This window comes from Paraburkholderia monticola (assembly GCF_001580545.1).
GTDB lineage: Bacteria > Pseudomonadota > Gammaproteobacteria > Burkholderiales > Burkholderiaceae > Paraburkholderia > Paraburkholderia monticola.
Genome location: NZ_LRBG01000022.1, coordinates 517,999 through 567,520, shown reverse-complemented (window position 1 = coordinate 567,520; position 49,522 = coordinate 517,999). Strand labels below are relative to the sequence as shown.

General features: G+C 65.6%; 47 protein-coding genes (1 of these 47 cut by a window edge). 13 read left to right on the top strand and 34 right to left on the bottom strand.

Annotated elements, in window-relative coordinates:
* The 3 genes from CI15_RS19355 to mprF form a co-directional block, all read right to left on the bottom strand.
* Positions 1-269, bottom strand: a 269-nt coding sequence (locus CI15_RS19355) for a pyridoxal-phosphate dependent enzyme (RefSeq protein ID WP_153041143.1), incomplete at its 3' end; no start/stop codon positions are given.
* Between the two features lie 498 nt (positions 270-767).
* The gene (locus tag CI15_RS19350; RefSeq protein ID WP_062129880.1) at positions 768-2,033 is read right to left on the bottom strand and encodes a virulence factor family protein; all 1,266 of its coding nucleotides are present in this window, start codon (positions 2,031-2,033) and stop codon (positions 768-770) included.
* Positions 2,030-4,621: a bifunctional lysylphosphatidylglycerol flippase/synthetase MprF gene (mprF, locus tag CI15_RS19345; RefSeq protein ID WP_062129879.1), complete on the bottom strand. Its 2,592-nt coding sequence runs from the start codon at positions 4,619-4,621 to the stop codon at positions 2,030-2,032. The genes CI15_RS19350 and mprF overlap by 4 nt, the downstream gene beginning before the upstream one ends.
* A 339-nt stretch (positions 4,622-4,960) precedes the next feature.
* On the opposite strand from mprF, the gene CI15_RS38060 reads away from it, so the two are divergent.
* Positions 4,961-5,089, top strand: a complete 129-nt coding sequence (locus CI15_RS38060; protein WP_277621040.1) for a hypothetical protein — start codon at positions 4,961-4,963, stop codon at positions 5,087-5,089.
* Between the two features lie 114 nt (positions 5,090-5,203).
* Here the strand turns inward: CI15_RS38060 and CI15_RS37325 are convergent, their stop codons facing one another.
* Positions 5,204-5,344, bottom strand: a complete 141-nt coding sequence (locus tag CI15_RS37325; RefSeq protein WP_162842054.1) for a hypothetical protein — start codon at positions 5,342-5,344, stop codon at positions 5,204-5,206.
* Between the two features lie 229 nt (positions 5,345-5,573).
* Between CI15_RS37325 and CI15_RS19340 the strand changes: the two genes are divergently transcribed.
* Complete coding sequence (locus CI15_RS19340; RefSeq protein WP_062129927.1) at positions 5,574-6,977, top strand: MFS transporter; 1,404 nt, start codon at positions 5,574-5,576, stop codon at positions 6,975-6,977.
* 51 nt (positions 6,978-7,028) lie between these two features.
* Here the strand turns inward: CI15_RS19340 and CI15_RS19335 are convergent, their stop codons facing one another.
* From CI15_RS19335 to CI15_RS19315, 5 genes are all read right to left on the bottom strand, one after another.
* Entirely contained in the window at positions 7,029-7,523 is a 495-nt protein-coding gene (locus CI15_RS19335; protein ID WP_062129878.1) for a DUF421 domain-containing protein, read from the bottom strand.
* Between the two features lie 26 nt (positions 7,524-7,549).
* Positions 7,550-8,215: a glycosyltransferase family 2 protein gene (locus tag CI15_RS19330; RefSeq protein ID WP_062129877.1), complete on the bottom strand. Its 666-nt coding sequence runs from the start codon at positions 8,213-8,215 to the stop codon at positions 7,550-7,552.
* A complete protein-coding gene (locus tag CI15_RS19325; protein WP_062129876.1) occupies positions 8,212-8,817 on the bottom strand; it encodes a class I SAM-dependent methyltransferase in 606 nt (201 codons plus the stop codon). The genes CI15_RS19330 and CI15_RS19325 overlap by 4 nt, the downstream gene beginning before the upstream one ends.
* A 34-nt stretch (positions 8,818-8,851) precedes the next feature.
* Entirely contained in the window at positions 8,852-10,084 is a 1,233-nt protein-coding gene (locus tag CI15_RS19320) for an acyl-CoA dehydrogenase family protein (protein WP_062129926.1), read from the bottom strand.
* Positions 10,085-10,205: 121 nt separating this feature from the next.
* Positions 10,206-12,179 carry a PAS domain-containing hybrid sensor histidine kinase/response regulator gene (locus tag CI15_RS19315; protein WP_062129875.1) on the bottom strand — a complete coding sequence of 658 codons (1,974 nt, stop codon included), beginning with the start codon at positions 12,177-12,179 and terminating at the stop codon, positions 10,206-10,208.
* A gap of 281 nt (positions 12,180-12,460) precedes the next feature.
* Here CI15_RS19315 and CI15_RS19310 point away from each other — a divergent pair, with 281 nt between their 5' ends.
* On the top strand, positions 12,461-12,694 hold the full coding sequence (locus CI15_RS19310) for a hypothetical protein (RefSeq protein ID WP_153041148.1): 234 nt from the start codon (positions 12,461-12,463) through the stop codon (positions 12,692-12,694).
* A gap of 138 nt (positions 12,695-12,832) precedes the next feature.
* Here CI15_RS19310 and CI15_RS19305 read toward each other — a convergent pair whose 3' ends face one another.
* Positions 12,833-13,891, bottom strand: coding sequence for an NAD(P)/FAD-dependent oxidoreductase (locus tag CI15_RS19305; RefSeq protein ID WP_062129873.1), 1,059 nt, complete (start codon positions 13,889-13,891; stop codon positions 12,833-12,835).
* Between the two features lie 244 nt (positions 13,892-14,135).
* Between CI15_RS19305 and CI15_RS19300 the strand changes: the two genes are divergently transcribed.
* Positions 14,136-14,573, top strand: coding sequence for a carboxymuconolactone decarboxylase family protein (locus CI15_RS19300; protein WP_062129872.1), 438 nt, complete (start codon positions 14,136-14,138; stop codon positions 14,571-14,573).
* 29 nt (positions 14,574-14,602) lie between these two features.
* Here CI15_RS19300 and CI15_RS19295 read toward each other — a convergent pair whose 3' ends face one another.
* Positions 14,603-15,463, bottom strand: a complete 861-nt coding sequence (locus CI15_RS19295) for a LysR family transcriptional regulator (RefSeq protein WP_062129871.1) — start codon at positions 15,461-15,463, stop codon at positions 14,603-14,605.
* A 151-nt stretch (positions 15,464-15,614) separates the two neighbouring features.
* Here CI15_RS19295 and CI15_RS19290 point away from each other — a divergent pair, with 151 nt between their 5' ends.
* The 3 genes from CI15_RS19290 (at position 15,615) to CI15_RS19280 (ending at position 18,451) form a co-directional block, all read left to right on the top strand.
* The gene (locus CI15_RS19290) at positions 15,615-17,015 is read left to right on the top strand and encodes a DHA2 family efflux MFS transporter permease subunit (protein ID WP_062129925.1); all 1,401 of its coding nucleotides are present in this window, start codon (positions 15,615-15,617) and stop codon (positions 17,013-17,015) included.
* 202 nt (positions 17,016-17,217) lie between these two features.
* Positions 17,218-18,147, top strand: a complete 930-nt coding sequence (locus CI15_RS19285; protein ID WP_062129870.1) for a LysR family transcriptional regulator — start codon at positions 17,218-17,220, stop codon at positions 18,145-18,147.
* 76 nt (positions 18,148-18,223) lie between these two features.
* Positions 18,224-18,451, top strand: coding sequence for a hypothetical protein (locus CI15_RS19280; protein WP_062129869.1), 228 nt, complete (start codon positions 18,224-18,226; stop codon positions 18,449-18,451).
* Between the two features lie 66 nt (positions 18,452-18,517).
* On the opposite strand, the gene CI15_RS36990 is transcribed toward CI15_RS19280, so the two are convergent.
* Entirely contained in the window at positions 18,518-18,694 is a 177-nt protein-coding gene (locus CI15_RS36990) for a hypothetical protein (protein WP_161950044.1), read from the bottom strand.
* Positions 18,695-18,696: 2 nt separating this feature from the next.
* Here CI15_RS36990 and CI15_RS19275 point away from each other — a divergent pair, with 2 nt between their 5' ends.
* Complete coding sequence (locus CI15_RS19275) at positions 18,697-19,812, top strand: glycosyltransferase family 2 protein (protein WP_062129868.1); 1,116 nt, start codon at positions 18,697-18,699, stop codon at positions 19,810-19,812.
* Positions 19,813-19,979: 167 nt separating this feature from the next.
* A complete protein-coding gene (locus tag CI15_RS19270; protein ID WP_062129867.1) occupies positions 19,980-20,201 on the top strand; it encodes a hypothetical protein in 222 nt (73 codons plus the stop codon).
* A 35-nt stretch (positions 20,202-20,236) separates the two neighbouring features.
* Here the strand turns inward: CI15_RS19270 and CI15_RS19265 are convergent, their stop codons facing one another.
* The 13 genes from CI15_RS19265 to CI15_RS19205 form a co-directional block, all read right to left on the bottom strand.
* Complete coding sequence (locus CI15_RS19265; RefSeq protein ID WP_062129866.1) at positions 20,237-21,544, bottom strand: MFS family transporter; 1,308 nt, start codon at positions 21,542-21,544, stop codon at positions 20,237-20,239.
* A gap of 266 nt (positions 21,545-21,810) precedes the next feature.
* Positions 21,811-23,334, bottom strand: a complete 1,524-nt coding sequence (locus CI15_RS19260; RefSeq protein WP_062129865.1) for a SpoVR family protein — start codon at positions 23,332-23,334, stop codon at positions 21,811-21,813.
* Between the two features lie 262 nt (positions 23,335-23,596).
* Entirely contained in the window at positions 23,597-24,868 is a 1,272-nt protein-coding gene (locus CI15_RS19255; RefSeq protein ID WP_062129924.1) for a YeaH/YhbH family protein, read from the bottom strand.
* A gap of 169 nt (positions 24,869-25,037) precedes the next feature.
* Entirely contained in the window at positions 25,038-26,960 is a 1,923-nt protein-coding gene (locus CI15_RS19250) for a PrkA family serine protein kinase (RefSeq protein ID WP_062129864.1), read from the bottom strand.
* Positions 26,961-27,635: 675 nt separating this feature from the next.
* Complete coding sequence (locus tag CI15_RS19245) at positions 27,636-28,397, bottom strand: 2-keto-4-pentenoate hydratase (protein ID WP_062129863.1); 762 nt, start codon at positions 28,395-28,397, stop codon at positions 27,636-27,638.
* 369 nt (positions 28,398-28,766) lie between these two features.
* Positions 28,767-30,563, bottom strand: a complete 1,797-nt coding sequence (locus CI15_RS19240; protein ID WP_062129862.1) for a methyl-accepting chemotaxis protein — start codon at positions 30,561-30,563, stop codon at positions 28,767-28,769.
* Positions 30,564-30,869: 306 nt separating this feature from the next.
* Complete coding sequence (gene rbsK / locus CI15_RS19235) at positions 30,870-31,799, bottom strand: ribokinase (protein ID WP_062129861.1); 930 nt, start codon at positions 31,797-31,799, stop codon at positions 30,870-30,872.
* A gap of 91 nt (positions 31,800-31,890) precedes the next feature.
* On the bottom strand, positions 31,891-32,934 hold the full coding sequence (locus CI15_RS19230) for a LacI family DNA-binding transcriptional regulator (RefSeq protein ID WP_062129860.1): 1,044 nt from the start codon (positions 32,932-32,934) through the stop codon (positions 31,891-31,893).
* Between the two features lie 124 nt (positions 32,935-33,058).
* A complete protein-coding gene (locus CI15_RS19225; RefSeq protein WP_062129859.1) occupies positions 33,059-34,138 on the bottom strand; it encodes an ABC transporter permease in 1,080 nt (359 codons plus the stop codon).
* Positions 34,135-35,730, bottom strand: coding sequence for a sugar ABC transporter ATP-binding protein (locus tag CI15_RS19220; protein ID WP_062129858.1), 1,596 nt, complete (start codon positions 35,728-35,730; stop codon positions 34,135-34,137). Before CI15_RS19220 ends, CI15_RS19225 begins: the two co-directional genes overlap by 4 nt.
* A 355-nt stretch (positions 35,731-36,085) precedes the next feature.
* Entirely contained in the window at positions 36,086-37,060 is a 975-nt protein-coding gene (locus CI15_RS19215) for a sugar ABC transporter substrate-binding protein (RefSeq protein WP_062129857.1), read from the bottom strand.
* A 324-nt stretch (positions 37,061-37,384) separates the two neighbouring features.
* The gene (gene corA, locus CI15_RS19210) at positions 37,385-38,362 is read right to left on the bottom strand and encodes a magnesium/cobalt transporter CorA (RefSeq protein ID WP_062129923.1); all 978 of its coding nucleotides are present in this window, start codon (positions 38,360-38,362) and stop codon (positions 37,385-37,387) included.
* 179 nt (positions 38,363-38,541) lie between these two features.
* Positions 38,542-39,057: a hypothetical protein gene (locus CI15_RS19205; RefSeq protein ID WP_062129856.1), complete on the bottom strand. Its 516-nt coding sequence runs from the start codon at positions 39,055-39,057 to the stop codon at positions 38,542-38,544.
* A gap of 243 nt (positions 39,058-39,300) precedes the next feature.
* Here CI15_RS19205 and cydX point away from each other — a divergent pair, with 243 nt between their 5' ends.
* Both cydX and CI15_RS19195 read left to right on the top strand, forming a co-directional pair.
* Positions 39,301-39,444, top strand: coding sequence for a cytochrome bd-I oxidase subunit CydX (gene cydX / locus CI15_RS35040; RefSeq protein WP_063910547.1), 144 nt, complete (start codon positions 39,301-39,303; stop codon positions 39,442-39,444).
* The gene (locus CI15_RS19195) at positions 39,441-40,022 is read left to right on the top strand and encodes a P-loop nucleotide/nucleoside kinase family protein (RefSeq protein ID WP_062129854.1); all 582 of its coding nucleotides are present in this window, start codon (positions 39,441-39,443) and stop codon (positions 40,020-40,022) included. The genes cydX and CI15_RS19195 overlap by 4 nt, the downstream gene beginning before the upstream one ends.
* A 132-nt stretch (positions 40,023-40,154) precedes the next feature.
* Here the strand turns inward: CI15_RS19195 and CI15_RS19190 are convergent, their stop codons facing one another.
* Together CI15_RS19190 and CI15_RS19185 are read right to left on the bottom strand one after the other, a co-directional pair.
* A complete protein-coding gene (locus tag CI15_RS19190; protein WP_062129853.1) occupies positions 40,155-41,252 on the bottom strand; it encodes a saccharopine dehydrogenase family protein in 1,098 nt (365 codons plus the stop codon).
* 235 nt (positions 41,253-41,487) lie between these two features.
* Positions 41,488-41,946 carry an Lrp/AsnC family transcriptional regulator gene (locus tag CI15_RS19185; RefSeq protein ID WP_008922942.1) on the bottom strand — a complete coding sequence of 153 codons (459 nt, stop codon included), beginning with the start codon at positions 41,944-41,946 and terminating at the stop codon, positions 41,488-41,490.
* Positions 41,947-42,266: 320 nt separating this feature from the next.
* On the opposite strand from CI15_RS19185, the gene CI15_RS19180 reads away from it, so the two are divergent.
* Together CI15_RS19180 and CI15_RS19175 are read left to right on the top strand one after the other, a co-directional pair.
* A complete protein-coding gene (locus CI15_RS19180; protein ID WP_062129852.1) occupies positions 42,267-42,788 on the top strand; it encodes a Spy/CpxP family protein refolding chaperone in 522 nt (173 codons plus the stop codon).
* A gap of 199 nt (positions 42,789-42,987) precedes the next feature.
* Complete coding sequence (locus CI15_RS19175; RefSeq protein WP_062129851.1) at positions 42,988-43,425, top strand: PGDYG domain-containing protein; 438 nt, start codon at positions 42,988-42,990, stop codon at positions 43,423-43,425.
* A gap of 30 nt (positions 43,426-43,455) precedes the next feature.
* On the opposite strand, the gene CI15_RS19170 is transcribed toward CI15_RS19175, so the two are convergent.
* The 7 genes from CI15_RS19170 to CI15_RS19140 form a co-directional block, all read right to left on the bottom strand.
* Positions 43,456-43,821, bottom strand: a complete 366-nt coding sequence (locus tag CI15_RS19170) for a DUF3022 domain-containing protein (protein ID WP_062129850.1) — start codon at positions 43,819-43,821, stop codon at positions 43,456-43,458.
* A gap of 106 nt (positions 43,822-43,927) precedes the next feature.
* Positions 43,928-44,821 carry a YhfC family intramembrane metalloprotease gene (locus tag CI15_RS19165; protein WP_062129849.1) on the bottom strand — a complete coding sequence of 298 codons (894 nt, stop codon included), beginning with the start codon at positions 44,819-44,821 and terminating at the stop codon, positions 43,928-43,930.
* A gap of 84 nt (positions 44,822-44,905) precedes the next feature.
* Positions 44,906-45,994 carry a LacI family DNA-binding transcriptional regulator gene (locus CI15_RS19160; protein WP_062129848.1) on the bottom strand — a complete coding sequence of 363 codons (1,089 nt, stop codon included), beginning with the start codon at positions 45,992-45,994 and terminating at the stop codon, positions 44,906-44,908.
* Between the two features lie 54 nt (positions 45,995-46,048).
* Positions 46,049-47,014: a 2-hydroxyacid dehydrogenase gene (locus CI15_RS19155; RefSeq protein ID WP_062129847.1), complete on the bottom strand. Its 966-nt coding sequence runs from the start codon at positions 47,012-47,014 to the stop codon at positions 46,049-46,051.
* Positions 47,014-48,303 carry an MFS transporter gene (locus tag CI15_RS19150; protein ID WP_062129846.1) on the bottom strand — a complete coding sequence of 430 codons (1,290 nt, stop codon included), beginning with the start codon at positions 48,301-48,303 and terminating at the stop codon, positions 47,014-47,016. The genes CI15_RS19155 and CI15_RS19150 overlap by 1 nt, the downstream gene beginning before the upstream one ends.
* Before the next feature lie 121 nt (positions 48,304-48,424).
* On the bottom strand, positions 48,425-49,408 hold the full coding sequence (locus CI15_RS19145; RefSeq protein ID WP_062129845.1) for a sugar kinase: 984 nt from the start codon (positions 49,406-49,408) through the stop codon (positions 48,425-48,427).
* A 90-nt stretch (positions 49,409-49,498) separates the two neighbouring features.
* A protein-coding gene (locus CI15_RS19140) for a TIM barrel protein (protein ID WP_062129844.1) crosses the window boundary here: on the bottom strand, positions 49,499-49,522 show its final stretch. The gene runs 789 nt beyond the window's last position; 24 of the gene's 813 nt are visible here — the last part of the coding sequence; its start codon lies beyond the right edge, outside the window; the stop codon is at positions 49,499-49,501.

Here is a 49,522-nt window from a genome sequence, read left to right as displayed (position 1 = left end):
TTATACACACCCCCTCCTGGCGCCTCGGCCGGAATATGCGCCATCTTGTTGTACGCGCCGCGCAGCTTGAACGAGAACACCGGCTGGTTGTCCTCGCGCTTCAGATAGACCGGGTTGCGCAGCCGCGCCGACAGGTTCGGCGCGCGTTCGAGTTCGGTCTCGCGCGCGACGTCGTAGACGCGGGCGGTGAGGATCTTCTTCAGGTAGTCGTGAGAAGGCGCGACGCGCCCGGCCGTTGCGACGGCCCGTTCGAGTTCGGTTAACAGCACGGCAAGCTCCTGGGTGGCAATATCCGATGCAACAACGAATCAACGGCGATCGATCACGATCGCAGCATGTTCGCCAGGAGGCAGGCAGAGAATGAACCTGAAAGCGGACATAAAAAAACCCGCCTCGTTTGGCGGGTTATGTGTCACTACAAGTCGACGCGCGCTAACCCACCATTCGATGAATGATGCTAATAATCAGCGCAATACGGATGTCGAGGCAGTTCATGGCAGCGATCTTCGTCGACTTGGCGGGCTTTGTCAATCTTTGCGAACCTTGAGGCTTTCCGCGCGTCAGCGAGGGCGATCATCGGGCTCGGCACCTCACGAGAAGGGTACGCGGTCAAATCTCATCGAGCACTGCCGAACTGTAAATCGTCAGCCACCCTAATCAATGCCGTTACCGCAGAGCGATTCAATGACCGCGTGCCGGTGCGCCCGGCCCATAAAAAAACGGGGCGCGCCAGCCAGCGCGCCCCGCCCATACGACCAGCGCCGCAATCAATCGCGCACGCCGCTCTGCTTTTTGAACGCCGTGAGAATCCGCTGCTCGAGCACGTTGTAGTCGCGACCAAAGTGATGATCGCCGGAGGTGCGGATCACTTCGACGCCGGTCTTGTCGAGCGTCGGACACAGCGTGTCGGTTTCGCTCTCGCCATAGAAGCATTGGACGATCGACGGCGGCACATGAGTCAACTCGGGCCGCACGTTCAGCGCCTTGTCGCTCGCGGGCATACCGAGCCAGCCGCCGACGCGGATCTGGAAATCGGCGTCGGGCGCGAAGCCGAGCAGCGAAATCAGCGACACCTTATCGCGCTGCGCCTGCGGCAGACGGTTATACGCGAACGGCATCACGTCGGCGCCGAACGAATAGCCGATCAGTGCGACGTGCTGCGCGTGCCAGCGCGCGCCGTAGGTTTGCATCACGCGCGCGAGATCGCGGCTCGTTTGCGCGGGCGGCTTTTCGCTCCAGAAATAGCGCAGGCTGTCCCAGCCGATCACGGACACGCCATCCTTCTGCAGCGCCTGCGCGATCGTCTTGTCGAGATCGCGCCAGCCGCCGTCGCCGGAAATCACGATCGCCATCAAGCCATTCGGATGCGCGGCCGGCAACTCGATCAGCGGCAGATCGGAGACGTCGTCGTCGCTCGTCGAAAGCGCCTGCAGATGCGGCGTCACCAGCGCAACGAGACGCGCGCGATCGGCATTGCCCGTGCTCGCCTTTTCGACGAAACCCGGCACCTTGTCGCGAATCACGGTCGGATCGGGCGCGCACGGTTCAAAGCGCGCGTCGAGCCTGTGCTCGGCATCGACCGACACCGCGCCGGCGATCGTATTGGACGGCGCCTGCTCGAGCACGTGCATCGCGAGCGTCGCGCCCTGCCCCGTACCCGCGACGATCGGCGCGAAATAGTGGCTCGACTGCGATTGCCGTTCGAGTTGATGGCTCAGCGCTTCGGCATCGCCCACCAGCTGATGGCAGGTTTCCTTCATCGCGGCGAGGTTGGCCGCGTAGCGCGCGGTATCGACACCGACCGTCAACGCGCCCGCTTTCGCGAGCGCATCGGCGCTTTGCTGATCGGCCGCGCTCCAGCCGCTGGCCTGCGAATACAGCACGACGAAGCCACGCAGCGGCCCCTCGGGCTGCGTGACGCGCACGTCGCCATAGCGGCCGCCCGGCACGGTGGTGGTGGCCGCGTGCGCGAGCGCGCCGCAGCAGAGAACGCTCGCCGCGACGGCGAGCCGGAAAAACGGATGCAATGTCATGAACGCCGGCCTCCTGCCAGCAGCGACAGGTCCGCGAGCGTGAAGAACACGCCCGAGCCGGATGCCGCGAGATAGCGCGGCTCCCAGCGCGGCTGGAACTTGCTCTTGAAAGCACGCAGGCCGCGGAAGTTATAGAAGCGGCCGCCGAAGCGCCACACGATGCCGGCCAGCCGGTGCCAGCGCGACGCGAGTGGCGTGGGCTGCACGCCTGAGAGCGGCGCAATGCCGAGACTGAGCGAGCGGAAGCCCGCCTCTTTCAGATGCAGCGCGAGCTGCGTGAACAGATATTCCATCGCATAAGGCGACGCGCTTTCGACGTGACGCATCACGCCGACGGTCGCCTCGGTATTCATATCGGTCGTCATGAAGGTCACGAACGCGAGCGGCTCGCCGTTCTGGCGCACCAGCATCACCGATTGCGCGGCCAGGTATTCGTCATTGAACGCCGCGACCGAGAAGCTCTTCTCGCGCGCGTCGCGGCTGTCGAGCCAGCCGTCGGAAATGCCGCGCAGCGTTTCGAGCGACGCCGGCACATTCGCCTGATCGATCACTTCGACGGTGAAGCCGTCACGCTCGCCGCGCTTGAGCGCATAGCGCAGATGCGCGCGATGCGAGCCCTTCAGATCGAAGTCGTCGAGCACGACGTGCGCTTCCTCGCCGAGCTTCATCAGCGTGAGACCCGCGTCGAGGTACAGCGGCAGCGCGTTCGCGCGTACCTGGTAGAACGCGGCGCGGCCGCCGTGCGCATGCGCGAGCGCGACGAACTTGCTGATGAGGCCCGCCCACTCTTCGCGCGGACCCACCGGATCGTGCAATGCGGCCCACGTGCGGCCGTATTTGGCGTACATCAGGAACGCCTCACGCGACTCCGAAAACAGGAAGCTCTTGTCGCCCATCAGGGCGAGACCGGCGTCGCTGCGCTCCTGCGCGCGCACGATCCGCGCGGCGTCGTGTAGATCTTCAGGCTCGGGCTTGACGAAGCGGCCCGGCGCCGGACGCAGCAACTGCCAGAACGAGAACGTCGCGGCGAACAGGGCCGCGGCAAGCGTCGCGCGCAATGCGCGCGGCGCGCGCTCGTCGAACGCGAATTGCCACCACAGGTCGCGTGTGTACGGCACGTCACGGAAGGCGAATAGCATGACCCACGTCGCGAACATCAGCACCATCGCGACCGACACGAGCCAGCCGGCCGTAAAGCGCTCGGCGAACAGCGACGAATGACGGTTGAAGCGCTTGCGCGTCGCGAGCAGCAAGACGATCAGCATGCCGAGCACACCGGCTTCGACGAACGCGAGACCTTTGGTCAGCGACAGCGCGAGGCTCAGCACGGCGAGACCGAGCGTCATCCACCAGGCGGCGTCGAGCCGCCGCAGCAGTCCGCGCGCGACGAACAGCAGCAGCACGCCGAGCACGCTGCACAGCATCTGCGAGCCTTCGAGCACCCACAGCGGCACGACGTCGCGAAGCATATGAATGCGCTGCCAGAACGCCGGCGTCGCGCTCGAAATCACCAGCATGCCGCCGACCACGAACGTGACGAGGCTCAGAAACAGCGGCGCGAGTTCCGACACTCGCTCCGCCTGCAACAGCGACAGACGGCTCTTCAGCGCGCGCCCCTCGAAGCCCGCGAGCAGCGCCGCGGAGACGACCAGCGGCACGCCAAAATAGATCGCTCGATAAGCGAGCAGCGCGGCGACCATCTGATGCATCTGCACGCTGCCGGAGAGCGTGAACACCATCGCCGCCTCGAACACACCGACGCCGCCGGGCGTATGGCCGATCATGCCGAGCAGCATCGCGGCCGCGTAGACCGTGATGAAGCCGACGAAGCTCACATTCGCATGCGGCAGCAATGCCCACAGCGCGAGACCCGCGGCGATCACGTCGAGCACCGCCAGCGCGACCTGCGCAAGCAGATCGCGGCGCGCTGGAATATCGAACGACAGCCATTGCCAGCGTGTGCGGACCGGCCGCGTTTCGCGGCGGCACGCGGCGGCGGCGAGCGCCAGCGCGATCAGCAGCGCCGCGCCGCTCCAGCGCAGCGCGACTGGCGAAAGATGCAGCATCGGCGCCAGTTGGCCGGCCATGCAGACCATGCCGAGCGCGGTCATCAACACGAGCGCGAGCGCGAGCGACACGCTCGTGAACACCGTCATGCGGCCGATCTGCGCGGCCGTGATATTCGCGACGCCGTAGACGCGCACGCGCACCGCCCCGCCTGTCAGCGCGCCGAAACCGGTCGCATTGCCGAGCGCCGAGCCGGCGGTCGCCCCCACCCACAGCGCCGCACGCGGCACGCTCGCGCCGAGATAGCGCAGCCCGACCGCGTCGCGCCCGACGAGGGCGACGTAGCTGAGCGCGGTCGCGCCGAGCGCGCCGATCCACTCGCGCGCCGACAGCTCACGCAGCTCACGGATCACCGACCGGTAATCCACCGCCTCCGACAGATGTTGCAGCACGACCAGCAACAGCCCGCAAATGACGAGCGCCAGCACGGGCGACAGAAGCCCCCGGCTGCCCAGCGCTTTCGCTGTGCGGCCGAGCAGCGCGCCGAGGCGTTCGAACCTGTGTTGAAGTCGGTGAAACATGGTCAATGCGGGCCTTGCGAGGAGCGGTCGCGTCGACGGGTCGTCGCGCGCGGGATCGCCTGTGGCGGCGATTACAAAGTGATAACGGCAAATCGTGCAAAAGGTTGACAGCATTAGCTATTTTGCTGTCAGTTCGCTTGCGCGGCGCGCGTCAAAAGCGCGCGATTGTAATGCCTGCGCGCGCGATGCGTGGCATCGATTCGGGCAAAGCGGCATCAAGATTCGGCCGGCACGTGCCGTAATCAGGATCAGAAGCGCGATGCACGACCCGGAGCGGCGACCGGCGCCGCGTGCGCGGCACGCACCGTATGAAGGTCCGGATCAGGAAGGGGGATGGCGATGGCAGCTCAGGATTGGCTGGCAGCGGGCGTTTATCTGGTGGGACTGGCTGCGGTGGTGCTGCTGATCAGCACCCTGTCGATGCGCGCGACGCACACGCGCAAAGCGCCGTCGCGAACGCGGGACTGACGCACTGCGCAGGCTCCGCTTAACGGGGGCCACAAAGCGCAATGCCCGCTACGCGAGCGGGCATCGACACAATAGCGGGGGCCTGAGCGGCCCGCGGGCGACGCCTGCCGGGGCTTAGTTCGGGCGGCGATGCGCCTCGGCGATCACGGCGCAGTTCTGCAGATGCAGATTCAGCGCATGCAGCGCGAGCGCGCGCAGCTTGCCGAAGAACGTGGTGGCGGGAGTGGAACGGACAGCGTTCGATGCAGTGTTCATGACTGGCTCCTCATTAGGGTTTATACCTAAGCAATAACCCGATTATAGTCTTCTCATGGCGCGCCGCAACAAAAATTAATCATTTAGCGACGTTGCGACACCACATTCGCGCGACGGCTGCAGAAAACCGTAAAAGGGCGGCATCGATCGGCCGGGTGTTAACAATCCGCACCGTACAGGTGCAATAATGACCCCTTTGCCTGCGACGCTTTACCGCAGCCTCGCCGTCATGACCGTCGCCCAGATTCAGAAAGCTCTGATTGCGCCCCTAATCGTCGCCTGCGCGATGTTCATGGAAAGCGTCGACGCCAACGTGATCGTCACCGCGCTGCCGGCCATGGCGCGCGATTTCGGGCGCGATCCGGTCACGCTGAAAATCGCGGTCACGAGCTACGTGCTCGGGCTCGGCGTGTTCATCCCGGTGTGCGGCTGGCTCGCCGACAAGTTCGGCGCGCGCACGGTGTTTCGCACGGCAATCGGCATCTTCGTGACGGGCTCGCTGTTGTGCGCGGCGTCGAACTCGCTCGCCACCTTTACGATTGCGCGTTTCATTCAGGGCGTCGGCGGCGCGATGATGGTGCCCGTCGGGCGGATCATCATTTTTCGCGTGGTGGAGAAAGCCGACTTCATCCGCGCGATGAACTACCTGAGCGTGCCCGCGATGCTCGGCCCCGCCGCGGGTCCGCTGCTCGGCGGCTTCATCACCACCTATCTGCACTGGCGGCTGATCTTCTTCATCAACGTGCCGATCGGCATCCTCGGCATCTATCTGACCAATCGCTATATCGCCAACACGCGCGAGCCCGACCCCGGTCCGCTCGACTGGATCGGCTTCCTGCTGTCCGCGGCGGGCGCGGTGCTGCTGTTGCTCGGCCTCTCGCTGGTCGGCGGCGAACTGATTTCGAATCTGGACGCGTTCGGTATGTGCGGGATCGGCGCGGTGCTGCTCGCGATCTATGTCGTGTACGCGCAGCGCGCCGCGTTGCCGCTGCTCGACCTGCGCTTTTTCAAGGTGCCGACCTTCCAGGCGAGCGTGCTCGGCGGCTCGCTGTTTCGCATCGGCCTCGGCGCGTTGCCGTTCCTGCTGCCGCTGCTGCTGCAGGAAGGTCACGGCATGAGCGCGTTCCAATCAGGGCTGATCACCTGCGCGTCCGCGTTCGGCGGCATGTTCATGCGCACGGTCGCCTCCACCGTGCTGCGCCGTTTCGGTTTTCGCCAGGTGCTGGTGTTCAACGCCGCGCTGTCGGGCCTTTCGATCGCCGCGTGCGGGCTCTTCTTCCCCCACACGCCGACGTGGATCATCTGGGTCGTCGTGCTGCTCGGCGGCTTCTTCCCCGCGCTGCAGTTCACGAGCCTCAATTCGCTGACCTACGCGGAGATCGCGAGCCGCGACGTCGGCCGCGCAACGAGCCTCGGCAGCGTCGTGCAGCAGATGTCGCTCGGCCTCGGCGTGACGGTCGGCGGGATCGTGCTGCAGATTTCGCGCGCGCTGCATGGGCATCCGAGCATCATGTGGTCGGATTTCTGGCCCGCGTTCCTCGTGGTCGGCCTGTGCTCGTTCGCCTCGATTCCGGTCACGCTGCGCTTGCCGCGCGGCGCGGGCGAAGAGATCTCGCGCGGCGGGCGTGGCTGAGCGCGTCGGCGCGTCTGCCGTAGCCGCCCCGCCCTTCACGTATTCGCGCGCTCACGCGCGCTTGTGGATCACGCTGACTTCGCCGTTGCGTTCGAGAATCGCGGCGGCCACGTCGTCCATCGAGCGCGAGCCGGTCTTCTGCCGCACGCTTTCCTCGACGTCGGTGCGCGTGACGAGCGCCGCATGCATTTCGTTCGCGTTGAACTGGCCGTTGCTGAACACCTCGCGTTCGGCGCCGCCCACCAGCCGTTCGAAGCGACGCGACCGCATGCACGCCCACGCGAGCATCCGGTGACAGGCGACGATCGCGAACGACGCGACCACGGTCGCGATAAACGGCGACGCGCCGACGATCGCCCGGCTCAGCGTCGCGCCGAGCAGAATCACGACGACCGAATCGAACGGCGAGCGTTGACCGAACGAGCGTCGCCCCGATACGCGGATCAGCACCAGCGCGATCACGAACACGACGATCGAGCGCAGGCCCATCTGCAACGGGTCGAGACTCCTGCCTTCGCCGAATAGAACGAAAATTGCCTCCATCATGTTCGCCCTCCTCGCCCGCTCGTCGTTCAGGCCGGCGCGCTACCGGTCGCCCACGCGATCAGCGTGTCGCTGAAACCGCCGCGCACGCGAGCTGCGGCGCGCGCGCTCGTGGTCACGCGCGGCGCGGCGCTCCACGCGATGCGCGCGCCAGTCGCGATCAGTCGATCGACGAGCGCGACATCCTCGCTGCACCTGAGCGGCGGAAAGCCGCCCGCGCGCCGATAGGCATCCGCCGAGACGCCAAGGTTCGCGCCATGCACGTGACGATGTCCGTCGGCGTCCACATAGGTCTTGCGAAAGTATTCGCGCACGCTGTGCGGATGCGCGCTCCAGTCGTCGACGGCGATCGAGCCGCATACCGCATCGGCGTCGAGCGCCAGTTGCGCGGCCAGCCAGTTGGGCGACACGCGGCTATCGGCATCGGTGAACGCGAGCCAGCGCGCGCCTTGCGCGAGCACCAGCGACGCGCCGAGCGCCCGCGCGACACCGACGTTGCGCGCCTTCAGCGAGAGCGTCTGCACGCCGTAGGCGCGCGCGATCGCGCCGCTAAAATCGCTGCACGCGTCGAGCGCGACGACGATCCGCACGGGCTCGCCGGCGAGCGCGTCGTGCCGCGACGCTTCGAGCAACGCCGCGAGGCACCCCGCGATCAACGCTTCTTCGTTATGCGCCGGAACGATCACGCCGATCATAGAAGCCCCTCGCATTGCGCGACCGAACGTGGGTCGCGCGACCACACGTCGATCAGCAGATCGGCCTCGTCGTGATGCGCGAGACGCGCGAGTGCGCAGCGCGCATCGAACAGCGCATGCGCGTGGTCGGCGGATTCCCGCGCTTCGGCGAACGGCCGGCGCCAATGACAGGCGAGCAGCGTGCCGTCCGTCGTCAACGATCCGGCGATGCGCGCGGCCAGCGTTTCAAGCTCGGCCGCGTCGAGGTAGTACGCGAATTCGCTGATCACGATCAGATCGAAGGGCCCATCCTCCCTCGGCCATTCGCGCGGCACCGTGCGCTGTTCGATCCGCACGTTCGATGCCCCCGCCACGCGTTCGCGCGCAAGCTCGACGGCGCGCGCGTGCAGATCGGCGGCGAGCAGCGCGTCGCAACGCCGCGCGAGCTCAGCCGTCAACTCACCGTTCGCGCAGGCCGGTTCGAACGCGTTGCGATAGCGCGGCCGCGGCAGCAGCGCGAGCGTCAACGAACGCTTGCGGCGTTCGTACCAGCCTTCGCGCAGACGCCACGGGTCGTCGCTGCGTCGGTAGAGTTCATCGAAGTACAGCATCGTCGTGCTCATATCAGCGATCCTCCGAAGGCTGGGGAAGAAGGCGTCATAGCGCCCACGGCGGATCGGGATGCGTGGACGCGTGCGGCGATAGAAACGCGGCAGTCGTCTCACCGGCTGTGGCAAGCCGCTCGCCGAGCGCGGCGAGATCGCGCTCGGCGTGGCTTTGCCGCAGAAACACAGGCAGATCGGCGAGCGCGCGTGCGAAGCGCGCGTTGCGGCACAACGGGCCCGCACCGAGCGCGCGCGTTGCGTGATCGATCACGGCGCTGGCGGCCTGCTCGACGACAAGCCGCGCGCGCAATGCGACTCGCTGCGCGTCCGCCGATGGGTTCGCGTCGATCCACGTGGCGCTCTCGCGCAGCACCGCGGCGGCGGCCTGCAAGGCGACATCCGTCGCACCGAGATGCGCGAGGCGATGCGCATCGGCGCGCTGAGCGCAGGCGTCGCGCAGCGTGCGGCCGATCTGCGCGGCCGCACCGTACCAGCACGCGGCGATACCGGCGCCGCCATGCCAGAAGCCCGCGCGGAGCAGATACGCCTGCGGTGCGCCGACGAGCGTCGCCGCCGTGTCGTCAAACGTGACGTCCGCGCTCGCGGTCGCCCGCATGCCGACGGCCTGCCACTTCGATTCATCGATCGAGATCGAGCGCTGGTTCATTGCGACGGCCGCGAGCACGGGCTCGTCATCGCGCCATGCGGTCACGAGCGCATGGGTCAGCGTTCGCGCGCCGGAGCACCACGCCTTGGTGCCGGACAGGCGCAGCTGAGCGCCTTCGGCGGAGACGTTTCGGATTCCCTGGTTGATGCCACCCGCGGCACTCGCGGCACTCGCGGCACTCGCGGCACTCACGCGCGCGTCCGGTGCCTCGGCGGCCCACACGCCCCAGCGGCTTGCCATGGGCGGCACGGGGCCATCGAGCTCGGCGAGAATCGCGAGCGCATCGGTATGGCCTTCGAACAGTTTGACGAGACCGAGGTCGGTCGCGGCAACGGCCGCCAGTGCGCGCCAGCGCACCAGCGTCTCGCCGCGCCCCGGCAACGGCAAGCTCGGCGGGCGATCGAAGCCGCGCTCGATCAGCTTCGCGAGCAGCGCACCGAGCGCGAGCGGATCGTTGGCATCGAAGCGCACGTCGCGCAGGAAATCGTCGAGCGATTGAGCGGGGTTGCCGGGCTGCCGCGTGCGCTCGCTCGCGCCTCGTGCGCGGCGAGCTGTGTCGTCCGAACCTTGCCGTGACTGGGCCTTGAAACTGGCCGCGTGGTCGCCTGTGTCGAGCATCGTGCCTCCCTGCGACGGTTCGATCCACGAGCCGCCGAGCGGCGACGGACCTGAACCCATGCAGGGTTACAGCAAGCACCGTGCCCCGCCTGACGAGGCCCGACGCGCAGCGAAACAGCGGCTACGTCCCCCCGCTTGCGCTGAGGCGCCCATCGGCCTTGGCGAGCAACGCATCGAGGACCGCCATCTCGACCGGCTTCACGAGGTGCGCATGAAACCCCGCCTCGCGCGTGCGATCGAGATCGCTCGCATGACCGAAGCCCGTCATCGCCGCGTACATCGTGCGGGACATCTCGGGCAGCGGGCGCATCGCCGCGAGCGTCGCGTAGCCATCCATCTTCGGCATCGCGATGTCGATCAGCGCGAGATGCGGCGCGAAGCGCGGCGCGATCTGCACCGCCTGCTCGCCTTCGTAGGCGATACGCACCTCGTGGCCCTTCAGTTCGAGCAGCATCGCGAGGCTGTCGGCCGAATCGTGATTGTCGTCGACGAGCAGAATCCGCAGCGGCTGCACGTCGGGGGCGGCGGTGATCGTGCTGGCCTGCGTGGCATCGGGCTGCGCGGGCGCGAGCGGCAGACTCAGCGTGAACGTGCTGCCGAGCCCAACCCCTTCACTGCTCGCGACGATGCTGCCGCCATGCATTTCGACGAGCGACTTGCACAGCGTAAGGCCGATTCCGAGGCCGCCCTCGCCGCCGCTCGGGCCGTCCTTTTCCTGCACGAACAGCTCGAAGATCTTGTCGAGCGAGCGCACCGGAATGCCGCAGCCGGCGTCGCGCACTTCGAGCACCGCCATGCGAAAGTCGACACGGCCCTGCACGTCGATCACGCTGCCGTTCGGTGAAAACTTCGACGCGTTGTGCACCAGGTTTTGCAGCACCTGTACGAGCCGGGTCATGTCGCCGCGAATCACCACCGATTCGTCGGGCACATGAGCGACCACGCGCTGCTCGCGCGAATCGGTGAACGGACGCGCCGCTTCGATCGCGCGCGCGATCAGTTCGGCGAGATCGACGCGCGCGATGCGCAGCTCGACCTTGTCGGACATGATGCGGCCGATATCGAGCAGATCGTCGACGAGCCGCGTCAGGTGTGTGACCTGGCGGTCGATCAGATCGCGCGCCTGAGCGAGCGTCGGGCTCAGATTGGTTTCCATCTGCATCGTGCCGACCGCGTTGCGCACCGGCGCGAGCGGATTGCGCAGTTCGTGCGCGAGCGTCGCGAGAAACTCACGCATGCGCTCGCTCGAGCGTTCGAGCTCCTCGTGCTGACGCCGCTCGGTCAGATCGCGTGTGACCTTCGCGAAGCCGCGCAGCCGGCGCGCTTCGTCGTACACGGCAGTGATCACCACGTTCGCCCAGAACGTCGAGCCGTCCTTGCGTACCCGCCAGCCTTCGTCTTCGACCGCGCCGATCTGCCGCGCAATGGCGAGCTCGCGCGCGGGCTTGCCGGCCGCGGCTTCCTCCGGCACATAGAACAGCGAGAAATGCCTGCCGACGATTTCGTCGTGCGTATAGCCCTTGATGCGCGCGGCGCCCGAGTTCCAGCTGACGACGAAGCCTTGCGGATCGAGCATGAAGATCGCGTAGTCCTTCACGTTGTCGACGAGCAAGCGGAAGCGCTCCTCGCTTTGCCGCAACGCTTCGAGATATTCGCGCTGCGCGGTCAGATCGCGCGTGATCTTCGCGAAGCCCGTGAGCGTGCCCGCTTCGTTGCGGACCGCCGTGATCACGACGTTCGCCCAGAACGTCGTGCCGTCCTTGCGCACGCGCCAGCCTTCATCCTCGAAGCGGCCCGTCAGCGCCGCCTGTTCCAGTTCGTAGGTCGGCCAGCCGCGCGCGACCGCCTCCTCGGTATAGAAGCGCGAGAAGTGCTGGCCGACGATCTCGCTTTCCGTGTAGCCCTTCAGCTTTTGCGCGCCGACGTTCCAGCTGGCGATGTGTCCGGTCGCGTCGAGCAGGAAGATCGCGTAGTCCGAGATCGCCTGCACGAGCGAGGAATAATCGACGCCGAGGGGCGCTGACGGCGCAGCCTCGGCCTGCACGCGGGCGGGCTCACCGTGGTCGCGGAAAGAAGAAGCATCGAGCTGGGTCATGGCGGGCACGAAATGGGAATTGTGGTTTTAAGCAAACCTCGCGCCTGGCCGGCGACAGAGTCTTCGCGCAAGCGTTGGCGCGGTCCACGCACGGGCCGGAATGCGTCGCAATGCACGCTGGCGCGCCGGCTCTTCTGGCGCAGAGCTTATAACGACGGGCCCCTCGATTGCTAGCGGGTAATCAGGGAGAACGTCGCCGCGTGGCGGTTGCGGCTTCCTTTCTGGCCATCCGTTAGCAAAAACAGGAGTGACAATTGAAAAAGTTATTCAAGACTTTCGCCATCAGCTTCGCGACGCCGCTCGCGCTCGCCGCGGCGGTGAGCTTCCCGTCTACCGCCGCGCAGGCCGAGGGCTGCACCAAGGGTGCGGTCGTGGGCGGCGTGGGCGGCCACGTGGTCGGAAATCATGGGGTAGCGGGCGCGGCGGCAGGCTGCGCGGTCGGCCATCATGAGGCCAAAAAGAAGGACAAGGCGGCGAGCGCCGCGGCCGCCGCGAGTGAGCCGCAGGGAAAATAGCGCGTGCGGCGACGAACCCGGGCAGGTCCTAATGAGCAGGTAGTGGCATCACGCTAAAGGTAAAGGCCGGCCCGACTTCGCCTCGCCATGCATTCGCACGCCCTGCGAGGCGAAGCCCCTGCTCTGCTTGCGCGCCCGTCAACCGGCCGCGCCGATCTTTTCCGCGAGCTTCGTGTCGTAGCTCGAATGAACGTGCACGCGTTTTTTGTCGGGATACGCGTAGGCGTACGCCTTGCGCAAAGCGAGCGACGCTTCGTGAAAGCCCGACAGGATCAGCTTCTGCTTGTTCGGATAGTTCGCGATATCGCCGACGGCGAAGATGCCCGGCCGCGAGCTTTCGTAGTTCGATGTATCGACGTCGACGCGGCCGCCATGAATCGTCAGTCCCCACTGCGCGATCGGGCCGAGATCGGCGACGAGTCCGTACAGCGCGATCAGATGATCGGCCTCGAGTTGCCGCTCGCCATCGATCTGCCGCAGCGTCAGCGAACGCAGCCCGCCGTCTTCCACATTCAGCGCCGCGATCCCGCCGATGACGAAGTCCATCTCGCCCGCGTCGACCGCGCGCCGCATCTGCTCGACGCTCGAATCGGCCGCACTGAAGCCGGCGCGCCGATGCACGAGCGTCACGCGCCGCGCGACCTTGCGTAATGCCAGCGCCCAATCGAGCGCCGAATCGCCGCCGCCCGCGACGACCACGTTTGCGTCGGCGAAATCCGCGAGACGCGGCACGCTGTAGTGCACGTGGCGCTTTTCGAGCGGCCCGGCTTCGGCGAGCGGGAGCTTTTGCGGTACGAACGCGCCGTTGCCGGCGGCGAGCAGGATCGCCGCGGCATCGAACACGAGGCCGCGCTGCGTGCGCACGGTCCAGCGTCCGTCTTCACGCTGCTCGACCGTGTCGACGCGTTGTTCCAGATGAATCGGCGCATCGAACGGCTTGCACTGCGCGAGCAGCCGCTCGACCAGTTCGCGCGACGTGCACGACACGATGGCGGGAATATCGTAGATCGGCTTGTCCGGATACAGCTCGATGCACTGGCCACCGACCCGCCCCAGGATGTCGACGATCTGACAGCTGAGGCCGATCACGCCGGCTTCGAACGCCGCGAATAACCCCACGGGGCCGGCGCCGACGATCAGGACATCGGTGCGGATCGGCGGGTTCGGAGGTTCGGACGGGTCGGCGGCGAGGGTCATGGGGCGGGTCTCCGGTTCACGATGCGTGGCGCGAGGGAAGAATCGATAGCCCACCATACCGAATCGGCCCGCACGCGGCAACGATGCCATCGTCGTCGGTAAGGATGCTCGGCAGGCACGTTCAGCGCCTGAAAGTGGTCACCTGAAAATTTTCGAAACCGGCCATTTTTACAATCCATTTCCCGGACTAATCTAACACCTGTCCGTTGCACTACATCGTCCCACCCACCTCCTGGAGCCCATCATGGAACAACGTCTCGACTTCTACAAAGCCAACCCCGCCGCGATCAAGGCGCTGCTCGCCGTCGAAGAACGCATCGGCAAGTCCGCACTCGAAAAATCGCTGACCGAACTCGTGCGGCTGCGCGCCTCCCAGATCAACGGCTGCGCGTATTGCGTCGACATGCACACGAGCGACGCGCGCAAAGGCGGCGAAACCGAGCGGCGTCTCGCGACCGTCGTCGTGTGGCGCGAAACGCCGTTCTTCACGGACCGCGAGCGTGCGGCGCTCGAGTGGACCGAAGCGGTGACGCTGGTGTCGCACGAGCATGTGCCCGACGCGGTATGGCAGGCCGTGCGGCCGCATTTCAGCGACGAGGAACTGGTCGACCTGACGCTGCTCGTCTCGGCGATCAATGCCTGGAACCGCTTCGCGATCTCGTTCCGGAAGATGCCGGCCTGAGCCTCAGCATCAGCCTCAGCGGCGGCGCCTCACTCGCCGATCCACGAGCCGCGCAGGTCGCTGTCATGCAGCAGTTGCAGCAGCGTGCCCGCGGGGCGGCTCAGGCGTTTCGCCGCGAGCGCGATGAATTCCACCGACGGCAACGTCGGCAGGCCAGCCGCATTCAGCGGCGCCGCGAGCCCCCGCGCGGCCAGATACTGCGGACGCACGGTGATGCCGAGTCCGCCACGGGCCGCCGCGATACAGCCGGAATGACTGCTGCTCGTGCAGACGATCTGCCAGCTAGCGCCGACTTCGGCGAGAGCGTCGAGCACGACCGCGCGCGTCACGCTCGGCTCGGCGACGAGAATCAGCGGCAGCGGCTGGCTCAGATCGACGAGCGTGCCGGTGCGCGCGAGCCATTCGAGCCGGCCGGTGAAAAGCGGCACCCCGCGCCGGTCACCGAGCCGGCGCTTGCCGACCAGCAGATCGATCGAACCCGCTTCGAGCAGTTCATAGAGCCTGCCCGTCATGCCGATCGTGATTTCGAGCTCGACGTCGGGATGCGCGTTGCGAAATGCCGCGAGCACGGTGGGCAGCGGCCCGAGCGCGATGTCGTCCGACGAGCCGAGCCGCACGCGCCCCTTTAGACGCGGCGCCCGGAACTGCGATTCCGCGCGCGACAGCGCCTGCAGGATCACGCTCGCGTGCGCGAGCATCGCTTCGCCATCGGGGGTCATCGCGAGTGAATGGGTGTCGCGCACGAACAGGCGCCGGCCCACGCTCTGTTCGAGGCGCCGGATATGTTCGCTGACGCTCGACTGCGTCAGGTCGAGCCGCCGCCCCGCTTCGGTGAAGCTGTGGCAGGCCGCGACGGTCGAGAAGGTCTTGAGCCAGATCGGATTGAGCATGCGTGATTGTCGCGCTGCTTATCGGCAATGTCGATAACAGTCAGCGAGCCTAGTGGGGTTCCCGATTGACGAGGATGTCAATAAGATGACGGAATTCCGCCTGACCCTGCGTGGGCGACGCTTTGCCGCCACCGCGCCCGCTGTCGAAAACATGACCAAGGATTCCTCCCACACCGCCCTACTGTGGATCGTCGCTGCCGGCTTCTTCATGCAGTCGCTCGACACGACGATCGTCAACACCGCGCTGCCGTCGATCGCCAACAGCCTGCACGTCGCACCGCTCGCGACGCAACCGATCGTCGTCGCCTACACGCTGACGATGGCGATGCTCACGCCCGCCTCCGGCTGGCTCGCCGACCGCTTCGGCACCCGCCGCGTCTATTTCGCCGCCATCCTCGTGTTCGTGCTCGGTTCGATCTGCTGCGCGAGTGCGCACACGCTCGGCCAACTGGTGATGGCACGCGTGCTGCAAGGCCTCGGCGGCTCGATGCTGCTGCCGATCGGACGGCTCGCGGTGCTGCGCAGCGTGTCCGGCGAACAGTACGTCTCGGCGCTCGCGTTCATCTCGATCGCGGGCCAGCTCGGGCCGATCGCCGGCCCGACGCTCGGCGGCTGGTTCGTGCAGGCCATCACCTGGCACTGGATCTTTCTGATCAACGTGCCGATCGGCACGGTCGGTCTGTATGCGGTGTACCGCTTCTTGCCGTCGCATGACGAAGCGCAGGCGCCGCCGTTCGATTTCATCGGCTGCACGCTGCTGTCGCTGTGCATGATCGCGTTCTCGCTCGCGATCGACGCACCGGTCCCCTCGCATCGCGCGGCGTGGTCGGCGGGGCTGTTCGCGCTGGCCGTCGCGAGCGCGCTCACCTACATTCCGTACGCGAGAAGCCGCCGCGATCCGCTGTTCAAGCTGTCGTTGTTCGGCGAGCCGAACTTCAGCGTCGGCTTGATCGGCAACCTCGTGTGCCGGGTCGGTTCGAGCGCGGTGCCGTTCCTCGTGCCGCTGCTGCTGCAGTTGCAGCTCGGCTATTCGCCGCTGCACTCCGGTCTGATGATGCTGCCCGCGGCGCTCGCCGGCACGCTCGCGAAACGCTGGATCGCACCGCTCGTGCGCCGCTACGGTTACGACACGTTCCTGCTCGTCAACACGATCATCGTCGGCTCGGCAATCGTTGCGTTCTCGCTGATCTCGCGCGGCACGCCGCTCGTGATCGAAATCGCGGTTCTCGCCGTGTTCGGCGCGGCCAACTCGATGCAGTTCGCGGCGATGAACAGCGTCACGCTGAAAGACCTGTCGCACGAAGACGCGGGCAGCGGCAACAGCCTGTTCTCCATGGTGCAGATGCTCGCGATCGGGCTCGGTGTGTCGATCGGCGGCGGCCTCGTGAATCTGTTCGCGGCGCAGTGGGGCTCGGCGGAACTCGGCTTCAGGCTCGCGTTCGTGTGTGTCGGCGTGATCACGCTGGTGTCCGCGTGGGTCTTCCGCCATCTCGACGACCCGTCGGGCACGCGCGTAATTCGCGGGCAGGCCGCGCCCAGCGCGGGACGCTGAGATGCGTCGTGTTTCATCACACTTCACACGCCTCACGCCCTTGAAGCACCCTTGACATTGCGGCATGACTGTACCGGCGCTGATGCCATCGGTTCATCTATTGCGCGCGACGGGTGTCACATTCGTACATCGGCGCCTGAATTCGACCGAACTTTCGCGTTAGCATGACGGGCATCCACGGCTACCAGGCAAGGAACCCGAGATGCCATTTGACGAGCGCATGCTGAACGGCATGGGCGTGCTGACGGCGATTGTCGATTGCGGCAGTTTCGCGGCCGCAGGCGTCGCGCTCGACATGTCGCAATCGGGCGTGAGCCGCTCGGTGGCCCGGCTCGAAGCGCGCCTCGGCATTCGCCTGTTCGAGCGCACCACACGCTCGGTCACGCTGACCGACGAAGGCCGGCGCTTCTACGAGCAGATCGTGCCGTTGCTGGGCGGGCTGGAAGAAGCGGCGGCCTCCGCCGCGCAGGGCACGACCGCGGTGCGCGGGCGTCTGCGTGTGAATATGGACCCGTTCTTTTCACGGCTCGTGCTCGGGCCGCGTCTTGGCGAGTTCATCGACAAACATCCCGACCTGCAGCTCGAACTGGTCACGCGCGACCAGCTGGGCGATATGGTCGCGGACGGCTTCGATGTCGCGATCCGCTTCGGCGACCCGCCCGCGACGACGCTCGTGGCCCGCAAGCTGCTCGATACTCGCATCCTCACGGTGGCCGCGCCGTCGTATCTGAAGAAGCATGGCAAGCCGGCGAACCCCGGCGAACTCGAAGACGGCCGCCATACCTGTATCAAGTTTCGCGATCCGCTCACCGGCTATCCGTTCAACTGGCAATTCCATCGCGGCCGCAAGAAGCTCGCGGTGACACCGCAAGGGCGGCTGACCGTCAACGACGTCAGCACGCTGCATGGCGTGTGTATCGCCGGCCAGGGAATCGCGCAGATTCTGGCGCTCGGCGCGGAGTCGCTGCTCGCGAGCGGCAAGCTCATCGAACTCTTTCCGGATTGGGGCGATGAGGTGTACCCGCTGCATGCGCTGTATCCGTCGCGGCATCATCCGCCGGCCAAGGTGCGCGCGTTTCTCGATTTGATCATGTCGCTGACGGCCGGCAGAGCGCGCAACGCGGCAGCGTGAGCGTGGAACGTCTCTGTGCCCGCCCGGGTCCGTGCCTTGCTGCTGGAGACTTGTATTCCCTTCCAGGAGAGCAGCGATGAGCAAACCGACCGAAAAATCCCAGGGCGAAACAAAAAACGCGGCCAAAAACGAATCAAAAAGCCAGCCCGCCACCCCCAACGAGGATCCCGCGCACCCGCACCAGGCCTCGCACAGCGACAACGCGAAGAGCAAGTTGCCCGAGCGTCACGACGAAGGCCGCAAGCAGTCCCCTGCCGACCATCCGGGGAAAAAGCCTGGAGAGGGCGAACCGTCGGTCAGTTGAAAAAATAAGACTCCGCTCGCCAGGCGGCCTGGCTGTGCTCCGCATCCAGGCCGCATCGCCTTCGCCTTACAGCGCCTTTCTGTAAGCAAACATTTCTTCCTCGTTTTTACCGAATATTTTTTCGGCGCTTTGGACTATTTTGCTGCTTGCGGCACCGTGTGCGCCCTGCGAACCGGCCGCCCCGCTTTCCGCAGCTTTATGCCGCTGCTCTTTATGCCGCTTCTGATCGATAAAAGGCGTCATCCATGTCCAACGCGTCAAGTTCCGCCGTCGCCCTCGTCTCCATTTGCGTGCCGACCTGCAATCGGCCCGAGTTGCTGGTCGAGTGCATCGACTCGTGCCTCGCGCAAAGCCATCCGCATCTGGAGATCGTGATCGGCGACGATTCGACGGACGCGCGTTCGCGGCAACTGATTGCCGAACGCTACCGCGACGAACCGCGCGTGCGCTACGAGCGACACGAGCCGCCGCTGGGCCAGGCGCGCAATGTGTCGAGCCTGTTCGCGCGGGCGCGCGGCGACAAGATCCTGCTGATCCACGACGACGATCTGCTGACGAGCGACGCCGTCGCCAAACTCGTGTCGCTATGGCAGCGTCATCCACGGCTCGATGCGGCGTTCGGCGCTCAGTACGAAGCGGCTCACGACGGCGCGATCGACCTGGCTGCGAGCGAGCGCCTGAACGCGGCGTTCCGGCGCACGAAGGCCAACGAGGGACTGCAAGCGCTCGCGGGCCGCACCGGCCTGATCCAGATGTTTCCGAACAATGGCTGGATGGCCGATGCGCGGCTCGTCAAGCGGATCGGCTACTCGGACCAGCACGGCATGTGCTGCGATTTCGTGTTTGGCACGCGGCTGTGCCTCGCCGCGCGCGAGGTGTTTTATCTGCACGACTACCTGTCCGTGTATCGCAAGACGGCCAGCTCGATCTCGCACAGCACGCGCGGCACGACCACGGCCGCGCCGTTGAACGCCTACGCCTACGTGAAGTCGCTCGACCTGGCGGCGCCACTGGAGTCGTCGCGGCGGCTCGCGCTGCGGCGGCTCGCACCGATCGTCGTCTCGATTCACGCGCGCAACGGCCAGCCGCGCGCGGGCCTGCAAGTCGCGCTCGCGCATCTGTACGCCTACCGCTATGGTTTCAGCGCGCGGCTCTACTACCATCTGGCGTTGCTCGGGCGCGCGGCGCTGCGGGCGCGACCATCGGTCGCCAGTGCCGCGACTGATGCGGCCGCCGCCGCGGTCGCCGTGGTGGCAGCCGCGCCGGCAGTCGCCGCGGATCAGGCCGCGGCGGTGAAGGAGTTCGTCAACGAACTGGTGAGCGAACGGCACGAGCCGGTGGAATTGCGCGAGCGTTTGTGAGCCCTGCCCGCGCTGGCTGTCGTCGAGCCGCGCTTCTGAGGCCACACTTCTCAGGCCGATTCCTGCTAAGCATTCCCTGCTTAGCAAACGCGGATTCGTTACTTGGTCGCGGGCTCGCCGCCGCTTACGATGAACCCGACCCGTCATCGCCTCCGAGGTAATTCGCCATGTCAGACAGTGCGTGTTTCAAGCCGCGCGTCATCGAACCTGTTGTCGATAACCAGCCGGAAGGCCTGGGGCTCGCGATCGAGTTATGGCTCGCGCAACCGGTCGACGGCATTGCCGGCCGCGCGGTGCAGATTCATTTGCGCGGCGGCGCGAAGATGGAACAGGCCGAGAGCCTGCGCGATCAGTTGCATGCGTGGGGAACGCGGATCGTCGTGCGTTGAAACGCGTCACGCACGACGCTCGTTCCCCTACCCGCTCACGGCTCGTGACGCAAATAACCTTCCGCCGACGGATCACGCATGCGCAACGACACGAGGCCCGCGATCGCGCACATCGCCGTCACGTACCAGAAGAACAACGATTCGACGTTGGCCTGCTTCAGCCACAGCGCGACGTATTCCGCCGAGCCGCCGAAGATCGCGTTCGCGACCGCATACGACAAGCCCACGCCGAGCGCGCGCACTTGCGGCGGGAACATTTCCGCCTTGATCAGGCCGCTGATCGACGTATAGAAGCTGACGATCGCGAGCGCCACCACGACCAGCGCGAAGGCCGCATACGGGCTCGTGACGTCTTTCAGCGCATGTAGCAGCGGCACCGTGCCGAGGGTCGCGAACAGGCCGAAGCACAGCATCGAGCGGCGCCGGCCGATGCGGTCCGACAACGCGCCGAACGCCGGCTGCATCAGCATGTAGACGAACAGTGCGGCGGTCATCACCGAGCTCGCGGTCTTCGCGTGCATGCCGGCCGTGTTGACGAGGTACTTCTGCATGTACGTGGTGAACGTATAGAAGATCAGCGAACCGCCGGCCGTGAAGCCGAGCACCGTCATGAACGCCTTCTTGTGCTCCCACATCCCGCGCAGCGTGCCCGCTTCCTTGCTCTGGCGAGTCGCCGCGGTGGTGGTTTCATCGAGCGATTTACGCAGATACAGCGCGATCAGCGCGGCGATCGCGCCGATCACGAACGGCACGCGCCAGCCCCACGCCTTCAGCTCTTCGGTCGTCAGCGCCTGTTGCAGGATCACGAGCACGAGCAGCGCGAACAGCTGACCACCGATCAGCGTCACATACTGGAACGATGCGAAGAAGCCGCGCCGGCCCTTCAGCGCGACCTCGCTCATATAAGTCGCGCTGGTGCCGTATTCGCCGCCCACCGACAGCCCCTGCAACAGCCGCGCGAGCAGCAGCAGCGACGGTGCGAGCGCGCCGATCTGTGCATAGGTGGGCAGCATCGCAATCACCAGCGAGCCCCCGCACATCATGAACACCGACACCATCATCGCGGTGCGGCGACCGCGTTTGTCGGCGAGCCGCCCGAAGAACCAGCCGCCGATCGGCCGCATCAGGAAGCCGGCGGCGAACACGCCGGCCGTGTTCAGCAACTGCGTCGTCGTGTTGCCGCTCGGGAAGAACGACGGCGCGAAGTAAAGCGCCGTGAACGAATACACGTAGAAGTCGAACCACTCGACGAGATTGCCCGATGAAGCGCCGACGATTGCAAAAATACGGCGCCGGGTATCGTGCGCCGAGGCCACGGCGATTTGCTCGGTTTGGTCGTTCATGCTGGTGTCTTTCCTTATTTAAACGAAGAGGACGGTCGTGGCGCCGTCTCGATGTCGCGCGCCCGGCCTGAGCGGCCGCGGCGAGTGCGCGAATTTTACATAAATGAAAGGAGAGGATGGCCTTTTGCGAACCGATCCTGATGAAAGCCCTGGGTCGAAAGCGGGGGTGAATTTGCACGGCAACAAAAACGAAGCCCCTGCCAGTCGGGGACTGGCAGGGGCTTGCGGGGTTCACGCGGACCGCCCGGGCGGCAGTCAGCCGACGTTCAGATCCTCACTGACGGCGGCACGTACCGGCACTCGTAGCGTTTTCTGACGGTACCGTTTTCGTCGACGCTCTCGAGATACACGTCGAATTGCCACAAACGCGCCATGTGCTTGAGCACCTCGTCGCTGTCCGACGACAGGTGCCGGTTGTCGCTCATGAAATGCCGCAAGGTGAGGCTGCGGTCACCCCGTGTGTTGACGGCCCACACCTGGATGTTCGGCTCGCGGTGATGCATGTCGTACTGGCGCGAGAGCGCCTGACGCACGTACTGGTAGCCGCTGTCGTCGTGGATCGCCGAGACTTCGAGCGCGTCGCGCATGTCGTCGTCGAGTACCGAGAACAGACGCATTTCGCGGATCAGATGCGGCGAGAGGTACTGCGCGACGAAGCTCTCGTCCTTGAAGTTGCGCATCGCGTAATGCATCGCGGGCAGCCACGGACTGCCGGCCAGATCCGGAAACCACCTGCGGTCTTCGTCGGTGGGCGATTCGCAGATGCGGCGAATGTCGCTCATCATCGAAAAGCCGAGCGCATACGGGTTGATGCCGCTGTAATACGGCTTCGTGACCGGCGGCTGATAGACGACATTGCTGTGCGAGTGGAGAAACTCCATCATGAAGCCGTCTTCCAGCTTGCCCTGGTTGTACATCGTATTGAGCAGCGTGTAGTGCCAGAACGTCGCCCAGCCTTCGTTCATCACCTGGGTTTGCCGTTGCGGATAGAAGTACTGACCGATCTTGCGCACGATGCGGATCACCTCGCGCTCCCACGGCTCGAGCAGCGGCGCGTTTTTCTCCGCGAAATACAGCAGGTTTTCCTGCGGCTCGGGCGGATAGCGCTCTTCGACCTCTTCGGGCAGCGGCGTATGCCGCGTCGGCAACGTGCGCCACAACTCGTTGACCTGCGACTGCAGGTACGCCTCGCGCTCACGCCGCGCGGCGAATTCCTTCTGCAGCGAGAGCTTCTGCGGCCGCTTGTAGCGGTCCACGCCGTAATTCATCAGCGCGTGACACGAATCGAGCAGTTCTTCGACGCGATCGAGCCCAAAGCGCTCCTCGCACTCTGCGATGTAGTTCTTCGCATAGACGAGGTAATCGATGATCGCGTGCGCGTCCGTCCACAAACGGAACAGATAGTTGCCCTTGAAGAACGAGTTGTGGCCGTAGGCCGCATGCGCGATGACGAGCGCCTGCATCGTCATCGTGTTCTCTTCCATCAGATACGCGATGCAGGGATTCGAATTGATGACGATTTCGTACGCGAGCCCCATCTGGCCGCGACGATAGCTTTTTTCAGTAGAAAGGAAATGTTTGCCGAACGACCAGTGACGGTAGTTCACCGGCATGCCGACGGACGCGTAGGCGTCCATCATCTGTTCGGCGCTGATCAGTTCGAGCTGGATCGGATACACGTCGAGCTCGTATTGCTCCGCAACACGGGCAATGTGCGAGTCGTACTCTTCGATCAATTCGAAGGTCCAGTCGGACGGGCACGGCAGAGGCCGTCTATCGGCTACGTTCATACGGACTTCCCTTTGCCCTCGACGGGCGTTCCGGTGTGTCCCGTGCTGCAGCATCGCGGACTGCTCCGGCGCGAGCGGCTCCCGTGCTGGCCGCTCTACTGCCTCGGCATGCCCCGACTGTTGCTGCGGCACGCCTTTGTTGCGCTGCGGCGCGGTCATACGGCGGGTTGCCCCAGGCCGCACGAATCGCCGCGCGCTTCGTCGTTCAGGCGCTTCATACGCTTTGTGCGCCTGATACGCCTGGTACGCAACTCGCGTCGCATCACGAAGTCGCCGCCTGCTTCTCGAACAGCTCGCGAAACACCGGATAAATATCAGCCGCGGTTTCGACCTTCTTCATCGCCATATGCGGTTGCGATAGCGCCAGCTGCGCGTATTCGAGCCACAGATTCTGCTCTTCGGGCGTCACCTGAATATACGCGAAATACCGCACCTTCTCCAGGATGTCGTCCGAGAGTATCTTGCGGCACTTCGGCGAATCGTCGGTCCAGTTGTCGCCGTCGGAAGCCTGCGCCCCGTAAATGTTCCATTCAGTCGGCGAATAGCGCTCGTCCAATATCTTGCGCATCAGTTCAAGCGCGCTCGAGACCACGGTGCCGCCGCTTTCGGTCGAGTGAAAGAACGTGTCCTCGTCGACTTCCTCGGCGCGCGTGTGGTGGCGGATGAACACCACTTCGATGCGCTCGTAGTTACGCTTCAGGAACAGATACAGCAGGATGAAGAAGCGCTTCGCGAGATCCTTGCGCTGCTCGTCCATCGAGCCGGACACGTCCATCAGGCAGAACATCACCGCCTGGCTCGACGGCGTGGGCTGCTTCACGCGATTCACGTAGCGCAGATCGAACGGATCGATAAACGGAATCCGCCAGATGCGTCCTTTCAGATGGTGGATGTCGTCTTCGAGCAGCTTGATCTCTTCGCGGCGATCGGCGGGATCGGCCTTCAGCTCTTCGAGCTGCCGCTCCATCTCGTGCAACTGGTTGACGAGCGGCGCGCCGAGCGCGATGCGCCGGCCGAGCGCGCTGCGCAGCGAGCGCACCACGTCGATGTTGTTCGGCGTGCCCTCCGCGGCCCAGCCCGCGCGGATGCTTTTCCACGTCGGCACGGCCATCAGATGGGTTTTGACGAGACGCGGCAGTTCGAGGTCGTCGAAGAAATACTGCATGAACTCTTCGCGGCTCAGCTCGAACACGAAGTCGTCCTGACCTTCGCCCTCGTTGCTGGCCTGACCGCCTCCACCGCCACCACCACCGCCTTGCGGGCGCTGGATCTTGTCGCCGCGAATGTAGTCCGAATTGCCGGGATGCACCATCTCGCGCTTGCCACCCGGTCCATGACGGAACGACGGCTCGGCGATGTCCTTGCGCGGAATGGTGATGCTCTGGGTGTTCTGGATGTCCTTGATGCTGCGATCGCGCACCGCCTCCGACACGGCACGACGAATATAGTTTTTGACGCGGCGCAAAAAGCGCTCGCGGTTCGCAATGCTCTTGTTCTTGCCTGCCAACCTGCGGTCGATGATTTGATGAAGCACGCCCGGTCTCCCGTCCCATGCAACCGCGATCCGCTGCGGCCACACTCATATTTCGGGTGCGCGAGACGCCCGCCGCGCAGTGCAATGCTATGTCCCTGCGGCTTGCGCCTCGCCGGTTGCCCGCACGGTCGAACCGTGCGGGCGGCACACCATGAATATCATGCGCACATCATGACGACTTGCGCACGCGCAGATACCAGTCACACAGCAAGCGCACCTGCTTGGCCGTGTAGCCCTTCGCCACCATGCGATTGACGAAGTCTTCATGCTTGCGCTGCTCTTCGGCCGAGCCCTTCGCGTTGAACGAGATGACCGGCAACAGCTCTTCCGTGTTCGAGAACATCTTCTTTTCGATCACGACGCGCAGCTTCTCGTAGCTGATCCACGCGGGGTTCTTGCCCGCATTCGCAGCACGCGCTCGCAGCACGAAGTTCACGATCTCGTTGCGGAAGTCCTTCGGATTGCTGATGCCCGCGGGCTTCTCGATCTTCTCCAGTTCGGCGTTCAACGCGGCACGGTCGAAGCTCTCGCCGGTGTCGTGGTCGCGGAACTCCTGGTCCTGGATCCAGAAGTCCGCATACGTGACGTAGCGGTCGAAGATGTTCTGGCCGTACTCCGAATACGACTCCAGGTACGCGGTCTGAATCTCCTTGCCAATGAACTCCGCATAGCGCGACGCGAGCACGTCCTTGATGAACGACAGATACTTCTGCTCGGTTTCCGGCGGGAACTGCTCGCGCTCGATCTGCTGTTCGAGCACGTACATCAGATGCACCGGATTGGCCGCGACCTCGGTCGAGTCGAAGTTGAACACGCGCGACAGAATCTTGAACGCGAAGCGGGTCGACACGCCGGTCATGCCCTCGTCGACGCCCGCGAAGTCGCGGTACTCCTGGTAAGACTTGGCCTTCGGGTCCGTGTCCTTCAGATTCTCGCCGTCGTAGACCTGCATCTTCGAGAACAGGCTCGAGTTCTCCGGCTCCTGCAAACGCGTGAGCACGGACATCTGCGCCATCATCTTCAGCGTGCCCGGCGCGCACACCGCGTTGGACAGCGACGAATTGCGCAGCAGCTTCTCGTAGATCTTGACCTCTTCGCCATAGCGCAGGCAGTACGGCACCTTGACGACGAAGATCCGGTCGAGCAGCGCCTCGTTGTTGCGGTTGTTGCGGAACGCCTTCCATTCCGACTCGTTCGAGTGCGCGAGGATGATGCCGTCGAACGGGATCGCGCCGAACCCTTCCGTGCCCTTGAAGTTGCCTTCCTGGGTCGCGGTGAGCAGCGGGTGCAGCACCTTGATCGGCGCCTTGAACATTTCGACGAATTCGAGCAGGCCCTGATTGGCGAGGCACAGGCCGCCCGAATAGCTGTAGGCGTCGGCATCGTCCTGCGCGTACTGTTCGAGCTTGCGAATGTCGACCTTGCCGACCAGCGACGAGATGTCCTGATTGTTCTCGTCGCCCGGTTCGGTCTTCGCGATACCGATCTGCCGAAGGATCGACGGGAAGCGGCGCACCACGCGGAACTTGCGGATGTCGCCGTTGTATTCGTGCAGGCGCTTGACCGCCCACGGACTCAGGATGTTCTTCAGGTAGCGGCGCGGAATGCCATATTGCTCTTCGAGGATCGGACCGTCTTCCTCGTAGTCGAACAGGCCGAGCGGCGATTCGTTGACGGGCGAGCCCTTGATCGAATAGAACGGCACACGTTCCATCAGTTGCTTCAGACGTTCCGCGATCGACGACTTGCCGCCGCCGACCGGGCCTAACAGATACAGGATCTGCTTCTTTTCTTCGAGCCCCTGGGCCGAGTGCCGGAAGTAGGCGACCACCTGCTCGATCACCTCTTCCATTCCGTAGAACTCACGGAATGCGGGGTATACCTTGATGACCTTGTTCGCGAAGATACGCGACAGGCGCGGATCGTTGCGAGTGTCGATCTGTTCCGGTTCTCCGATTGCCGTCAACATGCGTTCGCCAGCGGTGGCGTACGCGGCGGGATTGTCTTTGCAGAGCGCGAGATACTCCTCGAGCGAGAGCTCATCCTCCCGTGTTTTCTCGAAGCGGGTCGCGAAACTGCTGTAGATATCCATGCTACCTCCTCGCCGAAGTCTGGGGCGATGTCGTGCGCGGCGCGCTATTCGGAAACGACATCGCTCGAATTCATCCTAAACCCTTTTAAATTTTTTTTCACGGACTACGTTGCGAAATCGCGCCGTAACCGCTTCGCTACAATCCTCGCTTGGAAACAAAATTTCGACCATCTACAATTTTCCACTCACGTTGCAACGAATCAGATCGTCTGTTGCTCCGCTGTACCGCTGCTTTCCTCAGCACCGCATCGCTAATCAGTGCTCCTGCACGACATCAACGCAACGCTGCATCGCAGCCACGTCGTCGCGATGCACTTGCACATCCCGTACCTGCACCGTCGACCGATCATAAAAAAGTGGCTGTCTGCACGCGCACACTTCGTCACAATAAGCCTGCACGTAATGGCGTTTTCGCTGGCCGCGGCTTTTCATGCTCACCGTTGCTGCAAGTATCGACCGTCATGAGCGTTGCTGCCTCGAGCCTTATGACTGGATGACGGCAGCCATGCGCGGTGCTCTTATAGGTGTATACGGAAAGAAGCGCCAAAGTTGAAATAAGGGCAGTCGAACCGGTTAACGATTCGAGACCCGCCCCCCCTTCGCATTCGTCAAAATAAAAAACGGCTGCCCGCGGGCAGCCGTCGTAATTTGCCGTTACAAGCGCGGCTATAGTGGTCAGGTCAGGTCGATCTCGACTTCACCGAGTCCGTCGATATGACCGCGCACGATGCCGGGTTCGGCGATCTTGTGCGCGCCGACGTATGAGCCGGTGGTCAAGGTCCAGTCGCGCTCGATCGTGATACCCATCGCCGCGCAATGGTTGACGAACCACACCAGCAGCTCGCGCGGATCGCCGGCCGGATTGCCGGTCACTTCCGGCAGCAACGAGCGGCCATTGAAACTCAACTCCAGTTCCGGCGACACGAAGTCGAAGCCACGCGCGAGGCTCGCGTAGACGGCCGGATGGCCCGTGATCAGCGCGCCGTTGTTCTGCGCGTCGGCCAGTTGCGCGAGCGGCGCGACGTTCGGCCACTCGGCAAAGCGGCTGTCGACGATTTCGATGGCCGGCAGCACGGCGCCGACCTTCGAGAGCACCTCGTCGCGCGCATATGCCTGAGCGCGCGGCTCGATCGTCACGTCGAAGCGGAACGCGATCTCGAGCTCGACCAGCACCCGAAAGAATTCGCCATGCGCGAGCCGGGCCGGTGACGGCACCACCAGCGAGGCCGGAATCGGCGCGCCCGAGGCGGCGCCGCCCGGCGCCTTCGCGCCGATCTTCCAGGCACCGGTCGACTCGCCGAGCCCCGCGATCACCGCCTGCTGTATCGCGTAGGCCGTCGCGGCATCGGGCGGCAGGCTGTCGGGTGCGGGCGCATCGATCGGCCGATGCTGCCGGCGTGCCTCGACGAGGCGTTGCGCGAGATCGTGTCGCGTCATGTCGGTTTTTGGTAGCGGGCGCATGGCAGGGTTCGGAGGGTGTAACAATAAGTGGGAGCCACCTGATTCAGGTGCGGAGTAGCCGCGCGCCGCGCTCGCGGATCGGGGCCGTGCCCGTCAATGTACCGGATCGCGGCGCGCACCGGTGAAAGGCGGCCCAGCGCAATCGTTAATTCATGTGCCAGCCATAAAAAAGGCCGCGCATGCCAATGCATGAGCGGCCTTTCGCCAAGTGGGTCGTCGCTGGTGCGACGTGTGCCGGACAGAACGCGAGCAATCAGGAACGGATGTTGCCTCGAAGCGGCGTGTGTCGGATTACCTGATGCGCGACAGCGCCGCCCCCCATGTACACCTGAACCCCGTGCAAGCTTAGAACGTCTCCCAATCCTGATCGCCGCCGGCCGTAGCCGCGGGCTTGGCCGGCATGCGCGCGGTTGCTGCGACCGGCGCGGCAAGCGCCTGCGGTGCGACAGCGGCGGCGGCCGCGATCGTGGCCTTCGCTGGCAACGCCGTCTGCGCGGTGCCGGGCGTCAGCTTGCGCGCGCGCGTGGCGACCGGGCTCGTCGAGATCGCGCGCTTCGGCGCGGCACGTGCCGACGACGCTTCTTGCCCGCCGGGGCCGCGCTCGTCGAGCTGGAACACCGCGACCGCGCTGCGCAGCCGTGCCGCCTGCTCCTCGAGCGACGACGCCGCGGCCGCCGCTTCCTCGACGAGCGCCGCGTTCTGCTGCGTGACCTCGTCCATTTGCGTGACCGCGCGCGCGACCTGGTCGATGCCGCCGCTCTGCTCTTCCGACGCCGCCGCGATCTCGCCCATGATGTCGGTCACGCGCTGCACCGCACCGATGATTTCGCTCATCGTGCGGCCGGCCTCGTCGACGAGCGCCGAGCCCGACTGGACGCGCTCGACCGACGTATCGATCAGCTCCTTGATCTCCTTGGCCGCCGCCGACGAACGCTGCGCGAGGCTGCGCACTTCGCCCGCGACGACCGCGAAGCCGCGCCCTTCCTCGCCGGCGCGCGCCGCCTCGACCGCCGCGTTCAGCGCGAGGATGTTGGTCTGGAACGCGATGCCCTCGATGATCGAGATGATGTCGGCGATCTTCGCCGAGCTGTGGTTGATGTCGCCCATCGTGCCGACCACCTGGCCGACCACCGCGCTGCCCTTGTTGGCGATCTCCGACGCGCTGGCCGCGAGCGCGCTCGCCTGGCGCGCGTTGTCGGCGTTCTGGCGCACCGTGCCGGTCAGCTGCTCCATGCTCGACGCGGTTTCCTGCAGCGCGGACGCCTGCTCCTCGGTACGCGACGACAGGTCGATATTGCCCGCCGCGATCTGCCGCGTCGCGGTCGCGATCGACTCGCTGCCGCCACGCACGCTGCGCACCGTTTCGGTGAGGCTGCGCTGCATTCTGGCGATTCCTTCGAGCAGCTGCCCCATTTCGTCGCGCGATGTCACGACCACCGGACGACGCAGATCGCCGGCCGCGATCGCATCGAAGTGGCCGAGCGCTTCGGCGAGCGGCCGCGTAATCGAGCGGCTCAGCGTCAGATACGACAGCGCCGCCGCGAGCACGCCGACCACCAGCGCGCCGATGCTGACCATGCGGAACATCTCGAAGCTGCTTTGCGAGGCGTCGAAGCCTTGCCTGGCCGAATCGAACTGGACTTTGCGCAGCGCGTCGTCGGCGCCGACGAGGTCGTTGAACGCGACCTGCAGACCCTTCGCGTCCTCGACCACCTTGGCCTGCTCGTTCGCCGTGATCGCCGCCGAAAATGCATCGAGCCGCTGACGCAGCGCATCGCGCTTCGCCGCGACATCCTGCGCGAGCCGGCCTTCGTCAGCATTGCGTGGCAGATCCAGATATTTCTTCCAATACGTTTCGGACGTGCGGCCCAACATGTGCGCGCGCTCGATGGTGGGCGCCGCGTCGGGTGTGCCGACCTCGAACGCGGCGCGGTCGAGCGCGAGACGTTCGCGCGCCGAGTACATTTCCGCATAGCCGATGTTCACCGCGCTCGGCATCGCGTTGCTGTACGTGTCCTGATAGGCGTCGTTCGTACGGCCCATGCCGAACAGACCGAAAACGCCTATTGCAACCAGCAACGCGGCGAGGAACGCCATCGTGAGGCCGATTCGCGCTTTGATCGTGATGCTTTTATTCAACATGTTGGGTCCTGTGAGCGGTACTGGGTGAGAGATCGCCCACGCAGCGTCGGCCCCTTATTTCGAGTTCGACGCTTTCCGAATGGGCGCTCTAATCACCGTTTACGGCAGCACTTAGGTGCGACTTGAAGCATTTAAAAGGTATGAAGAAAGACGTTGAAAGCTTTTGAAAGCAACTTGACTTGAGATGGGGCAGTTGCCGCGCGTTGTTGCAGCGCGGGAGGACTCGTCCAGGCACCCGTTTTGAGATGTGCGCGGCGCGCGCCTGGGTGGTAGAGCGAGCTTTGAAGTCGCGCGTCGCGACGGCATTCAGCCGAAAGCGTCGACCTCGGCGCGCGTCGGAATCGACGGCTGCGCGCCCGCACGTGTCACCGACAGCGCGGCGGCGCGCTGTGCGAAGCGGATCGCCGTTTCGACGCTCGCGCCCTGGGCGAGCTGTGCCGCGAAGCCGCCGATGAAGGTGTCGCCGGCCGCGGTCGTGTCGACCGCGGCGACGCGTGGCGCGTCGTACAGCATGGCGACGGCGCCTTCGAGCGCCGCGTGCACGCCGCGCGCACCGAGCGTAACCAGCACGTTGCGCGCGCCGGCCGCGCGCAGCGCAGCGGCGGCCTGTGCGGCGTCGTTGGGCGAATCGACGGGCAGACCGCTCAGCGCGGCCGCTTCGAGTTCGTTCGGAATCAGGTAGTCGATCAGCGGCAGCCAGTCGGCCGGCAAGGGTCCGGTGGCGGGAGCGGGGTTCAGGATCACTATCTTGCCGAGCCGCCGCGCCGCGGCGAGCGCCGCGCGCACCGCTTCGGTCGGCGTCTCGAGCTGGCAGATCACGACATCGGCGGCGGCCAGCGTCGCTTCGTGTCGCGCGATCGTCGCGGGGGTCACCTCGCCGTTGCTGCCCGCGACGATCACGATCGTGTTCTGGCTCGCGTCGTCGACGACGATCAGCGCCACACCGCTCGGCTCGCCGCCGGTTTCGAGCGCCGCGCAGTCGATGCGCTCGGCTTGGAGGCCCGCGCGCAGCTGCGCGCCGTTCGCATCGGCGCCGACGCAGCCGAGCATCGACACCAGCGCGCCGAGCCGCGCGGCGGCCACGGCCTGATTGCCGCCCTTGCCGCCCGCGACCTGCGCGAACGTGCGGCCGGCCAGCGTCTCACCCGGCTGCGGCAGACGCGGCGAGCGCACCACGAGGTCCATGTTCAGACTGCCGACCACGGTCACGCGTGCGCGTATTGGGTTGCTTGCCACTTCAGTGCCCTCCGTTGCGAGGCGGGTGGAGTTGCCTTGCCGATGCGCGTCTCCCACCTGCGGCCCAGCATGCGGCCCGGTATGCAACCCATCAAGCCGCCAGATCGCGCTGTCCTTCCTCCACCCAGGTCGCGGTGGATTCGCGCACGATCAGCCGCGGCGACACCACGTGGCGGCGCGCGGGCGCCCGCACCGGGTTATGCGACGACGCCTCGGCGATCCGGGCGATCAGCGTCTGCGCGGCGGTGTCGCCGAGCGCGCGCACCGACTGCCCAACCGTCGACAGCGACGGGAACGTGAAGCGGCCCAGCTCGATATCGTCGAAACCGATGATCGAACAGTCGCGCGGCACGCTGATATTGCGCTCCGCCGCCGCGCGCAACGCGCCGATGCCCATCATGTCGTTGCCCGCGAAAATCGCCGACGGTCTGATCGTGTCGAACAGCTGCGCGGCCGCCCGGTGTCCGCCCGTGCCCGAAAAATCGCTTTCGACGATCGCATCGGCCGCAATCTCGATGCCGCGCTCGGCCATCGCGCGAATGAAGCCGTGCACGCGCATCGCGCTGACCGCGGTCTCCACCGGCCCCGTGATGCAGCCGATACGCACATGCCCCAGTTCGAGCAGATGACGGGTGGCCAGATACGCGCCCTTCTCGTGATCGATCTGCACGAGGTCCGCGCTGATCCCCTCGATGTTGCGGTCCACCACGACGAGCGGCTCGCGCGAGTCGGCGAGCGTCTGCGCCAGCACCGCGTCGTCGCCGGCGGACGCGACGATCAGCCCGTCGATGCGCTTTTCCTGTAGCACGCGCAGATAGCTGCGCTGTTTCGCGGGGTCATCGTCGGAGTTGCAGAAGAATACGCAGTAGCCGTTGCGTGCGCAGCCGTCCTCGATGCCCCGCGCGAGCTCCGCGAAGTACGGATTCGTGGCGTTCGGCACCACCAGTCCGATCGTCGCGGTGGCGCGCGCCTTCAGCGAACGCGCCACCGCCGACGGCACATAGTGCAGTTGACGGATCGCGTGCTCGACTTTCGCGCGCACATCGGCCGACACCGGTCGCGAGTTGTTCACGACATGCGATACCGTCGTGAACGACACACCCGCCACAGCCGCTACATCCTTGATCGTCGCCATATTCTGTTGCTCTCCTACTACCGTTGTTTCCGGCCGGCCGCGCCGACTGGCGCTCCACCGGACGTCTTCATAGAAGACAGACCACTCTCATACATCCATTCATCACTGCACCGCAGCGCACACCTCAGGCGCGTTTGCGGCGGCTGCGGTAAGTATCGAGCACCACCGCCACCACGATCACCGCGCCGGTGATCATGCGCTTGGTCGGCTCGTTCGCGCCGATCTGCGCGAGTCCCGCCGCCAGCACCGAAATGATCAACACGCCAAAGAACGTGCTGATCACCGAACCGCGCCCGCCCATCAAACTCGTGCCGCCAATTACCACCGCCGCGATCACCTGCAGTTCCACGCCGACGCCCGCATTCGGATCCGCCGCCTCGAGCCGCGAGATCTGAAACAGCGCCGCGAGTCCCGACAGCGCGCCCATCAGCGCGAACACGATCACCTTGTACGGCCGCGGATTGACGCCCGCGAGCCGCACCGCTTCCTCGTTGGTGCCGATGCCGACGAGATAGCGCCCGAACACCGTGCGCGTCAGCACCAGTTGCGCGATCACCATCACCGCGACCGCGATCAGGAAGGCCGGCGAGATGCCGAGCGCGAGCGGGTTCGACAGGAAGTCGAACGCGTCGCCGATATACGCGGTGCGCGAATTGGTCATCTGATACGCCAGGCCGCGCGCCGCCTCGAGCACGCCGAGCGACACGATGAACGACGGAATCCGCCAGGCCACCGTCACCGCGCCGGTCACGGTACCGGTCAGCGCCGCGACCGCGACACCGAGCAGCGCGCCCGCGGCCGGCCCCCAGCCCCACTTCAGCGTCACCACGCTGACCACCGAGGCGCCCAGCGCGAGCACCGAGCCCACCGACAGATCGATCCCCGCGATGATCAGCACGAAGGTCATGCCGACCGACATCACGACGAGATCGGGAATCTGGTTCGCGATCGTGCTGAACGTGTCGTAGGTCAGAAAGTGCGAACTCAGCAGCGAGAACAGCACGATCATCGCGAGCAGCGCGCCGGCGAGACCCAGGTAGTTCGAAAAGCCGAGCCGCGTGCCGGCCGGCTTGCCGCTCGCAAGCGGTGCCGACGGGTCGGCGGGCGGCGTCAGACCGGGCGCGTCCGGCGCACCCGCCTGCCGGTCGCCCGGCTGGCCGTCCTGTTTGACGCCTGCCGCCTCGCGCCACGATCGATCAGTCATGACAGACTCCCTGCTTCGTTGGCGTGGTGCGTGTGCAGCATCGCCTCGCGGCCGCGGTAGCCGGCGAACGCGGCCGCGAGCAGCGCATCCTGGCTCCAGCTCCCGCGCTCGAACACGCCCGTCATGCTGCCCGCGGACATCACGCCGATCCGGTCGCAGATCAGCATCAATTCGCGCAGATCGCTCGACACTACGACGAGCGCGCGGCCGTCGCGAGCGAGCGCGCCCATCAGGCCGTAAATATCGAACTTCGCGCCGACGTCGATGCCGCGCGTCGGTTCGTCGAACAGCAGCACGCGGCAGTCGCGCGCGAGCCAGCGGCCGATCACGACCTTCTGCTGGTTGCCGCCCGAGAGCTCGGCGACGATCTGCGCGGGCCCCGAGCTGCGAATCCGCATCGCCGCGATCTGTGTCTGGGCGAGCGCGTTTTCACGCTTCGCGTCGACCACGCCGTGCCGCGCGACGCTGCCGAGATTGCCGAGCGACACGTTGGCCGCGATCGGCTGCGGCAGCAGCAGGCCTTCGCCCTTGCGGTCTTCGGTGATCAGCGCGATGCCCGCGCGCACCGCGTCCGCCGGCGAGTCGATCCGCACCGGGGTGGGCGCGGCACCCGGCGTCGCGGCGAGCGACACGCTGCCGCCGTCCTTCTGATCGGCACCGTAGATGAGCCGCATCAGTTCCGTGCGGCCCGCGCCGATCAGGCCGCTCACGCCGAAAATCTCGCCCGCGCGCACCTCGAACGACACGTCGCGCACGACCTTGCCGCGCGCGAGCCGCTCCACTTTCAACAGCGGCGCGCCGATGTTGCGCTCGCCGAGATCGATATGCTCGCCGAGCTCGCGGCCGACCATCCACGTAACGATCTGCTCGCTCGTCAGGTTCGCCATCGCGTCGACGTGGACGAGGCGGCCGTCGCGCAGCACCGCGAGCCGTTCGGCGACGCGCGCCAGCTCCTCGAGCCGGTGCGAGATATAGACCAGCGCGACGCCGCGCGCCTTCAGTTGCTCGATCTGCTCGAACAGCAGATCGACCTCGCGCGCGGTCAGCATCGCGGTCGGTTCGTCGAGGATCAGCACGCGGCAGTCGTCGATCAGGTTGCGGGCGATTTCGACCATCTGCTGATGACCGATGCCGAGTTCGCCGACCAGCGTGTCGGGATCGATCGCGTCGAGCCCGACCTGCGCCATCGCCTCGCGCGCGTTCTGGCGCAGCGTGCGGCGATCGATCCAGCCGAAGCTGAACGCACCCGCGCGCGGCAGCCGATTCAGAAACAGGTTCTCGGCGACCGACAAAGTGGGCAGCAGATTCAGCTCCTGCATCACCATGCGCACGCCGAGCGCCTCGGCCGCGGTACGGCTCGCGGGCGCGTACGGCGCGTCGGCGAGCCGCATCGTGCCCGCGCTCGGCTCGACCAGCCCGCCGATGATCTTCGACAGCGTGCTCTTGCCCGCGCCGTTCTCGCCGGTCAACGCCAATACCTCGCCTGCTCGCAGCGACAGCGATACGTCGGCGAGCACCGGTTCGGCATAGGTCTTGCCGATGCCGCTGACGGTCAGTACGACAGGCAAGGCGTCGTGGTCGGTCGAATCCATCGCGCTCCTGGTTGCATGGCGCCTCTGGCGCCGTCGTGGCGCTTTGTCAGCCCGCTGCGCTTGCCGCACCGCGAACCGCCCCCGGCTGCCACGAGTCATGCCGGGCCACTACGCGGAATGCGCAGGTGCTTTCGGCCGCGCTTCCTCTCACCACGCGAGCCGCCGTCATGACGCTTATCTCTGGAATTAACGGCGGCGCCGCGGGATTCTTGAGCGTTCGTTGAATAAAAGCGACACACCGGCTTGCCGGTGTGTCCTGGAAGTGCGTGCCGCTCGCACGCTCCATGGTGGCTTTTGCGGCTCGCCGGGCGCTCCGACAGTGCCCGGCGACTGCTTCCCGCCGGGCGCCGCGCGCTTACTTCAGGGTGTCCTTCGTCACCAGATCGACCGGTGTTTCGACGACGCCCGACAGCTGCGACTGCTTCTTGCCTTCGCTCAGCGCCTTCAACGCGGTATCGATGCCGAATACAGCCTGCTTCGCCGCGTACTGGTCGGCGGTGGCCAGCACACGGCCGTCCTTCAGCATCGGATGGATCGCGTTGATGTTGTCGTAGCCGACCACCAGCACCTTGCCCTGCTTGCCGGCCGCGCGCACCGCCGACACGGCGCCGATCGCCATGTTGTCGTTGCCGGCGAGCAGCGCCTTCAGATTCGGATACTCGTTGAGCATGGCCGAGGCGACCGCGTTGCCCTTGTCGATTTCCCACTCGCCCGACTGCACCGACACGACCTTCGCGCCGACCGTCTGCATCGCGTCCTTGAAGCCGGCGGTGCGCTGCTGCGCGTTGGTGGTGGTCGACACGCCTTCGAGGATGCCGACTTCGTCGCCCGACTTCAGCTGCTTCGCGAGGTAGTCGCCGACCATGCGCGCGCCCTTGCGGTTGTCGGGGCCGACGAACGGCACGTTGAGGTCTTTCGACTTCAGCACGTCCTGATCGAGCCGGTTGTCGATATTGACGACGATGATGCCCGCGTCCACCGCCTTCTTGACGACCGGCACGAGCGCCTTCGAATCGGCCGGCGCGAGCACGATCGCGTCGACCTTCGAGACGATCATCTGCTCGACGATGCGGATCTGGTTGGCGGTGTCGGTTTCGTCCTTGATGCCGTTCGTGATCAGGTCGAACTTGCCGGGGTTGTGCTTCTGGTAGTCCTTCGCGCCGGTCTCCATGGTCAGGAAGAACTCGTTGGCGAGCGACTTCATCACGAGCGCGACCTTGGGCTTATGAGCCGGCGCGTTCTGCGCGTAGGCGGCGGAAAAAGGCAGGACGGCGGAGGCGGTGGCGAGAACTGCGGCGGCAAGAATGCGACGGCGGGTTCGATGGCTCATGCGTATCTCCAGGTTATCAGGCTCGCGGCCGAGCCGTATTTTTTGTGATGCGCAAACGTTTGCGAGGGCTATTCTCGGCGCAAGCCTTTCGGAATGTCAACGAATCGCGGTGCTGCAATGCACCGCCGCGCGGCTTGCGCGGCGCCGCAATGCGTTCGGTCGATCCGGGCAGCGTGCGGCAAGGTTCCCTCGCTCGGTCCGTGCAGTCGATAGCGCCTGGGCGCCGCACGCGATGTGACGCGATGCGACGCACAGGCTGCTTATGCTGGCCTGGGATCGCGCGCGCCGCAAGCGAAACCGCGAGGAATTTGAAAGGTGCGCCCGCTACAGCCAGCCGGCCTTGCGAAAGCGCCGGTACAGCACGAAGTCGATGGCGAGCATCACGATCAGAACGACCGGATAGCCGAACTTGAAATGCAGCTCGGGGATGCGCTCGAAGTTCATCCCGTAGATGCCGGCGATCATCGTCGGCACCGCGAAAAGCGCCGCGAACGAGCCGAGCCGCTTGGTGATTTCGCTCTCGGCGAGCGAGATCATGCCGAGGTTCACCTGCACCGCCGTGACGACGATTTCGCGGCGCCCCTCGATGGTCCTGACGATCCGGTCGAGGTGGTCGTAGACATCGCGGAAGTACGCCTGCATGCCCGAGCAGATGCTCGGAATGCGCCCGCCCGTCAGTTTGCCGATCGCTTCCTGCAGCGGCCCGATATGGTGCTGCAGCAGCACGAGGCGGCGCTTCATCGAGTACAGATCCTCGATGATCGCGCGCGAGGCGGCCGAATCGCTCTTTTCGAAGATGCGGTCCTCGAGCTTTTCGAGCTCGGCGCTCATCGCCTCGATGACCGGAAAATAGCGGTCGACCACATCGTCGAGCAACGCGTACAGCACGAACGCCGAGCCCTCCTTCAGCAGATGCGGCTCATGCTCGCAGCGCGCCCGCACCCGCTGAAAACCGACGCGCGTGCCGCGGCGCACCGACAGCACATAGTTGCTGCCAACGAACACGTCGACTTCGCCGATCACGAATCCGCCGTCGTCGTCCAACTCGACCGTGTGCATCACGGTAAACAGCGACTCGCCGTACTCCTCGATTTTCGGGCGCTGATGGCCTAGTTGCGCGTCTTCGATCGCGAGCTCGTGCAGATTGAATTCGTCTTTCATCGCCGCGAGTTCGTCGGGGTCCGGGTCTTTCAACGCGACCCAGACGAAGCATTCGGGTCGCGCGACGTAGTCGCTGATGCTGTCGATATCGATGTCAGCGAGTTTCCGGCCGTCCTGATAGGCGGCGCAATTGATCAGCATGTTCGAATTACCTTGCAGACGAAAGCAGACCGCGCCGCTGTCTCGCGTAAGCAGTGCGTAAGACGGGTGGCCGGTCTGCGTGAACGGGCAGGCACGCTTGCGGACCGCGTGCATCAGCCGCAATGTTAAGGCGCGATGCGTAAGCCGCGCGTATCCAATTGTTAATGATCGACGGCATGCTACTGCGCGACCCGGTGAATGCCGATACGGTGATCGTCGTTGAACGTGACCGAGGCGCGGTTGGTGTAGCGCGGATCGGCGGTCACCAGGAAGTTCAGCTCGATGACGGGGTCGAACTGCGTCGACACGCCGATCCGATGCGTGCCGGGCGGCAGATAGAAGACCACGTGCTCGCCGTTCATCAGGTCGGTCACCCGCTCGCCGTCGATATAGACGAGCGCATTGCGGAAGCGCACGATCACGTCGCGCGAACGCTCGCGCCGCACGTCGACGGCGACGAGACCGGGACCCGGTTGCGTATAGCCCTGTCTGACGATGCGCTCGGCGGGCACCGGCTTGAACGGCACCGGCTCGGCCGGCGTCGACGCGCAGCCGGCCACCGCCAGCACCGCCAGCACCGCCAGCACCGCCAGCACCGCCAGCACCACGAGCGCGACGCATGCGGCCAGCGAGGCGCCACGCGCGGAACCGACAATCCGTGCGGCTCGGCCGCGGCAAGACAGGCGCATCGGCATGCTGGTTCTCCCGTGTTCTTGAATTTTCCTGATCGTGGCCCGGCTTTCCGACTGTTCCGCATCATAGCAACGCGCGGTCATTACCCCAGCCTGGGATCACGGGCTCGGGCGCCGCGCCTCTTGCATGGCGCGGCGTTCTTCTTCATGATCGTCGCAAAGGCGGCCGCGCTGCCGGCTGGCCGCCGTTTTTTGCCGGCATGCCTGTCGATCCGCGTCGCCGGACGCTCGATCAAGGAGACTGCGATGTGGTACTTCACCTGGATTCTCGGCGTGGGCGTGGCGCTTGGCTTCGGCATCATCAACGTGATGTGGCTCGAGACCAACGGCAAGTTCGCGCGCGACCCACAGCCCGATGCCGCCGCACCGCGTGAGGACAAGCCTGCGTGAGTTTGCTGGTTTTCTTTTGCGGTCACGCGGGCACGGGCAAGACGACGCTGGCGAAAAACCTGCTCGGCCCGCTGATGAGCGCGAGCGGCACCCCCTTCTGCCTGCTCGACAAGGACACGCTTTACGGCAGCTACAGCGCGGCCGCGATCGCGATGCTGAGTGGCGATCCGAACGATCGCGACAGCCCCCTGTTCCTCCAGCATCTGCGCGACCCGGAGTATCGCGGTCTCATCGATACCGCGCGCGACAATCTCGAACTGGGCGTGAGCACGCTGGTCGTCGGTCCGCTCTCGCGCGAGGTGCGCGAGCGGCGCCTGTTCGATCATGCGTGGCTCGGCGTCGCGCCAGAGGTGACGTTGCGCGTCGTGTGGGTGCAGACGTCGGAGGACGTGGCGCGCCAGCGGATCATCGCGCGCGCGAATCCGAACGATGCGTACAAGCTCGCGCACTGGGACGACTATCGGCGCCGCCGCTTCGAGCCGAGCGGCGCGAGCCGCGCGGGTCTGCTGATATTCGACAATACCGCGCCGACCTCGGCGGACCACGAAGCGCTCGTTGCGCGGATCGTGGCTCGGTGAAACAGCCCACTCCCCTACTCGTCCGACAACGATGCTCGCCCGGCGATGGGCTGAAAAAACGAAAATCCCCGTACGTCACCGACCGTACGGGGATTGTCATGGGCGGCTAGCGATCAGCGGATCGCGGCAGCCTCAAACCGTCGCCACCGCCTCCAGCGACTGGCCTTCGTACAGCTTGCCGAAGCGGTTCGAGAGGAAATCGCCGAGCGACACCTGCTCCTGCCGCACGAAGCCTTTTTGCGGCAGCTTGCGCTCGCGGAACAGATCGAGCACCGCGCACATCGCGCCGGCGGTCGTGATCTGGATCGCGCTCATCGGCACACCGCAGACTGTCTTCGCGAAGATCTTGCGGGTGAACACCTCCTGCACGAGCTGACCGTCGCGCATGCCGCTCACCGTGATGAACACCAGCACGACGTCCTGCGCGGTCGCCGGCACCGAGCGGCGCATGATCGTCTTCAGCGTATCGCGGTCGCTCGACAGACGCAGGTCCTCCAGCAGGAACTGCATCAGGTTGCGATGACCGGGATAGCGCACCGACTTGTAGTCGAGCGATTCGACGCGGCCCGACAGCGTTTCGCACAGTGTGCCCAGACCGCCGGACGTATTGAACGCTTCGTACTCGGTGCCGTCGAGCGAGAAATGCTCGAGGCCTTCGAGCGGCTGCACCCACTGCGTGCGGCTGTCGCGGATCGCCTCGCACGGCTGACAGTACTCGTTGATCAGACCGTCGACGCTCCACGTCAGGTTGTACTTCAGCGCATTGGTCGGAAACTCGGGCAGCGCGCCGACGCGCATTTTCACGTCGCGGATTTCCGTGAAGCGATTGGCGAGCTCGTGCGCGGCAATGCCGATGAAACCCGGCGCAAGACCGCACTGCGGCATGAACGCGTGATCGGCATCTTCGGCGATCGCGCGGATCGCGTGCGTCGCGCGCACGTCCTCGGTCAGGTCGAAGTAATGGACGCCCGCGCCCTTCGCGGCCGATGCGACGTTGACCGCGAGGTAGTACGGCAGTGCGTTGATCAGCACGTCGAAACCCTGGATCGCGGCGCGCAGCACGGCGGCGTCGGCGGAATCGATGCGGCGGGTCGGAATGCCCTGGGCGGCGAGCTTGTCGAGCGCATGCTGATCGCGGTCGAACGCGACGACTTCATAGTCGCCCGTCTCGCGCAGCATATGGGCAATGGTGTGACCGATCAGACCTGCGCCAACGATAGCTACTTTCATCTGCTTCTCCTTGTTATCCATGTGCTGTCTCTGAGCTTGGGAAGTGCGCCGCGTGTTGCGCGCGGCGCCTGCGGGCCGAACCCTTGAACGACAGTGTAGGAAGAAGCAAAAACAGTTCATACGCGCAAAATGCTGCGGTATGACCATCAGGTTCGACGTTCCGACGAACCGATCAAACGATTCGTCGAAAAGTCGTAAAAAAGGCGTTAACGAGGGACTCGCAAAGTGCGCGGACTCACACCGTGCCGCGATCGATCTTGCGTGCAAGAATGATCGACGTCGTGGTCCGCTCGACGCCTTCGAGCCCGCCGATCTGATCGAGCAGATCGTTGAGCCGCTCGGGCGAATCGGCGCGCAGCCACGCCACATAGTCGAACTCGCCGCTCACCGCGCAGAGCAGCTGCACCTCGGGCATCTTGCCGAGGCGCTTCTGCACCGCCGGCCCGTGCTTCGGCGCGATGATGATGCCGACATACGCGACGATGCTCGAATCGAGCACGTCCTGGCCAAGCCGTACGCTGTAGCCGGCGATCACGTTGCTGCGCTCGAGCCGCGCGATGCGCGCGATCACGGTGGTGCGCGCCACGCCGAGTTGCCGCGCGAGATTCGCGACGCTCTCGCGCGCGTTGGCTTGCAGCAATGCAACGAGGTTGCGGTCGAGGTCGTCGAGCTGGTCGAGGCGCGGAGGTCTCATCGAAGGGGAAGGAAGTTGGTCTGGAATGTCGCGGATTATCGCGCGTCTGCGTCTGCAACGGCGCTGTGTCGCGGCGCGCCGTCACAAACGCGCGGCACACTGTGTCGGCGCACACGCCGCTCGGGCGCGAGCCGTTTCCCTTTCGTTTCGGTTGTAAGCGTTTGTCGCACAGGAACCGTATTGTAGGAATATCGTGTTACTAATAGCGGCGACGGGCGATTGCGGCGGCGGCTGACCGCGCGCCGCTATTCGCCGCTGGCGCGCGACGTCATCACCCGCCGCGCGCCGCGTCTCAATACGAACAGACATCAGGAGTTTCGATGAAAAAAGCACTGGTTATGCTGGCTACGGCCGTTTCGATGGGCGGCGCATTCGCCCAAACCGCCGCGCCGGCCGCGGCCCCGGACACCACCGCCTCGGCCTCCGCGGCCAAGGCCGGTCACGAACGCAACGTCGAAGACCGCATCACCTATCTGCACACGCAACTGAAGATCACGCCGGCGCAGGAAACGCAATGGAAGGCGTTCGCCGACGTCATGCGCAGCAACGGCGAAACGATGGGCCAGCTGTTCGAGCAGCGCAAGGCAGAAACCAACGTGAGCGCACTCGACGACATGAAACAGTACGCAACGATTGCGCAGGCGCATGCGGACGGCATGAAGAAGCTCGTCGATGCGTTCGAGCCGCTGTATGGCAGCCTGTCGCCTGAGCAGAAGAAGCTCGCCGACGCGACGTTCCACCGGGGCGGCCCCGAGGGTGGTCGCCATCGCGATCATCATGGCAAGGGCAAGGCCGGCAAGCCGGCGGCCGAAGCCGCCAGCGACGCGACCGCGAAGCCGTAACGACAGCGGGCGTCCGCAGCGCGATCGTCGCGTTGCGGACGACACGCCCCAAGCTCTCAAATCGCCCCGCCACCCCCATGCATCTGGCATGATTCGGGTGCGCGGCGGCTGCGCCGGCGCTGCGCGCGAGCGACTCCACACGCTCGGCGCATCGCGACAAGCCTCGCGCCAACGCCTCCCCTAACCTCCCATCCGCTTCATGACCGAACTCAGAAACATCGATCTGCGTGACGATCCGCACGCTCGACGCGTCGTCAAGGACGAAACGGTAAGCGTCGAATTCGCCGCCGCCGAAGGCCAGTTGATGAGCCTCGAAGGCCCGAACCGCTATGTGCAAGGCGATGCGCTGATCACCGGCTCGACGGGCGACCGCTGGGTCGTGTCGCGCGAGCGCTTCGACGCGAAGTACCTCCCCGCCGACGCCACGCTCGCGCACGGCGAACCCGGCGCCTATCGCAACCGCCCGGCGGTCGTGCTGGCGCGCCGGATGGACGAAGCCTTCTCGCTCGCCCGCTCGGCAAGCGGCGGCGACGTGCTGCACGGCGCGGCCGGCGACTGGGTCATGCAGTACGCGCCCGGCGACTATGGCGTCGTGCAGGCCGCGCGCTTCGCGAAGGTCTATCGTCTCGCGGATTGAAGCCGCGCCTGAATCCCCTCCAGCCGCGCGTCACGCGAACTCGTCACCGAGATCCACCGTGACTTCGCGCGGCACCGCCTCGCCGTTCGCGTACATCTCTTCGAGCGAGCCCAGACTGGCTTCGACGTACGCGCGCAAAACCGCAAAGCTGCGGCCGCGCAGCCGCGCCGGCATCGCGCGATAACGCGCGAGCGCCGCCGGGGCGATCGCGACCGTCATCACGATACGGCGCGCGGTCGAACCGAAGCGCATCGCTACCCAGTGGATCGTCAGCGTGGGCGTGCCGTCGTCGGCCGCACGCTCGACGAACTGCGTCTGCTCGGGAAACAGATCGCTGATGACGCGCGCGAGTTCGTCGAACTCCGGATGCGCACAGTCGTATTGGTAAGCTTCCATGAAGGCTGCCGGAAATTAGAGATGCGGAACAAGCGTAGGCGCATTTTAGAGAAACGCTGCGCGGATAGCGAGGCGCCTTTCACCGGCCGGTCAGCCGTTCATCCGCTCACGCCGTGACCGGTCGCCGGTAAGTCCGTATCAGCAGTCCCGCGACGCCCACCGCCGCCACCGCATAGAGTGCATCGACCGCCATGAGCGGCAGCAGCCCCGCCTGCGTCATCGCCGCGGGTACGTCGATCAGCGCGTGCACCACGATCGCGAGCGCCAGGATGCCACGCGAGCCAGCCCGCACGCCGCGCCACATCAGCACCGACAAGCCGATCTGGAATACCAGTGCAGCGATCCGTTCGAGCGCGAAGATGCCGGCCAGTTGCGGGCTCAGGCTCGCAAGAATCAGATGCACGCGCATCACCGCGTCGGCCGGCAGGTTGCCGAGATAACCGCCGAGCCGGCCGCGGTTTTCGAGAATCGCGAACACGAACCACTGGCACTGCACGAGCACGCCGACCATCCACGCTTCCGCGCCGCCGTGGCCGAGGCCGTAACTGAGCGCGGCACCATCGTCGCTGCGCAAGGCGGCGGTGCGCGGGTTGGCAATCGTGCCAGCGGTTGTGCTCGCGCTGGCATCCGCACCGGCGTTCGCGTCGAGGTTCGCCTTGGGGCGCGTCGCCGGACGCGCGGCCGCGCGCTTCACGAGCAGCCGCATGCCGACGAACCGCCCCACTTCCTCGCAAACGCCCGCGGCCAGCGCACCGTAGACGACGAACGCGAGCGGATGCGAAAGAAACGCCGCCGTCGTCTCGTTGCCGCGTAGCAGATAGTCGTTCAGCGCACGCTCGATCACCATCGCGAACAGCGCGAACACCGCGACGCCGGCGATCGCGTCGCGCGGCCTCAGCGCGAGCGATCGGCGCAACTGACGGTAGATCAGAAACGGTAACGCGGCGACGACGAGTGTGGCGAGCGCGAGGCTCGCGAGGGTAAGCGGTGACACGACCATGAGTATCCTTGCTGGGGTGCTTGCAATCGTCGGCGCGCAACTGCTGCGCGCCGCAGCCCCGAATGATCGCAGATTGACCGGGAATCAGCGCGCCGTCGACGCACGCACGATCAGTTCGCCCGGCAGCAGGCAGTCGCGCGCGCCCGTTTGCGCGCCCTCGATGCGCTCGTGCAGAAATTCGACCGCGCGATAACCGATGTCGTAGGTCGGCTGACGGATCGTCGTGATGCCGGCCAGTTCGGCCCAATCCGGATCGTCGATGGCAAGCAGCGCGACGCGGCTCTGCCAGTGCGCGCCGTAACGCGCGTTCAGATGCAGCGCGAGCCGCAACGCGACCGGCGCGTTGGCCGCGAACAGCGCGACGCGTGGGGATGCGGCGGCGGGTTCGATACCGTCTGCGCACCATGCGTCGATCGCACGATCCAGCTCCGCGAGGCCGCGCTCGCACGCCGCCTCATCGGCAAGATCGAGCACCAGCGTATGACCGCGCGCGCGGCCAGCGTCGCGCATCGCGCGATCGAACGCTTCGACGCGCTGTTGCCGCGAGCTGACCTGCGCGAACGGCTGCACGACGAACCAGATATGCTCGAAGCCTTGTTCGAGCAGATGCTGAGTGCCAAGTCCGGCGGCGGCGCCATTGTCGAGACCGACCATGTCGGCGACCAGCCCCTCCACGCGCCGGTCGACCAGCACCGCCGGAATCCCGCCCTCGCCGACCGGCCGCAAGGTCTCCTCGCGCACGCCGAGCGCATTGACGATCACGCCTTCCACGCGATACGTGGTCAGCAGTTGCAGATAGCGCCGCTCCATCTCGACTTCGTTCGCCGCATGGCAGATCAGCGGCATCAGGCCGAGCGCGTGGCACGCGGCCTCGACGCCTTGCAGCACTTCGACGGAGTAAGGATTGGTGAGGTCGGCGACCAGCATGCCGATCAGGCGGTTGCGGCCGCGCTTCAGGCCCCGCGCCATCTGATTCGGCTGATAGTCGAGCCGCGCGATGGCGGCCTCGATGCGCGCGCGCAGCTCGGGCGACAGCGCGCTGATCTCGCCGTTCAGATAGCGCGAGATGCTGGTCTTGCCGGTGCCGGCTTCGCGCGCGACATCGGTGATCGTGGCGCGACGCGTCGCCGGGGGCGACGCGCCGGGTGGCATGCCAGGCGGGGTCGTGTTCATTCGCTCATCGCTCGTGTCGGTCCGAGGGCGGCAGGCCACGCGCTGCCGTGCGACTCACTGCGCCAGCACTTCACGGTTGACGATGTTCATCGTCAAGGTGCCATCGAGCGCGGCGACCAGGTTCTCCGCCGCGTTGAGCGCCATCGCGTGACGGGTCTCGTGCGTCGCCGAGCCGATATGCGGCAGCGCGACCACGTTGGGCATCGAGAGCAATGGCGAGTCGGCCGGCAACGGTTCGGTGTCGAACACGTCGAGGCCCGCGGCGTGAATCGTGCCGTTGCGCAACGCTTCGATCAGCGCCGCTTCGTCGACGGTCGCGCCGCGTGAGGCGTTGATCAGGATCGCGCTCTTCTTCATCGCGCGCAATTCGGCCGCGCCGATCAGATGCCGCGTTGCTTGCGTGAGCGGCACCTGCAGACAAACGAAATCGGACTGCGCGAGCAAGTCAGCCAGCTCGACGCGCCGCGCGCCATACGCCTGTTCGGCCTTGGGGTTCGCGCTGCGGTTCGTGTACAGCACCTTCATGTTGAAGCCGAGTGCCGCGCGGCGCGCGACCGCGCCACCGATCCGCCCCAGCCCGACGATGCCGATCGTCTTGCCCTGCACGTCGAGCCCGAACTGCGCGGGCCCGATGCTGGCGCGCCACTGCCCCGCCTTGACCCAGTCGGCCAGCTCGACGACGCGCCGCGCCGACGCGAGGATCAGCGAGAACACGGTATCGGCGGTCGATTCGGTCAGCACGTCCGGCGTGTGCGCGAGCACGATGCCGCGGCGCGTGAGGTCGTCGACGTCGAACTGGTCGTAGCCGACCGAGATAGTCGACAGCGCCTTCAGCCGGCTCGCGCCTTCGAGCATCGCCGGCGTGATCGTCACGCTCGCGCCGATGCCGCCGTCGGCATCGCGCAGCGCGGCGACGAACGCATCATGCTGCGATGGATCGACCTGCACGACCTGCACATGCTGTTGCAGAAAGCCAAGCACATCCTCGGGCAGCGATTTCCAGGCGACGATCTTCTTCATCAGCTAATTTTCCTTGCGACGGTGGAACGAGCGGGGCCGCGTTGTTCGGCGGTGGCCGGCTTGACGGCGAGCGTCAGGATCACCGCGGCGACGAGCGCCACGCTCATGAATGCATACGATGCCGCCGGCGATCCGGTCGCGCCGTTCAGATAGCCGACCACGTACGAGCCGACGAACGAACCGAGCGCGCCCATGCTGTTGATCAGCGCCATCGCGCCGCCCGCGACGTTCTTCGGCAGCAGCTCCGGCACGATCGCGAAGAACGGCCCGTATGGCGCGTACATCGCGGCGCCCGCGATCACGAGCAACGCATACGAGCCCCAGAAATGCGTGGAGCCGAGCGCGTACGATGCCGCGAACGCCATCGCGCCGATCAGCAGGAACGGCCACACGAACACCTTGCGGCGGTTGAGTTTATCCGATGCCCACGAAGCTGCAAGCATCGCGATCGTTGCGGCCAGGTAAGGCAGCGCCGACAGCCAGCCGGTGTCGACCATGCTGAGCGTCGAGCCGTTCTTCAGGATCGACGGCAGCCACAGCACGAAGCCGTACACGCCGATGCTCCAGCAGAAATACTGCGCGCACAGCTTGATCACCGCGGGCGTGCGAAACGCCTCGCTGTAGTTGCGCACCGGCTTGATCGCAGCCTGCTCGGCGCGCAGGGTCTGCGCGAGCGTGTCCTTTTCCTGCTGCGTCAGCCACGACACCTGCTCGGGCTTGTCCTTCACGAGGAACCACCAGCAGACCGCCCAGATGATCGCGGGCACACCCTCGGCGATGAACATCTGCCGCCAGCCGAACGAATGCACGAGATAGCCCGACACGACCGACATCCACAGCACCGTGACCGGATTGCCGAGAATCAGGAACGTGTTGGCGCGCGAGCGCTCGCTTTTGGTGAACCAGTTGCTGATGAAGATCAGCATCGCCGGCATCACCGCGGCTTCGACGACGCCGAGCACGAAGCGGATCACCATCAGCGACGGGATGTTGCTGACCATCCCGGTCAACGCCGCGCAGCCGCCCCACAGAACGAGGCTCCAGAACACGAGCTTCTTCACGCTGCGGCGCTCGGCGTAGATCGCACCGGGAATCTGGAAGAAGAAATAGCCGAGGAAGAACAGCGCGCCGATCAACGACGCGAGCCCTTTGCTGATGCCGAGATCCTGGTTGATGCCGGCCGCGGCCGCGAAGCCGAAATTCGCGCGATCCAGATAGGCGAGGCTGTAGGTGATGAACACGATCGGCATGATCGTCCACCAGCGGCGAATCGCAAGCGATGAGGTCATGGAAGTCTCCTTGGACGGCGTCGTCCCGAATCAATGATGAAAAAGTTTGGGCGCGCTGCCGGCGCTCTTGCTTTAGTCGATGCTGGTGGCCGAGTTGGGCCGATCCTGAGGCCGGTCCGCCTCAGGCCGCGCTGGCGATGCCCGGCACGTCGGCGAGTTCGAGCGCGTCGAGTTCGGCGCGGCTCGGCAAACCTTCCGAATCGCCGATCACCTGGATCGCGAGCGCGCCGATCCGGTTGCCGCGCGCGACCGCTTGCGCCAGCGTGCGGCCTTCGAGCAGCGCGCTGATCACGCCGACCGCGAAGCCATCGCCCGCGCCGACCGTATCGACGACGTTCTCGACCGGGCGGCCGACGATCGTCGCGGCGTCGGTGGCGGTACGGTAATACGCGCCCTGTGCGCCGAGCTTGACGATCACGCCACGCGCGCCGCGCTCCAGATAGAACTTCGCGATGTCGTCCGGCTGCGTGTAGCCGGCCAGAATCTCGCCCTCGCCGATGCCGGGCAGCACCCAGTCGGCCAGCGCGGCGAGCGCGTTCAAGCCTTCGACCATCGCCGCGCGCGACGGCCATAGTGTCGGACGCAGGTTCGGGTCGAACGAGATGGTCTTGCCAGCTGCACGCATTTCGCGGGCCAGGTGGAACGCCAGTTCGCGCGAACTCGCCGAGATCGCCGGCGCGACGCCGGTCAGATGCAGATGGCGCGCGCTCAGCACGTAATCGGCGACGTAGTCGTCGCGCGACAGATGGCTCGCCGCCGAGCCCTTGCGGAAATATTCGACGGCCGGGTCGCTGCCGTCGTCGTTCTTCGACTTCAGCTGGAAGCCGGTTGGATAGCGCGCATCCGTGCTCACACAGCGCTGGTCGATGCCCTCTCTGGTCAGCGTGTCGCGCACGTACTGGCCGAACGAATCGTCGCCGACGCGGCTCATCCAGCCCACCCTGAAGCCGAGTCGTGACAGGCCGATCGCGACGTTCAGGTCCGCGCCGGCGATGCGCTTCGTGAACTGCCCGACGCCCGCGAGCGGGCCGGTTTCGGCGGCGACGAACATCGCCATCGCTTCGCCGTAGGTGATCACGTCGAGTGCGGGGTATGGGTGGGTCATGCTGGGCTCCTGGTGGTGCTTCTGATCCGGGTGAATCGGGTGGCGTGGGCTGCGTTCGGTGCTGCCGCTTCGTGATGCTTCGTCGGGCGTCTACACCCGCGCAAGCCAGCTCAC

What these genes read in the sequence shown, in the direction of transcription:
- CI15_RS19350 (WP_062129880.1), bottom strand. Translation starts at nt 2,033, where the DNA reads ATGACATTGCATCCGTTTTTCCGGCTCGCCGTCGCGGCGAGCGTTCTC.
- mprF (WP_062129879.1), bottom strand. Translation starts at nt 4,621, where the DNA reads ATGTTTCACCGACTTCAACACAGGTTCGAACGCCTCGGCGCGCTGCTC.
- CI15_RS38060 (WP_277621040.1), top strand. Translation starts at nt 4,961, where the DNA reads ATGGCAGCTCAGGATTGGCTGGCAGCGGGCGTTTATCTGGTGGGACTG.
- CI15_RS37325 (WP_162842054.1), bottom strand. Translation starts at nt 5,344, where the DNA reads ATGAACACTGCATCGAACGCTGTCCGTTCCACTCCCGCCACCACGTTC.
- CI15_RS19340 (WP_062129927.1), top strand. Translation starts at nt 5,574, where the DNA reads ATGACCGTCGCCCAGATTCAGAAAGCTCTGATTGCGCCCCTAATCGTC.
- CI15_RS19335 (WP_062129878.1), bottom strand. Translation starts at nt 7,523, where the DNA reads ATGATGGAGGCAATTTTCGTTCTATTCGGCGAAGGCAGGAGTCTCGAC.
- CI15_RS19330 (WP_062129877.1), bottom strand. Translation starts at nt 8,215, where the DNA reads ATGATCGGCGTGATCGTTCCGGCGCATAACGAAGAAGCGTTGATCGCG.
- CI15_RS19325 (WP_062129876.1), bottom strand. Translation starts at nt 8,817, where the DNA reads ATGAGCACGACGATGCTGTACTTCGATGAACTCTACCGACGCAGCGAC.
- CI15_RS19320 (WP_062129926.1), bottom strand. Translation starts at nt 10,084, where the DNA reads ATGCTCGACACAGGCGACCACGCGGCCAGTTTCAAGGCCCAGTCACGG.
- CI15_RS19315 (WP_062129875.1), bottom strand. Translation starts at nt 12,179, where the DNA reads ATGACCCAGCTCGATGCTTCTTCTTTCCGCGACCACGGTGAGCCCGCC.
- CI15_RS19305 (WP_062129873.1), bottom strand. Translation starts at nt 13,891, where the DNA reads ATGACCCTCGCCGCCGACCCGTCCGAACCTCCGAACCCGCCGATCCGC.
- CI15_RS19300 (WP_062129872.1), top strand. Translation starts at nt 14,136, where the DNA reads ATGGAACAACGTCTCGACTTCTACAAAGCCAACCCCGCCGCGATCAAG.
- CI15_RS19295 (WP_062129871.1), bottom strand. Translation starts at nt 15,463, where the DNA reads ATGCTCAATCCGATCTGGCTCAAGACCTTCTCGACCGTCGCGGCCTGC.
- CI15_RS19290 (WP_062129925.1), top strand. Translation starts at nt 15,615, where the DNA reads ATGACCAAGGATTCCTCCCACACCGCCCTACTGTGGATCGTCGCTGCC.
- CI15_RS19285 (WP_062129870.1), top strand. Translation starts at nt 17,218, where the DNA reads ATGCCATTTGACGAGCGCATGCTGAACGGCATGGGCGTGCTGACGGCG.
- CI15_RS19280 (WP_062129869.1), top strand. Translation starts at nt 18,224, where the DNA reads ATGAGCAAACCGACCGAAAAATCCCAGGGCGAAACAAAAAACGCGGCC.
- CI15_RS36990 (WP_161950044.1), bottom strand. Translation starts at nt 18,694, where the DNA reads ATGACGCCTTTTATCGATCAGAAGCGGCATAAAGAGCAGCGGCATAAA.
- CI15_RS19275 (WP_062129868.1), top strand. Translation starts at nt 18,697, where the DNA reads ATGTCCAACGCGTCAAGTTCCGCCGTCGCCCTCGTCTCCATTTGCGTG.
- CI15_RS19270 (WP_062129867.1), top strand. Translation starts at nt 19,980, where the DNA reads ATGTCAGACAGTGCGTGTTTCAAGCCGCGCGTCATCGAACCTGTTGTC.
- CI15_RS19265 (WP_062129866.1), bottom strand. Translation starts at nt 21,544, where the DNA reads ATGAACGACCAAACCGAGCAAATCGCCGTGGCCTCGGCGCACGATACC.
- CI15_RS19260 (WP_062129865.1), bottom strand. Translation starts at nt 23,334, where the DNA reads ATGAACGTAGCCGATAGACGGCCTCTGCCGTGCCCGTCCGACTGGACC.
- CI15_RS19250 (WP_062129864.1), bottom strand. Translation starts at nt 26,960, where the DNA reads ATGGATATCTACAGCAGTTTCGCGACCCGCTTCGAGAAAACACGGGAG.
- CI15_RS19245 (WP_062129863.1), bottom strand. Translation starts at nt 28,397, where the DNA reads ATGACGCGACACGATCTCGCGCAACGCCTCGTCGAGGCACGCCGGCAG.
- CI15_RS19240 (WP_062129862.1), bottom strand. Translation starts at nt 30,563, where the DNA reads ATGTTGAATAAAAGCATCACGATCAAAGCGCGAATCGGCCTCACGATG.
- CI15_RS19230 (WP_062129860.1), bottom strand. Translation starts at nt 32,934, where the DNA reads ATGGCGACGATCAAGGATGTAGCGGCTGTGGCGGGTGTGTCGTTCACG.
- CI15_RS19225 (WP_062129859.1), bottom strand. Translation starts at nt 34,138, where the DNA reads ATGACTGATCGATCGTGGCGCGAGGCGGCAGGCGTCAAACAGGACGGC.
- CI15_RS19220 (WP_062129858.1), bottom strand. Translation starts at nt 35,730, where the DNA reads ATGGATTCGACCGACCACGACGCCTTGCCTGTCGTACTGACCGTCAGC.
- CI15_RS19215 (WP_062129857.1), bottom strand. Translation starts at nt 37,060, where the DNA reads ATGAGCCATCGAACCCGCCGTCGCATTCTTGCCGCCGCAGTTCTCGCC.
- corA (WP_062129923.1), bottom strand. Translation starts at nt 38,362, where the DNA reads ATGCTGATCAATTGCGCCGCCTATCAGGACGGCCGGAAACTCGCTGAC.
- CI15_RS19205 (WP_062129856.1), bottom strand. Translation starts at nt 39,057, where the DNA reads ATGCCGATGCGCCTGTCTTGCCGCGGCCGAGCCGCACGGATTGTCGGT.
- cydX (WP_063910547.1), top strand. Translation starts at nt 39,301, where the DNA reads ATGTGGTACTTCACCTGGATTCTCGGCGTGGGCGTGGCGCTTGGCTTC.
- CI15_RS19190 (WP_062129853.1), bottom strand. Translation starts at nt 41,252, where the DNA reads ATGAAAGTAGCTATCGTTGGCGCAGGTCTGATCGGTCACACCATTGCC.
- CI15_RS19185 (WP_008922942.1), bottom strand. Translation starts at nt 41,946, where the DNA reads ATGAGACCTCCGCGCCTCGACCAGCTCGACGACCTCGACCGCAACCTC.
- CI15_RS19180 (WP_062129852.1), top strand. Translation starts at nt 42,267, where the DNA reads ATGAAAAAAGCACTGGTTATGCTGGCTACGGCCGTTTCGATGGGCGGC.
- CI15_RS19175 (WP_062129851.1), top strand. Translation starts at nt 42,988, where the DNA reads ATGACCGAACTCAGAAACATCGATCTGCGTGACGATCCGCACGCTCGA.
- CI15_RS19170 (WP_062129850.1), bottom strand. Translation starts at nt 43,821, where the DNA reads ATGGAAGCTTACCAATACGACTGTGCGCATCCGGAGTTCGACGAACTC.
- CI15_RS19165 (WP_062129849.1), bottom strand. Translation starts at nt 44,821, where the DNA reads ATGGTCGTGTCACCGCTTACCCTCGCGAGCCTCGCGCTCGCCACACTC.
- CI15_RS19160 (WP_062129848.1), bottom strand. Translation starts at nt 45,994, where the DNA reads ATGAACACGACCCCGCCTGGCATGCCACCCGGCGCGTCGCCCCCGGCG.
- CI15_RS19155 (WP_062129847.1), bottom strand. Translation starts at nt 47,014, where the DNA reads ATGAAGAAGATCGTCGCCTGGAAATCGCTGCCCGAGGATGTGCTTGGC.
- CI15_RS19150 (WP_062129846.1), bottom strand. Translation starts at nt 48,303, where the DNA reads ATGACCTCATCGCTTGCGATTCGCCGCTGGTGGACGATCATGCCGATC.
- CI15_RS19145 (WP_062129845.1), bottom strand. Translation starts at nt 49,408, where the DNA reads ATGACCCACCCATACCCCGCACTCGACGTGATCACCTACGGCGAAGCG.